The following is a 57,671-nucleotide window of genomic DNA, read 5'->3' as shown; positions in this document are numbered from 1 at the left end:
AGGCAGGTCAATCAGATAATGGCGATCTCCTTCTACAAGAGAGAAATTAACATCGACCAGCAATCTTCCATGTGCTTTAAGTAAAACCCCTTCGACTTTTAGGCCTTGGGCTAAAACCTCTTCAATAAAACCACAGTCCTCCAGAACGTCCAGGGTGCGGATATGAATCGCCAGCGCTTTGGATTTATCACTTAATCCCGCTTTTTTATCGATAATGCGGCAACGTATGCCATGCCGGGCTAATTCATTAGCACAAAACAAACCCACCGGTCCTGCACCAACCACCAATACATCCAGGATATCCTCAGCCATGATGATGCACTCCATTCATCTTAAGTTAACACGGGTGAAATCAGTAAGTTACATAATAGAGGGATTAGTACTCAAGTAAAACTTTTTTATTCATTTCTTTCCTTGGCGATAAAATGAAAAATAATACGTGGGTTAGTAAGATCGTAGGATACAGGTGTTACCGTTTCACTAAATTGGTTTTTACTAAATTCACCAATGGTATTGCGCCAGAAATTTAATCCCCGCTCATTTTGCGGAATGACAGCCACTTCCCAGTGTCCTGAAAATTGCTGCCATAGTCGTTTGGCGATCTGCTGGCCTACTCCCTGGCGTTGAAATTTCGCAATGACAAAAAACTCACCGACGTTCCAGTCAATAGTCGGCGTTGTGCCCACTTTATTAATCAATACAAAACCGGCGAGTTCTTTATCTACGCGGATGAGGAAGGGATAGCGTTCTTTTTCAGTAAAGTATTTTTTACAATCATAACATTCATAAAGGCCAGTTTCAGGGCAATCCCAGCCGGGCAAGAAGCCACAATATCGCGACATGTCGTAGACGTAAAATCGCGCCAGATTCTGCAATCTTGGGTAATCATTTAAATTGGCGGCAACAAGATGAATTTTTGCTTCAGGTGTTTTTAGCATAGCCACGCCCTTTTTATAACTATCTGCTTATATTGATACTATAAATTGACACAATTTGTTTCTTAGTGGCAACACCATTTCATTCCATGCATGATGGAATACACTTCATTATCACCAACAATTAAATGATCCACCAGGCGAGCATCGACTAATTCCAGGGCATGGCATAGACGGATAGTCACTTCTCTATCCTGCGGGCTGGCATCGGATATACCGGATGGGTGATTGTGGGCCAGGATTAACGCTGCAGCATTGAGTTTAAGTATGCGTTCAACAATAGGGCGGGGATGAATAGTCGCTGTGTTGATTGTGCCTGAAAATAATTCTTCATAAGCAAGGATTCGATGCTGATTATCTAAAAACAAGGCGACGAAGATTTCATTTTTTTTATCGCGCAATTGCCGTTTCAAATAAGTGTAGGTTTGATAAGAGTCAGTTAGCGAAATATTTTTTTGTAAGCTGATAAAATCACTGCGCCGACAGATCTCCTGAATTGCCTGCAATTGCAGATAACGTACCAGCCCCAGCCCTTGGATTTGTTTGAAGCTATGGTGATCGGCGTTGAGTATAGCGCGTAAATCGCCTAGATGGTGGATTAAGTCAAACGCGAGTTGTAAGCAGTTTTTTTTATTATTGCCCGAACTGATAAAAACAGCCAGTAATTCGGCATCGGAGAGGCTTTTAACCCCTTGAGTTAATAGTTTTTCACGCAAGCGCAATGGCTGTGCTGGTCGAGAGCCACTCATTATTGTTATTCCTTTATGGCGAGGTTTGTGGTTTGATCGCAGATATTCTGATCAAAAAATAAAAGCCATGCAAGATTTTGCCAATAAAAAAATTGTTCTTGGAATCTGCGGAGGGATTGCTGCTTATAAATCGGCCTATCTGGTGCGTGAATTGAGCCGTTTGGGAGCAGAGGTTCGTGTCATTATGACAGAATCTGCACAGCAATTTATAACACCGCTAACCTTACAAGCCTTGAGTGGTCATGATGTCCGTGTTGACTTGTTTGATCAGCAAGCGGAACGTGCCATGGGGCATATTGAGTTAGCGCGCTGGGCTGATTACCTGTTAATCGCTCCCGCTTCTGCCAATTGTCTGGCGAAGATGGCGAACGGACTTGCTGATGATCTATTAACGACGCTGTATTTGGTAGCAGAAACACCGGTTATTGTTTGTCCAGCCATGAATAAAAGTATGTGGTTACACCCTGCTACACAAGCTAATTGCGAACTATTGGCTCAACGCGGTGTTATTTTGGTAGGTCCTGAGGAAGGTTCACAGGCCTGTGGCGAACAAGGATTTGGACGTTTGAGTGAAATAGATAATATTATCAATGCATTACGCTTAGAGCAGGTGAGTCAACTATTACAAGGTAAAAACGTGTTGATTACAGCGGGCCCCACGCGTGAAGCTATTGATCCCGTGCGTTATGTCAGTAACCATAGTTCTGGGAAAATGGGTTATGCCCTTGCACAAGCCGCCTGTTTAGCGGGTGCTCAGGTTACTTTAATCTCTGGACCCACTTCTTTAGTGCCACCTCCTGGTGTGTTATGTGATTGCGTTGATTCCGCACAAGCGATGTATGAGTCCGTGATGCACCACTTGCAGACCGGCATGATTTTTATTGCTACGGCTGCTGTAGCAGATTATGGTCTGCAGGCACCGGCGCAAGAGAAAATTAAAAAGCAGGATAAACAAGAACTAACCCTTCATCTCAAGGCTAATCCGGATATTCTTGCGGCAGTTGCAGTAAGTGGTAAGGCATCCTATGTGGTAGGCTTTGCCGCTGAAACGACAGAGGTTATCAAGCACGCGAAAGACAAATTGCGTGCTAAAAAACTTGATATGATCATTGCGAATCAAGTCGGTGGCGGCTTAGGGTTTGATAGCGATTCCAATCAGGTCACTGTGTTGACTGCAAAAGGACAAACCGAATTGCCGTTGACCCATAAAACCAGACTTGCAGGGCAAATTATTGCAATTCTGGCAGCAAATCTTCAAAATGCTGGCATTAAAAATTAGGGGAATACCATGGAACAAGCCATTCAAGTAAAAATTCTCGATCCACGGGTAGGTAACAGCATCCCGCTGCCTAGCTATGCAACGTCGGGTTCGGCAGGGTTAGATTTGCGTGTTTGTATTGATGAGCCCTTGCAGATTGGGCCACAAGAAACGGTTTTGCTGCCCACAGGGCTTGCTATTTATATTGCTGATCCCAATTTAGCGGCTGTTATTTTACCGCGTTCAGGCCTGGGGCATAAACACGGTATTGTGTTGGGTAATTTGGTTGGTTTGATTGATTCTGATTATCAAGGGGAGCTAAAAATTTCCTGTTGGAATCGTAATCAGGAACATTTTACGGTGAATCCAGGAGAGCGTATTGCCCAGCTGGTTTTTTTACCCGTGGTACGAGCAGCTTTTACTGTGGTTGATTCGTTTACAGAAAGTAGTCGTGGCCAAGGCGGCTTTGGTAGTTCCGGGAGACATTAATGACTTATAGTCAAAGGCAGGTTGAACGTTCTGTTTTCAGAGCCTACGATATTCGTGGTGTTATTGGCAAGCAACTGGATGAGAATGCTTTTTACAGTATAGGACGTGCAATTAGCTGCCGTTTGCATGCTTTGCAGCGTAGTAAAATTTTTGTTGCCCGCGATGGTCGTTTAACGAGTGCCAATTTAGTAAATGCGTTAAAGGAAGGCCTTCTGGCGAGTGGTATTACGGTAGTCGATTTAGGTGCCGTAGCTACCCCGGTGATGTATTATGCAACCTGTACTCAGGAGGGTATAGATTGCGGCCTGATGGTAACAGGCAGCCATAATCCCTCAGATTACAATGGGATAAAAATGGTGTTGGCTGGTAAAACGCTCGTACAGTCTGATATTGATCAGCTTTATGAGTTGGTGACAGCAGGTACGCGTCAGGATGGTGTTGGTAAAGCCCAGTCCTTCGATATCATGAACGATTATACAAATCGTATTCTTAGCGATATTAAACTGCAACGCCGTTTAAAAGTAGTGGTCGATTGCGGGAATGGCATTGCCGGCCCCATTATTCCCCAGGTCATTACCGCACTAGGCTGTGAGGTCATTCCCTTGCATTGTGAAGTGGATGGACGTTTTCCTAATCATCATCCCGATCCAACGATAGAAGCAAATCTGGTTGATCTAAAAGCAATGGTAGCACAGCATCAGGCAGATATCGGTTTAGCTTTCGATGGTGATGCGGATCGTTTGGGAGTCATTAGCAATTTAGGTGAAGTCATTTGGCCAGACCGTTTGTTAATGCTCTATGCGCGTGATGTTTTAAGCCGCAATAAAGAGGCAACCATTGTTTATGATGTGAAATGTTCAAGTCATCTGGCTGAAGTTATTCGCGCAGCAGGTGGTATTGCCAGGATGTGCCCTACCGGACACTCCATCGTGAAGGCCGTGATGAAAGAAGAGCAAGCCGCTTTGGCTGGTGAAATGAGTGGACATATTTTCTTTAAAGATCGCTGGTATGGTTTTGATGATGCACTTTATAGCGCTTGCCGTTTATTAGAAATCATCAGTGCCAGTTCGCAAACAGTGAGCGAGCAGTTTGATGCTGTTCCTAATAGCGTTAACACCCCTGAAATCAAGATTCCCATCGCTGAAGAAGAGAAATTTACTTTCATGCAACGTTTCAGTGAACAGGCTAAATTTCCCGACGCGGAGATAATTACTATAGATGGTTTACGGGTTGAATTTGCTCATGGTTGGGGGTTATTACGGGCTTCCAATACAACCCCTTGCCTGGTAGCGCGTTTTGAAGCGAAAGATAAAGCCAGTCTTGAGCAAATTCAGAGTTTATTCAAGACTCAGTTGCAACTAGTGAATAAAAATCTGGTTGTATCATTCTAATTATCTTGTCTGGCACTGTAGAATATTTATCTACAGTGCTTTAAAGAATTCGCTGTCACTCCGATTTTCTTAAGGTTGCCTTAATTTTTCTCCGTTATTGTCATCAAAAATCAACAACAATAATAATGGAGTAAGGAATGCCTTTTAATATAGAGTTAGCCAAACCTTCGAGTGGCATATCAATTAAAATTCAGGCGGTGAAAAACACGATAAATGTATATTTCGCAGGTCCCCAAGTCATTGCTGACACAGTGAGAGATAATTGGATCCATTTACAAGCACATTTCATCACAACAATGCCTGGTTATATTGCTGAACCGGTAAGAGGTCCAGACGCTCCCCACATTAAGAAAGATCACACCCACGCAAAAGAGACAGAAGTTATGCATTCTCACAGCGAGTTTGCCTCTGAAATTACACCAGAGCGTTTTTCTGCATACATCAATAACATGTTTGCCCAGCAGCAAGCAGGGAGCCATGTGAGTGAAAAATATCAATTTTTTGTGGATAAAAAGGAAGTTGAGGAAATCGTCAAAAAATTTGCTATTTATTATAGTGGATATAAAAATAGCAGCACAGAAGAGCTCTATGAAGAGGCAACAACGCTAAGTCCAGAAGAACAATCCGCTTATAATAAGGCTGTAGAAGACGAAAGAGAAGCAAGGGAGCAAATGGAAGCAGCAGAAAGAATCTTTAGTCACTTACTTATCGCTACAGTGCTTGCTGATCGCCACCCCTTGTATAGAAGGCCTGAACCTCAAGAAGGTTTACCCACAGAGGAGTCAGAAGACAAGCTTGACTGTATTGTTATGTAGTTTTCCTACACGATAAACAGCATCAGAGGCAAAGTCTTTTGATGCTGTTGTCGGGCGAATTTAGTTGTCTCGTAAATGTTAATCTTACTAAACAGGGAGAAAGGAATACTGTTTAATAGGGAGAGCAATCCCCTCCATTAGAAGGGTATAGATTAATATTAACAGAGTTTAATCGACTTACGCACCGCAAAGAGCATCACAGCTAACGCTTCCTGATGCTGCCGTCGGGCGATGACTTTTTCCTGCTGAATGATCTGTAAGTCGAGCTGACTACATAATTGGCTAATATAATCAACATGGTGGCTGAAACGGGCACTTGTTTGTAACTGCCAGGGCTTCTCTTCGGAGATTTCGACGGTAAAGATAAAATGGCCTTCGGGCTTGAGTCGGTTGGCAATGACAGTAAACAATTCATCAAGCTTTCCAAAATAGGGCAGTACATCGGCTGCAACGGCTAAGTCATAGTGATGGTTATTCTTTTTCAAAAAAGTTTCTAATTCCGCTTCTATCAGCTTATCGTAAATTCCTTTTTCTCGTGCCTGGGCTAGCATTTTTGCCGCAATATCAACACCCGTTAAATGCTCGCTAATTTCGCGCAATACGATCCCTGTTAAACCAGTCCCACAGCCTAAATCAATCACCTCATTTAATTTATAAAGATTTAAATGATGGAGTAGTTGAGCGATTTGTTGGGGGAGCGAGTAGTTTAATTGGCCCTGTAAATGCTGATCATAATACAAGGCGTAATTATTAAATAAGTTAGAAGCATATTCTGGGCAGGTCGGAGGGTTTAATTCATCAGTAGCAAGAGCATGAAGCATGTGCTGGCTGGCTTTATCGTCTGGATTGGCAGCAACTGCTCTTTCCAGCAAAGTACGGGCATGGTCTTTATCCTCAAGTCGGATATAGATAGCGGCTAAATTATTAAGTGCGGCAAAATGGTCGGGCTTTAATTCTAAAATTTTTTCAAAGTGAGAGGTTGCTTCACTTAGATGTCCCAAAGCCATTTGTGCAACGCCGGAATTGTACAAGTACTCAATATTGTTAGAGTCTTCTTTAAGCAACACATCGTAATGCATGAGCGCATTTTCAAAACGATCATGGTGCATGAAAGTCGCTGCTAAATTATTGCGGGCATCCAGATGATTATTATCAATAGCCAATGCGTTGGTGAAATAACTGACTGCTAATTGACCCTGCTCACGTTTGAGTGCAATCACACCCAGGTTAGTTAATGCTTGGACATGGTGTTTGTCTTCTTCGAGCACGTTCTCAAAAGCCTGTTCTGCTTCTTCCAGTAAATTGGCTTCCAGATAGAGTACACCCAGATAAAATTGTGCTTCCAGATGGTCGGGTTGCAGTGCTAAAACATTCTTGAATTGCGTTTTTGCAGCCGCTAGTTCATTGTTTTGAAGTAATAGTAAGCCCAAATTAAAATGGGCGGCAGTAAAATCAGGCTCAGCATGAACTGCCAGACGATAATGATGAAGTGCTTTCGTGTAGTCATTTTTCAAGGCATAGACGGTAGCCAAATTATGTTGTGCTTGAGCGTAGTCAGGAGCCAGTTGGATTGCCTTCTGGTAATAAAGAATGGCATTATCCAGTTGATGCGAATTTTTATAAGCATTGGCCAGATTATTGTATAAACTGGCATCGTTAGGTTGCAGCCTCAATGCTTGTTGTAAAAAATCAATAGCGGTATCCATATCGCCCAGCTGTGCATAGGCAAGACCAAGAAAATGTAAGGCCTGTCCATGGTTAGGGGTGAGTTGCAGCAGTTTTTCATAAAGAGAAATAGCCTGCGGAAGTTTACCTTCTCGTTGTAATTGGTAAGCTTCCAGAAATAAGGTGTTGTTATTCTCGTCCATAGTCTTGTCACATCAAAGTTGAGAGTGGAGTTGTTTCAGCGCTTGAGCACGGTGGCTAATCGTATTTTTAATAGTAGCAGGCAATTGTGCTACTGTGCATTGATGGCTAGGTAGGTAAAAAACAGGATCATAGCCGAAGCCCTGTTCGCCCGCAGGTGCATTGGCAATCCTGCCAAGTAATTTTCCAGTGGCAATAATGGGAGTGGGGTCATTAGCGTGTTGCACCAAGGCAATCGCGCAATAAAAATAAGCATCTCGCTCTGTTGTTGCTCCAAGTTTGGTTAATAGTAAAGCAATATTGTCCGCATCACTTGCATGAATACCAGCATAACGTGCTGAATAAATTCCCGGCTCGCCGTTTAGGATGGGCACCACCAAACCGGAATCATCTGCCAGAGCGGGTTTATTGCTCAAACGACTGGCATGCCTGGCTTTTAAAATGGCATTTTCGACAAAGCTTAATCCTGTTTCTTCGGGGCTTTTTATTCCTAAAGTGGATTGAGAAATGCAATGCCAGGGAGCAAGAATAGCCTCTAATTCGGCAATTTTACCTTTATTGTCAGTGGCCAGAATAATTTCTTTCATGGTAACCAAGTGTATTCAAAACGGAGCATTAAATGCTACCGATAGAAAGGGGGTTATGCTAGAATTCTTTTCATTTATTTTTAGTTCCCTTATATTGAGGAGAAATCATATGGTAGGGACCCATACCCGTACTGCATTCCAATCCGAGCTTCAAGCACAAAAAAAAGCCGCGACTTGGCAGTCCCAGCAGCTTAGTATTGCAGAAAGACGCAAAAAAGCCCAAATTGCTGTTCATGGCCGAAATTTCATCCAGAGTGTTGAGGAATTAAAGGCTATTGTTAGCGAGAATTATGGTCAGTTGTTTGAACATGATTTCTGGGATGACCTGGTCGTGAAAGCGACAGCGGCTTTAAAAACGCCTAACGAGCAGACGCTGGGTCTGTTTGCTGCCAAAGTAACTTATTTAACAGAAACGCTTCAGCAATATCCAATATCAAATGCAATTAGAGGCGCTTTTAATACTATGGGCGGCGCTTTTATGACCCTATTTGGTGCTCTCATTGCAGTAACGGGGTTATGTATGGCGGCTGGGGCTGGATGCTTTGCTGGCCTTATTCTGGGTCTAGGTTTAATGGTTGTAGGTGGGATCACTACCGCAGTAGGAATGACCGAAATGAACCAAAATGCCAGGTTTTCCATTGGTAGTCAAATAAGGGAGATCAACACTTTTGCTGGAATTGTCGTTCCAGAACTCGCTCAGAAATCGAAATCCGCTCAGGAATCGACGCTTGCTGTCGTGTTTGCTCAACAGCCACTGTATATGCCACCTACCTATGGAGCATTTTATCAGCCACCTTTGTATCCTACACCGCTGTATCCTACAGCGCCTTACGAACCAAGTTCTCAGTTTTCTCCTTCCTACGTCCCTGACTCCTTGTAAGTTGGATTGTTGGTATTGAAACAAGAAAAAATGAGTTGATCGACTGGATTGCCTGAATGGCAATCCAGTTGGTAATTGCGATCTCTTGTTTTTGTGTCAACTACATTTCTTGGCCTCGACCCAAGCCGTTTGCTCTCTCATAGAAATTTGTTTAACTTTGTCCAATATCGCATTTATGGGTTTAGTAAACATCGAAGCTACTCGTTTGCTTTCAACGCCTTCAGCAATAATTTTCAGATCCGGTTCACGGCCAATCTGCTACTGGTAATTTTTAGCGGCTGTGGTATTGAGGATTGTCTGCAACAACCATAAAGCGGCTTTGACCTGGTGATCGTTGCTGTAATTTATTAAAAACAATGATAATTTATTGGAGAGATTGGTTTATTAAGGAGGAAATAATGTTGGGATTTTTTAAGGATTTAAAGTCATCTATCACGTTGAAGAACTTCTGTATTATTTATAATGGTCTTACAGGTTTAGCGGTTTTATATTCATTGTGGAATGACCCCGAAGCGGATCTTTCTGAATATGCTATAGATATTTCTATCCACGCACTGACTGCCGTAACGTTAATGTGTAAACAAGTTCCTGAGACTGTCAAAACCGTTGTTGTAGCATTAAATACCTATAGAGGATTCGATGCTTTATTTAAGACAATCACTGCGCTTCCCTCTACAATTCCTGGCGCTGCAAACGCTGCAGATGTTCTGAACCATTGGTTTAACCTAAAAGAACTTGGAGAGCCAGACCAAAACAGGCGAGAAACTCAACACAGTATGTAGTGCTAAGGAGTCAGGTCAGGCCCTCCATGCCAGCGAGCCTGACCTGTAGTCAGTTCAAAAAAATTAATGAAGACCAACTTGTCCTTTTAATGTTTTCTGAATTGCCGATAATCCAATTAAATAGAATGCCCTGCAATAATTCTTTGATGTCCATGATAGGGAGGCTTGATACTTCCCTTAGCTTAAAGCAATCGCTAATCTCTGGACCGCCTTCTCGCCAATATTCCCGAACGGGAATAAATTGATAGTTCTTGCGATTTAAAGAATAGTTATTTCCACGTGAGAATTGTTGTTGGTTTATGAGTGGAGGGCAACGTATTTTCTGCTGGCCAACCTATAATCATCGGAGCTATAGCTGTCATCCCTTCTGGAATTCCTAATTCGGCTTTCCATTCAGGCAAATTTAAGGCCGAAACGGCAAAGCCAATGACGCATGAAGCAAGGCCAAATGCGAGCGCTGAAAGCATTAAATTTTCGGCAGCTAACCAGCAGTCTGCTGCAATAAAAGGTCCTTCAAAAGTCCCGTATATAACGATTAAAGTACTTGCATTATAAAATAGGCTGAACTCTTTTTGTGTTGCCACGTCAAGAATATGTTTTGTTTGTTGTGACTTGCTATTCTTCGCTTCGGTAGCCAATAAAGCTTTTGCGCTCTCTGACAAACGATCCAATAGCTCCTTATTCTGAATCACTGCAAATGCTCTTGGTTCTTCATGAAGCGCGGTAGGGGCATGTACAGCCGCATCCAGCAATTTGTGAATAATGCTGGAGTCAACTTTTTTGGGGAGATAATTACGGACAGCGTGTCGTTTATAGATGGCATCCATTATATCGATTGAAATTTTATCGTGAATTGATTCTGAGCTTGCCATAATTACTCCTGGATAATTATTTTTTCCTGTTAAGGGCAGTTTTTTCCTAATAGCTAGAATGATATGTTTTTTTTACTTTTATATTTAATAAAAATAATACGGTTTGCCATCGGATTGTCAATCGTTCTTATTTTATTTTAACAATAGCGGGAATTGATTGAGCGTAAGAAAGTGAATAGTTCAAGGCTCCTCTTGATTCGGCATGGATCCGATACAATAGTTGACCTGGTTCTACACAGGTTCCTATTTTTGCAAAAAACTCAATTCCGGCCGCTGGATCAAAAGGCGCTCCGGCTAATTTTGCTACTTTGGCGAGGTTTCTATTATCAATTTCTGATACCACTCCGGCATGTACGGCAACAATATCCTGTGTGAGGGAGGCTGTTGGGGGTTCTTTAAATCCTCCCTGGGCGTTACAAATCGCTAAAAATTTTTTTAACGCAGATCCGTTTTCTAATAGCTGTTTTGCTAATTCTTCCCCTTGACTATAAGGTATTCCTTTTCCGAATGCCAAGATAGTTGCAGCCAGGGAAATTGCTTTGTTTTTCAAATCAGTTGGCGCTTCTGCTTTATTTTCTAAAATAGCCAGAATATCTTTGGCCTCCAGTGCAGGACCAATTCCTAGGCCCAGAGGCTGGTTTCCATCTGTCTTTACTGCAAAAATATGAAGCCCCATTGCTTTACCTACAATGGAAAAATAGTCTTTAAGTTGTAAAAATGAGGCTTCCGAACGGATTTTGGCTGTGGGGCCAACAGGTATATCAATAAGAACGTGTGTGGCTCCGATAGCTGCTTTTTTTGAAAGCACCGAGGCAATCATCTGTCCTTCTGGATCAAGATCTAGCATGCGTTCAACTTTGATAATAATATCGTCCGCAGGACTTAAACCCAGGGAACCGCCCCATACCATACACCCGCCTTCCAGAGCCACTACTTCTTTTATTTTCTTTGCTGTTAAATTCACAGAGGTCATGGTTTCAACCGTATCGGCGGTACCAGCCGGAGAAGTGATCGCACGTGAAGAGGACTTGGGTATGATAAGTCCTGCTGAGGCTACAATTGCCACCACGATAGGCGTTGTCCTGTTACCAGGAATTCCGCCAACACTATGTTTATCAACAATGATAGGAGAATCCCACTGCAATTGCTCCCCTGTCTTCACCATTGCCTGCGTTAAATCAATGATCTCTTTAATACTTAAATTATTGCGAGCGCAGGATGTGATGAAGCTGGCTAAATGAATATTCGAATATTTCCCGGAAACAACATCATTAACGATGGCCTCAAGTTCAAAGGCAGACAGTTCATTGCCATATATTTTAGAACGGACAAAACTTAATGAGGTAACAGGCGTGAGATGTGATAAGTCGATATCATCGCCTTCCTTGACGCCTAACCGTTGCCAGGCACTTTCTGACAAACTGGCCTCACAGCTTTTTAATATATCGGATTGGACAATATGCACCATTGCTACCAGGGAGGTATTGTTAAAGGAAACCACAACTTGAGTTAAGGCATCAAATCCTTCTGATTTACAAATAAAGCAATCCACATGCAGGAAAACAATAAATTCTTGCAGGGAGTCAATTCCTAACCTCACTAATTTGAGCCTGGTCGAGTGATTAGCCAACAATGGGTTTCCTTAGTTAGATTGATGGACGATTCTTTGAAGGGTTATAAATTACACAATCCCATTGCTTAAAAATAGCTGTTAATAGCTAAATATTAATGTTAAGGTCATCGCCACATCAATTTTCTTTGAGTCATTGCCACTAAATAGTGGTATTAACTATAAACCTATCTGAAAATTCAATAAAAACACTCTATGTATACACTATAATTTAATAATTCAAAAACAAAGGGTTGGCAAATGCAGCTTACTTTCCTAGGTGCCACAGGGACCGTGACTGGTTCAAAGTATTTACTTGAGGTAGAGAACAAAAAAATACTTGTTGATTGTGGTTTGTTTCAAGGATTAAAAGATCTTCGGTTAAGAAATTGGAACCCCTTACCTTTTCAACCTTCTTCTTTAGATGCTGTAGTGATTACGCATGCCCATATCGATCACAGTGGTTACTTACCCCTACTGGTAAAAAACGGATTCACAGGGCCTATCTATGCAACAAAAGCGACCAAGGAGTTATGCGCTATTTTGTTGCCTGATAGCGGGTATTTACAAGAAGAGGATGCCAAACGCGCGAATAAATATGGTTATAGTAAACACCATCCTGCATTACCCTTATACACACAAGAAGATGCACTCGAGTCGTTAAAACAATTTGAAGTAGTCGATTACAATAAATTGTATCCTTTGTTAAACGATTGTGGTTTTAGTTGGCATCGTGCTGGCCATATTCTTGGCTCTTCGTTCATTCAGGTGGAAAATCAAGGTATCAAGGTGTTATTCAGCGGTGATATGGGGCGTCTACATGACCCTATTATGAAACCTGCAGAAATAATCCGGGATGCTAATTATTTAATTCTTGAGTCGACTTATGGTGATCGTTTGCATGATAAAACTAATCCAGAAGATGACATCGCAGCTATTGTAAACAAAACCATAAAACGGGGAGGCTCAATTCTTATTCCCGCTTTTGCGGTAGGGCGTGCCCAAAATATATTGTATTATTTATACCAGCTTAAAAAGAAAAAACAGATTCCTGATTTGCCGATTTTTCTTGACAGTCCAATGGCAATTGATGCAACCGAGATCTTGCTTAATAATAGGGATGAGCATCAGTTCACACGCGAGGAATGTCTTAATGTTTGTCGTATTGCAACTTATGTGAGAACAGTAGACGAGTCGATCGCTTTGAACCATCACCCCATGCCTAAAATTATTATTTCAGCCAGTGGTATGATGACCGGCGGGCGTGTACTCCATCATTTAAAAGCCATTGCACCTGATCATCGAAATACAATCTTAATGACTGGTTTTCAAGCCGCAGGAACTCGGGGGGAGAAACTACTGCATCATGCACAAACAATCAAAGTCCATGGGCAGATGATCCCAATCAATGCACAAATAGCGGTCCTGAATAATGCGTCAGCCCATGCTGACTATAAGGAAATTTTAACGTGGTTAAGGCATTTTAAAAGCCCACCAAAGAAAGTATTTTTAACACATGGAGAACCACAGGCGTCTGTCGCGTTAAAACAGCATATTACAGACGAATTAGGCTGGCATTGTGATATCCCTAATTACCTGGACAAAGTGGTGTTTACTCAATAGGAATCGAGAGTTTTTGTGCTTAAAAATTGATTAAATTGGGGGGCTTCATTGAAGCCCTAACTAAATATTACTGCGCTAATTACTGAGGTTGTGAATTGCGCTATGATGTTTGCATAGGGCGTTGACTTCAGGTTTTGGGTATAAGGAATCTTATGGAAGAGCATTTTTTATATAGGATGTTTAACCCAGGCTCCATTGCAGTGATAGGAGCAAGTGATAAGCCATCATCAGTTGGCGCTAAAGTCTTTGATAATTTACAGGCTGATTTTTCAGGGCCAATTTTTCCCGTAAATCCCAAATATAAGACAGTTCGAGGTAATCCCTGTTTTCCTTCCATAAAAGAAATTAATCATCCGATTGATCTTGCGGTCATTGTAACCCCTGCTGCTGTAGTGCCTCAAATAATGATTGAGTGTGGCGAAAAAAATGTACGCCATGCGATTATTCTCTCGGCGGGGTTTGGTGAAGCAAATGGAGCGGGCAAAGACCTAGAACAAACTGTAATTGATTTAGCAAAACAATTTAAAATTCGTTTTGTTGGCCCTAACTGTTTGGGAGCCAGGCGCCCTTCAATTGGTTTAAATGCAACTTTTGAAAATAGTCCTGTTTTATCTGGAAACTTAGCGTTCATTTCTCAATCTGGGGCTCTGTGTGCAGCAATTTTAGACTGGGCTTTTGAAGAGCAGGTTGGATTTTCTACCGTTGTTTCACTGGGAAATTGTGCAGATATTGGTTTTGGTGAGTTATTAGATTATTTAGCCCTTGATCCGAAGACAGATTGTATTTTGCTCTATATTGAGGGAATTAAGAATGCTCGTAAATTTATGAGCGGACTTCGTGCCGCTTCGCGGCTAAAGCCAATCATTGCTATCAAAGCGGGTCGACACTCTCAGGGAGCACGTGCTGCAATTTCTCATACAGGCGCAATGATTGGTGCAGATGATGTCTTTGATGCCGCTTTACGCCGAGCAGGGGTCGTGCGAGTAAACAGCATAAAAGAACTATTTTCAGCAGCCGAGGTTTTTTCAAATTCTTGCCGTGCCAAGGGTAATCAATTAACCATTATTACTAACGGTGGCGGTGCTGGGGTAATGGCAGCTGATCGAGCCGCCGATCTTAATATTCCTTTATCCGAATTAACGGATGAGACGATTTCCTATCTTGATTCCATCCTTCCTAGCCATTGGTCTCACCGAAATCCGATTGATATTTTAGGGGATGCTACCCCGGAGCGCTATCAGCAGGTTATTAAGGCTTGTCTAAAAGATGAAAATTGTGATGGGTTATTAATAATTCTTATTCCCGTAGCTATGTCAGAGCCGCTTAGAGTAGCAGAACAAGTCAGTGACATCATTCGCCAAAGCGAGAAACCTATTTTAACCTGCTGGATGGGTAAGACCCAGGTTGAAGAAGCAAATAATCTTTTTGCAACCCATAAAATTCCTTCTTTCAATACCCCTGAAATGGCTGTAGATGCATTTTCCTACCTGGCGAATTATTATCATAACCAACAATTATTATTACAGGTGCCTGAGCCTCTTTCTTACCAGAGTCAACCTGATGTCAGTGGTGCCCAACTTATTATAGAAAGTGCGGTTGCCGAACATCGTAAAATACTCACTGCGACTGAATCCAAAGCAATCTTGCGCGCTTTTGGAATACCTATCACGCAAACAATACTTGCCCATACAGCCACCGAGGCCTTAGTGGCTGCAGAATCACTGGGATTTCCTGTTGTTATGAAAATTCATTCACCGGATATCACCCATAAGCAGGATGTGTCTGGGGTTCAACTTAATATCACCAATGCAGAAGCGGTAAGAACTTTTTTTTGTCAGTTAATTGAACGCGCTCAAAAAAAGATGCCTGCTGCCAGAATAATTGGGGTAACTGTAGAACCGATGTATAAAACCTCTAATGATCGTGAATTAATGGTCGGTATCATAAAAGATCCTGTATTTGGACCAACGATTAATTTTGGAGCCGGGGGTAGTTTAATCGAAATTATGCAAGACCGAGCGATTGCTTTGCCTCCATTAAATACCTATTTAATTAAAAATTTGATTGCTCGTACACGGATTGCAAAATTGCTGGGAGAATTTCGCAATAAACCTGCTGTGAATATTACTGCTATTGAAGAGTTGTTATTACGTGTTTCTGAAATGGTTTGTGAGTTACCGCAAATTGAAGAAATGGACATTAATCCGTTAATTGCTAATGATAAGGAAGTTGTCGCGGTAGATGCCCGTATTGTTATTAATTTTGAAACATCCTTCATCCCCTATAGCCATCTTGCTATTCATCCCTATCCGTCTCATTTAATTTCACATTGGCAATTAGCTGATGGGACATCGGTTTTAATTAGACCTATCAGGCCTGAGGATGCCAAATTAGAACAAAATTTTATTCGCCATCTTTCTTCAGAAGCGAAATATTTTCGTTTCATGGGGGCGTTGCGAGAGTTAACGCCTGAAATGCTTAAGAGAACAGCACAAATTGATTATGATCGGGAAATGGCCATGGTGGCGGTTATTCAAAATAAAGGGCGAGAGTCTATTATCGGAATTGCTTATTATTATGTCTATCCTGATCTTAACTCCTGTGAATTTGCTTTGGTGACAGCAGATAAATGGCAAAATAAAGGCATCGGAAGTCACTTGATGACAAGTTTAATGTCCGTTGCTAGAGCCAAAAATTTAAAGAACATGGAAGGTATCATTATGTCAGCCAATCAGCCTATGCTCGCTTTAGCAAACAGCTTAGGTTTTTCAATAAAACCTGCCAAGGAAGATCCTGCCCTTTTATTGGCTAGAAAAGTATTGTTTTGATTGATTAATACAGCATTAGGGCCTCTCTCAAGAGAGATTGAGGGCAGCATTTAGAAAGGTTAAATGTCAGGAACGACCGGTTTGCTGCCATCGCCCCATTAATTTATTCTTAATCACTTCGACCAAATACAGATAACCGATTGTGGCCAGTGTTAGAAAGAGAAAGAAAGAGATCGGAAGTGGAACAAATCCTAATGCAGATGCCAAAGGGCTAAATGGTAAGAGGATGCTAACGGTTACGACCATTAACACTGTAAGTGTTAAGGCAAGACTTGGTTTACTTTTAAACGGTGATTTAATCGTACGAATGACAAAAATTACGAGTGTTTGAGTCGCTAACGATTCTACAAACCAACCTGTCTGGAATAACGATTCTGAGGCATTAAAATAACTTAGCATTATCCAAAAAGTAATAAAATCAAAAAGAGAGCTAACAGGTCCAATATAAAGCATAAATCGGCGTATAATGTCGATATCCCAGTGTTTGGGTTTGTTGATAAAGCTAGGGTCAACGTTATCAGTAGGAATAGAGATTTGTGAAATATCATAAAGGAGGTTATTAAGCAGGATTTGCGTGGGTTTCATTGGTAAATAAGGCAGGAATGGGGAGGCGAATGCCATACTTAGCATGTTGCCAAAATTAGAACTTGTTCCCATCATCAAATATTTCATAATATTCCCAAAGGATTTTCTTCCCTCCATAATGCCCTTCAACAGCACTTTTAAATTATGTTCTAATAAGATGATATTGGCTGTTTCCCGAGCAACATCAACGGCGCCAGAAACAGAAATACCTACATCTGCACTATGAAGTGAGGGAGCATCGTTGATGCCATCTCCCAGGTATCCTACAACATGTCCTTTTGCACGAAGCACTTGAATAATGCGTTGTTTTTGATGGGGGGATACCCGTGCAAAAATTTCAATTTCTTCTGCGGTTTTTGCTAAGGCAAGATCAGACATTTCTTCTATTTGCTCGCCAGTGAGCATTTTTTTAGTTAAAAGGCCAACCTCATTGCAAATATGCTGGGTAACCAGCTCATTATCGCCTGTCAATATTTTTATCTTTACACCTGCTTGCCTGAGTTCGGCAATAGTCTCTCTGGCGTCTTCCAAAGGAGGATCAAGGAAAGCTAAAAAACCAGCTAAAATCAAGTCCTTTTCATCCCTTACCCCATAGCTTTCTCTCTTTGCAGGTCTATAGCCAATTGCTATAACCCGATATCCTTCCCGGCTTAAAGTTTGAAAAAAATACAAATACTGTTTTATTGTTTTCTCACTGAGTGATTTCTCTTCCCCATCGAGCCTGTATTTACTGCAAATTTTAAGGATGCTTTCAGGCGCGCCTTTCGTAATGACCAGGTGCATCCCCTTTTTATCAACGACAATACTTGAACGCCTTCTTTCAAAATCAAAGGGAATTTCATCAATTTTTTCATAACCTTTTTGAGCGGGATGTTCATGATGTAAAATAGCCGCATCTAAAGGGTTGATCCCTGATTTATTAAGTAGCGCATTGTCCAAAGGATTTTTTATTGTTGTACTAAACAAGCTGCTTAGGTAGGCTAGCAATAAGACGTATTCTGATTTGTTTCCAAAAATATCCACATATTTCTCTAGCGTCATTTCTCCCTGTGTTAATGTGCCTGTCTTATCAGAACATAGAATATCAATACTGCCAAAATTCTGGATGGCAGCCAGATTTTTAACAATCACTTGTTGCTTTGCCATATTCAAGGCGCCTGCTGTTAAAGTGACTGTTGTAATCATAGGTAAAAATTCAGGTGTCAGCCCAACCGCTAAAGCAATCGAAAATAACAGTGCTTCAAGTGCCGGGCGATGTAAGTAAATATTGATTAAGAAGACAAAAAGAATAAGGAAAATCACGGTTTTCATGATAAAAAAACCGAAGCGCAAAATGCCTTTTTCGAATTCGGTTTGAGGGGGTGTTGCAGATAATATTTGCGCAATTTGCCCGAACAGTGTTTGTTTTCCTGTCGTTAGTACCAATGCAATGGCATTGCCGCTGACTATAGAAGAACCTGCAAATATCCCATTGGTTGCTTCAACAGGATTTTGAGGCATAGTCGAAATCGCTGTTGACTCCTTTTCTACAGGTAATGATTCTCCCGTAAGAGCTGCTTGTTGTACGTGTAAATCTTTGGAGTCAAGTAATAAACAATCGGCGGGAACGATATCACCGGCGGCTAAACAGATAACGTCACCCGGAACTAATTCATCATAAGGTAAATGACATTCACTGCCATTTCGCAATACCGTAGTTTTTACTGCGACGTGCTGTTGTAATTTTTCTGCTGCTATCAGGGAACGATGAGTTTGAAAAAAGTCGAGGCCAATACTAATACTCACGACGATAAGAATGATAGCGGCGTTAATTGGACTACCCGTGAAAAATGAGATCAATGCAGCAATGATTAATATAATGACTAAGGGATTCGTTGAATGGGAAAGGGCTTCTAAAATATGCGAGCGATGTTGGGTAGCAATTTTATTTGCTCCATACTTTTTAAGACGTTTTTTAGCCTCAACGGACGTTAACCCTTGTAAAGAGCTTTGCAAGTCTTGTAACGCTTGAGAAGGTTGGAGTACTAATATTCTTTTTAAGTCCTTTTCCATGATTGGATCCTAAGGAATAGAGCTACTTGATGTTATCTATTCGACTTCTCCTCCGGAGCAAGTTTCCGAAGCGGTCTATTCTTCATCTGCAAATTTGGCTTTTATCGTAATGCTTGATTTAAGTGAATTGGCAATAAAGCAAAGACTGTGTGTTGTCTCAAAAAGTTTCTCCATTGCTTTTTTGTCCGGTGTCTTTTCTTTTTTGAAAGACACGATGGGAGAGAGAACAATATGGGAAACGGTATGATTAATTTCATCAATAGTGCAAGTAGCTCGATCAGAATAGCTATCGACAGTATAGCCTTCTTTGGCACAAAGAGATAAAAAAGTAAGGAGAAAACAACTTGACAGAGAAGCGGTCAGTAACTCTTCCGGGCAATGAAATTGGGGATTACGCATAAAATGGGGCGACGAATTGACTTCGAGTTTTGGTCCGCCATAAAAAAATACGGTATGTTTGCGACTATAGGTTTGATAGTTAAAATCTTCCGCTCCGCGTTCCCATAAAAGTCGAATATTATATTCAGGCATCATTAATTCCTTGCGTTAAAATCGGTTAAAAAATTAATCTCAATAGCTGCGTGCCGATAAAGTATATTAAACCTCTTTATTTATCGTATAGTTTGGCAGATCAATTGTAATTTGTTTGCCTGTCGCTAATCTTAACGCATTGAGGATGGCAATAATATCAATTAGTTCTTGTAGCACAGCCCCTACGACTGGAGTAATAAAACCTGCTGCTGCGAATACCATTCCTATAATGCTCAGCACCATGCCACCAATAGCGCTTTGTGCGGCAATCCGTCGCGTATTTAAACTTAAATGAATCAGCTCGTCGACTTTGCTTAATGTATTCTCCATGATAATAGCCCCCGCTGCTTCGGAAGTAATAGCACTATGTTGTCCAAAGGCCACGCCAACCGTGGCGGCGGTGAGAGCAGGAGCATCGTTAATGCCGTCCCCCATAAAAACCGTCGGTGCATTCTTTCTTTCTTGTCGCACAATAGCAAGTTTCTGCTCAGGGCTTTGGGATGCATAGATTTCAGTCAGATTCAGCCATTTAGCCAGGTAGTCTACTTCCGATTGGCGATCTCCGGAAACGAGCATTATTTTTTTAAATTGATGGGCTGGGCCTAAATGACTGATGAAGGGTTTGCTATCGAGACGGGGAGCGTCACGAAAATGAAGCGAAGCCGCATAACGATCATCAACCAGTATTATACATTCTAAGCCCGATAAAACGGGTGGAAGGTTATCACTGGAGGCACCAGACTCCAGAAGTTTTTTTCTACTCGTAATAGTGATGGTATGCCCATTAATCTTTCCCGTTAACCCTTGCCCTGGTTTCTCTGAGACATCGGTTGCGTTAAGAAGAATGATGGCTTGCTCATTGGCTGCATTGAGAATAGCGTTTGAGAGGGGGTGTTTGGAGTACTGTTCCAGGCTAGCGGCATATTGTAGTAGGTCCTCTTTTCTATAATTACCAGCAATAATAATGTCGGTTAGCGAGGGTTTGCCGTAGGTTAGGGTACCTGTTTTATCAAAAATAGCCGTTTTGCAGAGGGGTAATTGTTCTAAAATAACGGGATCTTTGATGATGATCGCTTGTTTAGCGGCTTTTGAAATAGCACTGACTAACACGATGGGGAGTGCGATTAATAAGGGACAGGGCGTCGCAATAACTAGCACAGAAAGAAACCGTAAAGCATCGCCACTTAGGTACCAGGCAATGAATGCAAATAACAGGGCGAAGGGAGCGAAAATAGCACCTATTTGATCGCCTAATCGTCTAATTGCAGGGCGTTTTTGTTCTGCCTCTTCCAATACTTTGACAATTGCCGCATAGCGTGAGTCAGATGGCAATTGGGTGGTTTGTACGGTGAGAGCGCAATCGCCATTAATGGCACCCGATAAAACATAAGTACCTGGTGTTTTGGATATTAAATAAGGTTCTCCAGTTAAATAGGATTCGTCCATAGTACCTTGTCCATTGGTGACTATGCCATCAACAGGGCAGGTTTCGTGAGGAAATATAACGATTTTATCGTCAATGTGGATGGAGGCCAGGGGGATGTCCTCAAGGTGACTATTGGTTTGTCGATGTGCAATGGAAGGCATGCGTTCAACTAATGCGAGTAGTGCCGATGCTGCTTTGCGTCTGGCATAGGTTTCTAACGTTTGGCCACTGGCAAGCATAAGAATGATAAACGTTGCAGCCAAATATTCATGTAAAATAACACTCGTTACCAAGGCAATTGCGGCGAGGGAATCAGCGCCTAAATTACCTTGGAATAATTTAAATAGAATCTGAATGAATACAGGGATACCACCAAGGAGAATAATGAATAACAAAGGTATTTCTGCCGACGAGAAGTCCAGGGCACGCATAAAAAAATACAGGCAGATTGCGAATAAGGAAAGAAAGGCAATGCAGGGTTGCCATTTAAAAATGGATTGAGTAGTAGAACGATGCGTTTTAATAATTCACTCCTATCCCAAATTTTTAAAATATAAGTAATTATAATTACAATTCCCGAGTCCGTTTATAAACTTCTGGAATAAGAAAGAGAGGGAGTGCGCAAAGAAAAATGACTCCCCAATTCAGTCGCGATAAGGGAACTGTATGAAAAACAGGTTGTAATACAGGCAAATAAACCACCGCAATCTGGAGTGCTATCATCGATATAATCGCTGTGAGTAACCATTTATTAGAAAACCAGCCAATTTCCGACATGGGTTTTTGAAAGCTGCGAAAATTTAAGGTAAGAATATTTGCCATGACAACAATGGCTGTAAAAGCCATCGTGTTAGCTGTTTCATAGGATTCATTCAAATAGAAATGATAGAGGAAAGAGGCTGTTAAACTGAGGTAAGAGCCAAAAAAACCTAATAAAAGCAGGGCTTTTTTATCAAAAATGGGTTGATTAATCTGGCGAGGCGGCTGTTTCATAATCGACGTTTCCGCCTGCTCCAAGCTAAGCGAGATTGCGGTAGCACTATCAGTCACAAGATTAATCCACAGAATCTGAATGGGCATAAGAATCAAGGGGCCGCCAATCACTATATTAATCAGGATAGCTAATAATTCACCTGTATTTGAGGCGGCTAAATAAAGAATAAACTTGCGGATATTCGCATACTGCCTTCTTCCCTCTTCGATGGCGGCGATAATTGAAGCAAAGTTATCATCTGACAAAACCATATCAGCGGCACTTCTGGCTACCTCTGTTCCTCTTATTCCCATGGCGATACCAATATCCGCTTGCTTGAGGGAAGGGGCATCATTGACGCCATCCCCTGTCATGGCGGTGAGATTGCCCAGGGATTGGAGCAATTTAACAATGCGAAATTTATCTTGTGGAACCGTTCGGGCGAATAAGATTTTTTGCTCTAATAATTGACATAAAGCGATATCAGTTAATTCGCTAATCTCCTCACTGGTTACAATTTTTTCAATATCCAAGCCGAGCTGGGTTGCTATGGCTTGGGCTGTAATAGGAGAGTCGCCTGTAATCATAATGACTCTAATCCCTGCTTGCTTTGCCTGGAGCAGGGCAAGGGGGACTTCTGAGCGAGGCGGATCAAACAAACCAATGACACCTAAAAATGTGAGATTGGTTTCCGCATCCTGTAGAGTAATTTGGGGTTCTTTGGGTATTATTTTTCTAGCGATAGCCAGTGTTCTTAAGCCTTGTTTCGCAAAAGCAATATAAGCATTTTCAAGGTGCTCTCGATAGTCTTTAGTGAGCTCTTTTTCTTCCTTGCCAATCAAAAAATGGGTAGAACGATCCAAGATAGCCTCTGGAGCGCCTTTCACATGAACGAGGTGATAGGCTTCCGTTTCTTCAACAGTAGACATGCGTTTTCGAGTTGAATCAAAAGCAAATTCTCTAATAACAGGATTATGAGAAATTTCTAATCCAGCCTTGATGGCGGCAACAATCAAGGCTGCTTCATCAGGAGAGCCGATAGCTTGCCATTGCTGGTCCATTTTTTTAATGGAAGCATGGTTGCATTTTTGGCCTGTTGTTAATAAGGCGATAAGTTCGGGATAGGATTTAGGCTCAATAACAACCCCTTCTTTCTGGAAATTGCCATGCGGTTCATAACCGGTTCCGGTCACTGAAAAGACGCCATCGGCTGTCCAAATTTTTTGAACCGTCATTTCATTGCGGGTCAGTGTTCCTGTTTTATCCGTGCAGATAACCGAGACGGCACCTAATGTTTCTGCGGCTTGAAGGCGGCGTAACAATACTCTTTTATGAGCCATTCTTTTTGCGCCTAATGCCAGGGCGATGGTGACAACAGCGGGAAGACCTTCGGGAATCGCTGAAACGGCTAATGATATGCCTGTCATCAGCATCGTTATAATATTTTTGCCACCAAGTACGCCGGCAATGATTACCAGAGAAGAAATAAGAAGTGCCAGAAGGCCAAATTGCTTTGCCAGTGTTTCCAGTTGACGTTGGAGTTTTGTTTTCGTTTCTTTAATTGTTCCGGTTAGTTGCGCAATACGCCCGAATTCGGTATTCATGCCAATCTCAACAACCAGACCCTCACCATGCCCACTGACAATATGGGTTCCCATAAAGGCTATATTGCGTCTATCAGTGAGTATGGTTTTTTCTGGCAAGGATTCTATTCCCTTGGCAACAGGTGCCGATTCGCCAGTTAGTCCAGCTTCATTGACTAATAAATCAACTGCATGAGTAACCCGAATGTCTGCGGGAACAATATTGCCTTCCTGTAAAAGGACACAATCGCCTGGAAGGAGTTTTTTGACATCAATGAGTTCTTTTTCGCCATTGCGGAGAATGTAACACGAAGGGGATAGTAACGATTTGAGTTTTTGTATCGTTGTTTCTGCTTGCCATTCCTGAAAAAAGCCTAGAAGCCCATTAAAAATAACAATAGCAAGAATAGCTAAGGCATCCCAAAGATCACCAAGAAAAAAAGAGAGAGCCATTGCGAAAAGCAAGACACCAATTAAGAGATTAGCGAATTGTCTTGCCAGCATAGAGTACCATGGTACCGTTTCGAAATCCTTCAGTTCGTTTGTGCCATAGTTCCTGGGTTGTTCAGCTAAAATTCTTTTTACTTCCGCTACGCTTAATGCGTGCCATGACTGCATGATGGGATCCTTCCTATTCAAACAACCCTAAGCCATTTTATGAAAATGGCAGCCTTTCTATTTTAGTTGAGCTTATTTAATTCCGTATAGAGACTTAACAAACCCAAGATGAGGCTGAAGCCGGCAATAAAAAAACCCAAAAGCCGTGAAATCAAAAACGAAAATTTATCGGCTCGTTGAATGAGTAGAGATACCATAAAGCCATTTAGCCCATCGGTTGCCATCATCCCCAACATAAAAAACAGGCCAAGGAGGGCTGCAAAATACCAATTACTGGAAGAAGACATGGAAATAGAAAATAAGGCGACTTGGCTAAAGGTATCAAAGGAAAAAGCAAAAAGAGCGCCAGTTAAGGTAATCCAGAACGCATTATATCGTTTCAGGGTGAGGGCGAAAAAACCGCCTATACTGATTGGCGGCTGTAATTTTGTGTTGTGGAGTAAACAATTATGAAGCGTTATTAATCCAAAGACTAATAAGAAAAAGATGGATATATAGCTTCCTAACGGCTCTAGCCATGTTGGGAATTGTGCTCGGATAATGCCGTTGCTGATAATCACACTGAGAATAATGACCACTAACCCGTGTCCCAACGAAAATAAAAAACCCACACGCTTTGACAGTTGATTATTTGCTCTAAGCGTTCTGGTAATGGAGTCGATGGTTGCTATATGGTCCAAATCCAGGCCATGGCGCAAGCCTAACCCAAATACAAAGACGATGATTAGCAGCGTGGAATTGGTTATTGTATCAATGGTTTTGATCCTTTTTAGAGACAAGTTATTTTTTAAGATCTAAGCTGTTATGTCTATACCTAATGATTAATTTTAATATGCATGAACTAACACTCTCTCGCTCTATTCTTGAAATCGTTAAGGAGCGTGCATCCCAAATCGCTTGCCAATCAGTAAAGAAAATTTATCTGGAGGTTGGAGAATTAAGCGGCGTTGATCATGAGTCTTTACGGTTTAGTTTTAGTGTGGTGGCAAGAGGGGGCATCGCAGAAAATGCGAGTCTGGAGATAATTGAGATCAAGGGACAAGCAATCTGTGACTTTTGTCAGGAAACTGTTATGCTTAAAAATTATTATGATGGCTGTAATATTTGTGGGCAATATTCGTTAAGAATAATTCAGGGTGAGGAGCTGCGTGTTAAATCGATGGAGGTCGAATAATGTGTGGACTTTGCGGTTGTTCAGGTTCAGAAAGAGACCATCATGAGCATCATGACGATGCCAATTTCTTACATACCCACCACCATGATGCAGGCGAGCTTGTTTCAATTGAGCAAGAAATACTGGCAAAAAACCAGGAATTCGTCGAAATCAATCGTCGTACTTTTTTAAACAATAAAATTACTGCTATCAATTTGATGTCAAGTCCCGGCTCAGGGAAAACAACCTTACTTGCCAAAGCGATTGCTGACTTAAAGCATCGCCTGGATATTGCGGTGATCGTCGGTGATCAACAAACAAATTATGATGCTGAAAAAATTCAGGCAAGCGGCGGAGAAGCGATTCAAATTAATACAGGCAAAGTCTGTCATTTAGATGCTCATATGGTTGGTCATGCGGTTGAAAACCTCTCGTTAAAAAAACACTCCCTTCTTTTTATTGAAAATGTAGGCAATCTAGTTTGTCCTGCATTATTTGATTTGGGTGAGGCCTATAAAGTAGTCATTCTTTCTGTAACAGAAGGAGATAATAAGCCTTTAAAATACCCGGAAATGTTCCGTAAAGCAGACTTATTGTTACTAACGAAAACGGATTTATTGCCTTATGTTGATTTTGATATCAATCGGTGTATTGCAGATGTAAAAAAAATTAATCCAACGGTTAATGTGTTGCCTGTTTCTGCAACAACGGGAGAGGGTTTAGGTCAATGGTATGAGTGGCTAGAAGCGATCCAAGGGAATGGCTGAGATAGAAAGATTACGGATTTTAATTAAAGGCCAGGTTCAGGGGGTCGGTTTTCGTCCTCATGTATACCGGGTTGCTCAGCACTTAAATCTAACAGGATGGGTGCAAAATAATACAATAGGGGTCCTGATTGAAGTGCAGGGATGGTTTGTTTCTTCTTTTCTTTCCCACCTTTTAACGTCGTTACCACCGTTAGCCAGGATTCACGATATTGAAACAAGCAATCTTGCTTTAATCGCTAATGAAAACGATTTTCTTATCATTGAAAGTCAAAAAAGCGGGGCTTCACACGGCATTATATCGCCTGATATGAGTCCTTGTCCTGATTGTCTGGGAGAGCTTTTTAATCCGGATAGCCGCTATTATTACTATCCCTTTCTGAATTGCACCCAATGTGGTCCACGTTTTTCGATTACTAAAGAATTACCTTATGATCGGTGCCAGACATCCATGGGCGAATTTACTTTATGCCCGTCTTGCAAGGGTGATTATAGTTCGCCTGAGAATCGCCGCTATCATGCTCAACCTACGGCTTGTAAAGACTGTGGTCCAGAGCTTTCGGTTTCCATTCAAGTCATTGCCCAAGCGCTATTGGAAGGAAAAATTATTGCTCTCAAGGGAGTGGGGGGCTATCAATTAGTTTGTGATGCAAGAAATAATGAGACGGTTCAACGATTACGCCAAAAAAAATACCGTGAAGCAAAACCACTGGCGTTAATGGTGCTAAATTGCATGAGTGCTGAGACATTTGTAACGGTCAGCGATAAAGAGAAAGAGATTCTCAGCAGCCAGGCGCGTCCTATCGTATTATTAAAAAAGAAGCAGGAAATTCTTCCGGAAATTATTGCCCCAGGTTTATCTGGTCTGGGTGTAATGTTGCCTTCTTCCCCCTTGCATTATTTGTTATTCCACGCTCTGGCAGGTTATCCGGAGGGCTTGAAATGGCTGGATGAGCTTCATTCCTCGGTATTGATTGCAACAAGTGCCAATAGGGCCGGAAATCCTTTAATGATCGAGGATGATAAGGCGCATAATGAGTTAATAGCGATTGCTGATTTAGTGATCGCTTATAACCGTCAGGTGATTACTCGTGTTGATGATTCAGTCATACGTTTTATCAATAACCAGCCTCGTTTTATACGGCGTGCTCGAGGATTTTCTCCTGTCAGTGTTCAATTGCCTTTTTCCATACCTTCAACCCTGGCTTTAGGGGGGCATCTTAAGAATACGTTTTGTATAACGCGGGGGAATGAAGCGTTTATTTCTCAACATATAGGAAGTTTAACGAATAAAGAAACGATTGATTTTTTTCATGAGTCACTCTCTCATTGGATGCGATTTCTTGATGTTAAAGTGGAACGTATTGCCTGTGATTTGCATCCTGATTTTTATACAACCAGCCTTGCCAGGCACTATAATTTGCCAGTGATTTCTGTACAGCATCATCAGGCTCATTTGGCAGCAGTTGCCGCGGAGTATCATATTTTGGAGCCTGCGTTGGGCATCGTGTTAGACGGGTACGGCTATGGATGGGATGGTAAGGCTTGGGGCGGGGAGTTATTTCTTCTGGAAAATACGCAAATTCAAAGATTAGGGCATTTTTATCCCCTACCGCAACCCAGTGGAGAGCGAGCGATTCACCAGCCTTGGCGGATGGCTGCTGCCATTTTACATTGTTTGCAAAAAGAGGATGAGATACTGCGCCGATTTTTCGACAAGCCTCATGTTTCCGAGTTGGTTCATTTGCTAAAAAACAGCCATTCTTTGCCGACTACCAGTAGTTGTGGTCGTCTTTTTGATGCCGCCAGTGCTTTGTTAGGCATCAACACGATTTCCCAATATGAAGGGCAAGCCCCTATGCAGCTTGAAAGCTTAGTCACTAATCCTGAAGTTTTTGAGGGGGGGTGGACTCTCGCCAACAATCAATTCAATTTTTTACCAACATTCAGGCACTTACTTGATAAGGATCCCAGGCGTGGTGCCAATGTTTTTCATGGGACTTTAATTGCGGGCTTGGTGGATTGGATTATGATTCAGGTAAAAAAGACAGCGATCAGGCAGGTCTTATTAAGCGGTGGCTGTTTTTTAAACCAGGTGCTTGCAGACGGGTTGATAAAACAATTAGAACGTAGTGGACTGAAAGTCTATTTACCACAACAAGTGCCTGTCAATGATGGTGGCATTTCATTGGGGCAGGCATGGCTGGCTGGAAATTACAAGGAGGCGGAATTAATATGTGTTTAGCTCTTCCTGCTCAGGTCGTTCGATTGCTGGACTCTCAGAGAGCACTAGTGAATATAGGCGGCATTGAAAAAGAAATTTCGCTCGCCCTGGTAGAACAAGTGAGTGAGGGGGATTACGTTATTCTTCATGTGGGATATGCCCTGACAAGGCTGGATGAAGAAGAAGCCAAAAAAACACTGATGTTATTTGCTGAAATGCAGGAAGCCCAATGAAATACATTAATGATTTTCGTAATGCCAGGCTTGCGAAAATAATAGCCAAAGAAATTGGTAATAAAGCATTGCCTGAGCGACAGTATCGCTTGATGGAGTTTTGTGGTGGGCATACTCATACCATACACCGTTATGGTCTCCCAAGTCTTTTACCCCATAATGTAGAAATGATTCACGGCCCTGGATGCCCCGTGTGCGTTTTACCTATAAACCGCATTGATAAGGCCATTGCCCTGGCTACTTCATCTAACGTTATTTTTTGTAGTTATGGGGATATGTTGCGTGTGCCAGGTTCTAATCAGCAAAGCCTATTGCAGGTAAAAGCAAAGGGAGCTGATGTCAGGATGGTTTATTCAGTGGATGATGCATTGCGCTTGGCGACACTTAATCCAGAACGAGACGTTGTTTTTTTTGCTATTGGTTTTGAAACAACAACGCCGCCCACGGCGCATGCGATTAAAGAGGCTGCAAGATTAAATTTGTCTAATTTTTCAGTCTTTTGTAATCATGTATTAACGCCTGCCGCTATGAATTGCCTTTTACAATCGTCGGGCGATGAAGAGGGTATTCATAATCTGGATGGATTTATAGGACCCGCTCATGTAAGCATTGTGACAGGGAGCCAGGCCTATGAGCCAATAAGCAAAACCTATAAAAAGCCTATTGTTATTTCAGGATTTGAACCACTTGATGTGTTGCATTCTATTTTAATGGTGATTGAGCAAGTTAACAAAGGGCAAAGTGATGTTGAAATTCAATACACCCGTGCAGTGACGCGAGAAGGAAATTTAAAGTCACAAGCTATCACAAGAGACGTGTTTGAATTGCGTTCCAATTTTGAGTGGCGCGGGCTGGGTAATATCCCGGAAAGTGCCTTGCAAATTAAAACCACTTGCGAGCGGTTTGATGCTGAAAAGCGGTTTGTGTTGCCCGATCTTCCTGGTGTTGAACATAAACAATGTGATTGCGGGGCTATTTTACGCGGTATAAAAAAACCGAGTGATTGCAAATTATTTGCCAAGGTGTGTACACCGCAAAATCCTTTGGGTTCTTGTATGGTTTCCTCTGAAGGAGCCTGCGCTGCGGTTTATGCCTACGGAAGGGGGCGTTAAAGATGGAAACTATCAGCCAAAGAAAAGTGGCAGGACCCAAATTAAATATTAAAAACGGTATTATTGATTTGAGCCATGGCAGTGGTGGACGAGCAATGGTGCAATTAATTAACGAGATTTTTTTGCCTGCCTTTGATAATCCCTGGCTCGCACAAAAAAATGATCAAGCCTGTTTTGCTGTGGAATCTGGGCGGATGGTAATGAGCACCGACGCACATGTTATTTCCCCTTTATTTTTCCCAGGGGGAAATATTGGTTCCTTATCGGTCCATGGAACGATAAACGATATTGCCATGGCTGGGGCGAAACCACTGTATTTGTCAGCCAGTTTTATTTTAGAAGAAGGCTTTGCCCTTGCAGACTTAAAAAAAATTGTGACCTCAATGGCAGAGGCTGCCCTTGCTGCTAATGTAGCGATTATTGCCGGGGATACCAAAGTTGTGGAACGTGGTAAAGGTGACGGGGTATTTATTAGTACCACGGGATTAGGCATAGTGCCCCAGGGCGTTTGTATTTCCGGCGATCAGGCCAGGCCTGGTGACAAGGTTGTTCTCAGCGGTTATGTAGGTGATCATGGCATTGCTGTTCTATCCCAGCGCAATAATTTGGAGTTTTTAACAACAATCAAATCGGATACAGCCGCTTTGAATGGGTTGGTTAGCCACATGCTTGATGCGGTACCTTCACTTCATTGTCTTCGCGATCCTACGCGAGGCGGCGTGGCATCGACCTTAAATGAATGGGCAGAACAATCTGGAGTTGGCTTTGTTATCGATGAGGACCAAATTCCTATCCGTACGGAAGTGGCAAGTGCTTGCGAACTGCTCGGTTTAGATGCGTTATATGTGGCTAATGAAGGCAAACTCTTAGCTATCTGTGCTGCAGAAGAGGCTGATAAGTTAATCGCAACCATGCGAAGCCACCCCTTAGGTAAAGAAGCAGCAATCATTGGAGAAGTCGTAGAAGATCCCAGGCATTTTGTACAATTGCGTACAAGATTAGGAGGGCTGCGAATGATGGATTGGTTAAGCGGAGAACAGTTACCGCGAATTTGCTAACTGCTAAGGATGAAGCTGTTATGGAGAATGATCGGAGCTATTTTTTGCCCCAGGACAAGTTGCAAGCATTAATTGATGCACTGCAGCGATTAGGTTTCTCTTGTGTGGGGCCTCAAGTCCGTGACGGAGCAATTGTCTATGATAAGCTGACAGACGCAAACCAGTTACCTTGGGGTATTCGTGCTCATCAGGCTCCAGGCGAGTATCGTCTTGAACAACTGCCTGTACAACGTGCCTTTTCATGGGCTAATGGCCCGCAAGCGATCAAGCCGTTACTATTTAAACCCAGTGAAACTGTTTGGCGTGTTGAGCGTAGCAGTACAGGAAAACTGGAATTTAAACCCTGTATCGCTAATGAATTGCCCATCGCCATTATTGGGGCTCGTTCTTGTGATTTAGCCGCAATGGCAATTCAGGATAAGGTTTTTTTAGCACAGCCCCATCAAGATGAGCGCTATCGAAGACGCCGTGAATCGTTATTTGTTATTGCTGTTAATTGTGGTTATTCGTCTGATAATTGCTTTTGTGTTTCGGCTGGGACGGGACCCAATGTCAGGAGTCCTTTCGATCTCTTAATGACCGAATTAGATTCGGGTTTTGTCATTCAAGGGGGCAGCGAGCGTGGTCATCATTTAATTTCCGGTCTGAATTTAGTATTGGCAACAACACAGCAAGCTAACGATGCCGGACAGGAAATTGCTAATGCGGATGCCATGCAAACGAAGCGTATCCCTTTGGATAACCAGCGAGGGTTGCGAGATTTATTGTTCTCCAATTTAGGTCATTCACGGTGGGAGGAGGTTGCTGAACGTTGTTTATCTTGTGGCAATTGTACGTCTGTATGTCCCACCTGTTTTTGCCATAGTGAAATAACAAATCCCAGCCTTGATGGAGAAAGTAGCACCTTGGAGCGCGAATGGGATTCGTGTTTTACTGAAGGCCACAGTTACCTGGCTGGCCACCCAATTCGTGATGATACAAAAAAGCGTTATCGTCAATGGTTGACGCATAAAGTGGGTAGTTGGTTTGATCAGTTTGATACGAGTGGTTGCGTAGGTTGTGGCCGTTGCATAACCTGGTGTCCGGTAGGCATTGATATGACCGAAGAATTAGCTGCTATTTCAGGTGAATCCAATGTAAGGGAAACGAAATAATGATCAGGGATTCCTATCTGCCTCGTACTGCAAGAATTAATGCACGGCATCAAGAGTCAGCGACGATTTTCACCCTCGATCTTCAATTTGTTGAAAAGCCACACCAGCAGGATTTTTCTTTCTATCCTGGACAATTTAACATGCTTTACCTGTATGGTGTAGGTGAGGTCGCAATTTCAATTAGTTCCGATCCGGCAGAGCACAGTTATCTAGGGCATACAATTCGTGCGGTTGGACGAGTAACAAAAGCAATGCAGCAATTAAAAAAGGGTGATTATGTTGGTGTTCGTGGTCCATTTGGCAATGGTTGGCCTGTAAAAGGGGCTTTAGGCAAAGATATTGTGATTGTGACCGGCGGCTTGGGATGCGCACCAACCGTATCCGTTATTAACTACATTTTGGCAAGACGGGAACAGTACGGGGCCCTAAAGATTTTTCAGGGTGTAAAACATAGTGAGGATTTTATTTTTCGCAAGCAATATAAGGAATGGCAAGCCATGCCGCAAACCGAAATTTATATTGCTGCCGATAAGGCGGGTCCAACATGGCCGTGGAGTGTTGGTTATGTAACAGATAGGATTACTTCACTTCAGTTAGATGCCAACAATACAATAGCAATGATGTGTGGTCCTGAAGGAATGATGCAGGCTGCTAGCCTGGCATTGATTAATCAAGGTATTTCTGAAAAAGCGATTTATCTTAGCATGGAACGCAACATGGAATGTGGCATAGGTCACTGTGGACATTGTCAATATGGTGGTTTATTTGTTTGTAAGGACGGTCCTGTTTTTGCCTATGATTGTATAAAAGCCTTGTTTACCGAACCAGGATTTTGAAATGAGGAAACCGCGCTTGGCAGTCTATAAATTCACTTCTTGTGATGGTTGTCAGTTGGCGTTTTTAAATGCTGGGGAAGCCTTGCTCATATTATCCGAATTGGTTGAGCTGACACATTTTGCTGAAGCCGGCCTTCTTGATTTTAAGGAAAAAATTGATATTGCGTTTGTCGAAGGAAGTATTTCAACGCCTGAAGAAGTAGAGCGGATAAAAAAGATTCGTGGCAATTCAACGTTTCTTATTACGATTGGAGCCTGTGCAACGGCAGGTGGTATTCAGGCTTTACGCAATGCAGCGAATTATCAAGAATGGATGGCGAGTATTTATGCGTCACCAAAAACCATTGAAGCCCTAAGTACCTCTACAGCAATTTCAAGCCATGTGCGAGTGGATTTGGAGTTATGGGGCTGTCCTGTTAATACCCATCAGGTAATGAATGCGGTGCGTTCGCTATTGTTTGGTGTGGTTCCACGTATTAAGAGGGATGCGGTCTGTCTGGAATGCAAACGCAAAGGGCAGGTCTGTGTATTGGTTACTAAAAAAGAACCCTGTATGGGCCCCGTTACTCAAACAGGTTGCGGCGCTCTTTGTCCTGGGTATGGACGCGCCTGTTATGCGTGTTATGGCCCTTCGGAAAATCCCAATACGCATTCATTAGGCCTTCGGTTTGCCCAAAATGGCAGTAGCGTCGATAACATTGCCAGGCAATTTTTGCATATCAATAATCAAGCAGCCGCATTTAACCAGGCAGGTAATTATTTTAAAGGGATTAAGATTGTCAAAGAATAAAGAAAAATTAATTGAAGTTCCTATTCTTGCTCGTGTGGAAGGAGAGGGTGCGCTTAAAATAAAAATTAAGAATAATAAAATTCAATCTTTGCAGCTCAAAATTTATGAGCCGCCTCGGTTATTTGAGAAATTTTTAGAGCAACGGGATTATAGCGAGGTTTTAGACATGGTTGCTCGTATCTGCGGTATTTGCCCGGTTGCTTACCAAATGAGTGCGACGCAGGCCATTGAAAATTGCTTTAACATGCGGCCTAGCCCTTGGGTGCGCGAGATGCGGCGTTTGTTTTATTGTGGGGAGTGGATAGAAAGTCATAGCTTACATATCCACCTTTTGGCTTTGCCAGATAGTTTGGGTTTTAAAGCAGTGACCGAGATGGCAAAAATTTACCCTCATGAAGTACGTCGCGGTTTGCGTTTACAAGCACTGGGCAATGAATTAATGCGATTATTAGGGGGGCGATCTGTCCATCCGGTTGGTGCAAGGATTGGCGGTTTTTACAAGGCTCCTGATCCGCTGCTTGTGCAAACCCTATTACAAAAAATAAAGGCATCACTTGTCGATTGTGAAGAACTTATTCAATGGATAAACACATTGCCTTTTGGAAAAACCTTCCATGATTTCACCTGTGTTTCTTTATTTCATGAGCAGGAATATCCAATGAATGAGGGACGCATTGTTTCAGATAGAGGGCTGAATATTGCTATTGATGAGTTTGATGATTACTTTAAAGAACATCAAGTCCCTTATTCCAACGCGCTTCACTGTTTATTAGACGGTAAACCCTATTTGGTCGGCCCTTTAGCACGGCTAAATATCAATCATGAGCGGCTACCTGAACAAATAAACGTTTTTTTAAAGCAATTAGACATTCATTTTCCAAGTAAAAATATTCATCACAGCATTTTAGCGCGCGCAATTGAAATTTATTTTTGTCTATTGGAGGCTTCTCGTATTTTAAAAAATTATAGCTATCCTGATTCGTCTCATACGGAAGTGAATATCGCTTCAGGTCGCGGCTATGGATGTACAGAGGCACCGCGCGGTTTATTGTGGCATTGTTTTGAAATGGATGAGCAAGGGTTGGTTAAATCTGCCCGGATTGTTCCACCAACCAGCCAAAACCAGGCCTGTATTGAAGACGATTTATACCATTCCCTGCAGCAGTTTGGACTTGAAAAACCAAGTGATGAGCTTAGGGGTTACAGTGAAAAGCTCATTAGAAATTATGATCCCTGTATTTCCTGTTCGACTCATTTCTTAACTTTAGATGTGAATCGAGATGATTGAATTGCTGATTTTAGGTATTGGTTCACCTTTTGGGGATGACCGTTTAGGGTGGGAGGTTGTTCAGGGATTACAACCGAAGAAAGCGCTTCAAGACTATTCTACAGAGCAATTACAATTTATGGCTTGTGATAGGCCAGGTCTTAATTTGCTCGATTGGATGCAACAGGCAAAAACGGTTTTTTTAATTGATGCCGTTAGAACAGGGGCAAAGGTAGGTAGCCTCCTTTATCTTGAAAATGAAGAAATTAAAACGATTAATCCAATACAATCCACGCATGAATTTGGACTGGCAAATACAATAGAAATGGGAAAAATCCTTAATTTATTACCAAAGAAGTTAGTTTTGTATGGTATAGAAGTTAACGAACTCAAATTTCAATTTGAGATTACAGAGCCAATCAGGGCGGCTATTGACGCATTGATAACACGCATCGAGAAGGACATTGCTATTTATTTAAGACCTTAGTGACAGTAAAAGGGTTCAGAGCCCACCCAGGTTAATAGTGATAAAAAGGCCTTAATAATTCATTAAGCTGCAAATGATAACATATTGCGCTAGTTGATTGTTTTGTTGTCTGTATCATGCGGGAAAAAAGAAGTCATTTCAAGAGCAAACTACCTCATCGCTCAACTTATCAAACACAGCATAAATTTAATCAAAAACAACGATTGCCTGTAGATAAAAAAAGAAATAAGCAGTCGGAGCCCTTTGTGTTTTCCGCGTGTGGAAGGGATTTTAATCAATTATCACTCGCACAACAGTTAGTATTTATTTTGGCGTTGTCAGCATTAGTCTCTTCTGTAGAGGCAACACCAAAAAAACAGTCTGGTACCAACACGGAAACCCAAAAAGCCTTAGTCTCGCAGACGCAAACCTTTTTTTCTCAACCCTCTAACGCCAGCACCACTGGAGCCTTAAGCCTCTACATGCCTGTTACCCAACCAGTTCCCGGTTTGCTATTAAAGCCAATCGATATGAGTCATACACTGACCATTCAGCCTGTGACGGGGACGATTAGAGATTGCAAACAAAAAACAAATGGAGTAAGCGCAGGTAAAATCTGTGTTATTAAAGATAAAAAATATCTCCTTAAAGTCTGTGAAGAAGGGGACGGAGATAGGTATTCTAATATTCTTTTAGGGATGCATAACCTCTATTTTGTTCGAGAAAATATTGGCATAGATACTCCAAGGATTAAACTGGTTCATGAAAAAAATGGCCGATATATCTCATCATCAGGTGACGTAATGAAGGCTGAAAAATACCTTGCCTCTGAGTTTATCGAGAATTTTACTGGTTTCAAAAGCATTATTACCCAGTGTACCCGGTCAGTCATCAAGTTAAATCACCGAAAAGGAAGCACTCCTGATCAGTGGCAAATCAAGAGGGCCATACGAGAAAAAGTTGTCGAGCAAATAGGCGAGGCAGGTATCGCAAAGCTGGCTGTTGCTGGAACATTTGTCCAAGATCTTGTAATGAATGAGGGTAATTGGGGCGTTGCAAACGGTAAATTAGTTGTCATAGATGCCGATCATTCACCTCAGTCTGTAGAGGAGTACCTCACTGAAGCGATGAAAATGCCGGGAAATATTAATTTCGATTTTTCTATTCAAACCCTGGAACACATGGCGTCTACCTACAGTCAAATGTTGCATAAAAGACCAATACACTTTCATCCGAAGGTTGATTTTACTGTGGAAAATTATGAATTTTTAGTAAGCCGATTTTTAACGGCCTGTACTCAGGCGATAGATAAAATAAAAGCAATCCATCCGCATTTGCCCTCTGATAAGCCATCAAAATTGGTCAATGGGGTTTTGTCTAATACCTTGAGAGCCCAATTTTTAGACTATACCCACGCAGAGTCCATTGCTCCCCCATCTCCTCTTCTGGGGCCCTAGGTGCGATCTTCAAATGTTACCTATTGTGTTACCTATTGTGTTACCTATTGCGTTACCTATTGTTATCTATTCTTGGTCTGCAAATTGTTGTGATTTCATCGTTTATCCTACCTGGCAAAAAAAGTACTCAAATTGTTAAAAGTGAATCTATAGTCTATAAACTAAGGGAAATTTGAGAAAAGGACTTTCCTTAACCGGTTAACCTTTATTTTGCTCTTCGGTTATTGCGAAGGGCTTTGTTTCTGATGGACAGCTCAGCGGACTGGTTGTTATTACATGGAGGTATTATGAAATCACAGCATCTAACCTGGCTTGTAGTTTTCGACTCAACAATATGCAGAATATATGACTATTCAAAAAATAGTTTAGCGTTGGTTAAACAAATAGAACACACTGAAAATAAATTAAAAGATATCGAGCTTACCTCTGATAAGCCAGGTCGATACCAATCCTCCGGCGCGCATGGGGCATATAGCCAGGAATCCGATCCCAAAGCAATCCGAATTGAGAGATTTTCAAAAGAAATTGCCAGGATTCTTGAACATGGCCACGCTGTAAATGACTATGAGAAATTGATCCTGGTCTGCTCCCCTGCTATGCATGGCCTCTTATTAAAAGATATCAATAAACAAGTTGAAAACGTAATCATTCGTGTAATAACAAAAGATTTAGTTCATGTTCCTGAGGCTGATCTTTTAAATGATGTTAATAATGAATTAAAGCGAGATTAGTTGAGGCAGGAAAATAACAGGAGGGATAATGGCCAATCTGGTAATTGATGAGAAATTAACTGATCTTTTGACCAAGGCAATTAATCCAATTGAAATCACCAAGACCTCTGGTTTCGATAAAATTATTGACAGCATTGGTGAGGCACGAATTGTTTTAATGGGTGAGGCCACTCATGGAACGGAGGAATTCTATCAAACTCGTATTGCTTTAAGTCAATTATTAATCGAACAAAAAGGGTTCAAGGCTATTGCCATAGAAGGTGATTGGCCAAGTGTTTACTCCATGCACCGTTATATTCTGGGCAGTAATGAATTCCGCAATGAACGAACCGCTTTGGACGGCTTTACCCGTTTTCCAACCTGGATGTGGGCCAATACATCCATGCCTCCATTTTTACATTGGTTGAGACAATACAATGACAATCTTGATGTCAAAGCCAAGGTTGGAATTTATGGATTGGATTTATATAGTTTACATGATTCAATGCAGGCTATTATAGCGTTTTTAGCATCACACCAGCCTGACTTGGCCGAGCAAGCTAAAAATCGTTACGCTTGTTTTGATCATACAGCCATGGATCCACAAATGTATGGTTATTTTGTCAATCAACATTTGAAACATTCCTGTATCAAGGAAGTTAAAGATCAGTTATTGGAAATGCAACATCGAACCTTTTCAACATTAAATGCGGATAAATTATTACTGAGTGAAGCAGAGTTTTATGCCAATCAAAATGCACGCCTGGTAAAAAATGCTGAAGAATATTATCGGGCTATGTTTGAGCCCAGAGCAATATCATGGAATTTACGCGATAGCCATATGGCCCAAACCTTAAGCAATGTCATTGCTCACATTGAATCAAAAAGCAATTTGCCAGCCAAAGTTATTGTTTGGGCGCATAATTCGCATGTTGGCGATGCCCGAGCCACCGAGATGAATGATAGAGGGGAAGTGAATTTAGGCCAACTTGTTCGAGAGCACTATGATACCAGTTCTTATCTTTTAGGATTTTCTACTTATACAGGGACTGTAATGGCCTCCTCTGATTGGGATTATCCTGCTGAAATTAAAACAGTATTGCCAGCGCTTGAAGCAAGCTACGAAGCATTATTCCATAAGCTATCAACCAGTACCTTCTTTTTAAACTTACGTAACAAAAGCCACCTGATAGAACTCCTGAAACACGCCCGATTACAAAGGGCCATTGGAGTTATCTATTTGCCGGAATCAGAGCGGCTGAGCCATTATTATTTTTCCCGGTTACCTTATCAATTTGATAGTATTATTCACATTGATAAGACCAGTGCCTTAACTGCTTTATCAAAGGAAAATCAACTACGCCCTGATGATTTACCCGAAACTTATCCCACTGGTGAGTAGCTAAGGTTGTGGCATGCAGGCGAAAGGGTTTTTCCCTTGTTGAGAAAAAAATATCACACCGAGGTCAACTATATTTCCTGGCATGTAGTCATTTAATGATGCGACAATCAATGTTGCGGGCTATCAAGCAATAACAGGATCAGGATGAAAATTGATGGATAACACCTCTTTAAACCAGACACTTTCAACTATTCATACCTTTGAAGACTATGAAATACACAAGCCGCGTATTGCAGAAGACCTGGCTGCCGCAGTTATTGATAGACACCAATTACCAGAGGCCTCACTAAGGCTATTTTCTGAAGGGACAAATATTGTCTTTTCCTATGGGGATAGTAAGGTGATTAAAATTTTTCCGCCGTTTCATCAAAGCCAATTTGAAAGTGAGCGATTGGTTTTAAAGCAGGTAGAGGGAAGACTGTCTATTAAAACTCCCTCGCTTGAGTATGCAGGAGAAATCCTTGGATGGCCTTATCTTATTCTCAGCAAACTTGAAGGAACACTTCTCGAAAGCCTTTGGGAAACCATGGCCCATAACAATAAAGTAGTCATTCTTCGTGAGTTAGGAGAGCTCATTCGGGAAGTTCATGCCTTACCCACGGATGGACTTGAAGCGATTGATTGTCATTGGCCGCAATTTCTTGAAAAACAAAGGGCGCAGTGCGAAGAACATCATCGGGCTAAAGGGCTTTCAACAGCTTTATTACAAGAGCTGCCTGCTTACCTTGATTCAATCAAAGAGATATTACCAGCGCTCAAAAAGCCAGTTATTTTAACTGGGGAATATACCCCAATGAATGTTTTAGTGAAGCAAGTAGAGGGTATTTGGCATATCAGTGGATTGATTGATTTTGGCGATGCGATGCTGGGGTTGCCTGAATATGATTTGCTTGGTCCGGGCGCTTTCCTTATACAAGGTGACAAGCAATTGCTGCATACGTTTTTAACGGCTTATGGTTATTTACCCCATGAGTTGACGAAGACGTTGAGCCATCAATTGACTGCATTAATGTTGCTGCATCAATACAGTAATTTAAACATCCAGGTAAGAATCCCAAATTGGAAGGCTAAAGCAAGGAGCTTGCAGGAGTTAGAAAATTTAGTGTGGGGTTTTTAAGTAATCACTGTTTTCAGCAACTTTGAGAGGATGCTGCCAGTAAAAAATAGATGCTAATTCAGCAATAATGGTCAAACAACCCATTTAGGGGCGGAGTAATCTTAGTCCTGTAAATGAAGTGATCATTTGAATTGAGAACAGTATGAATTATGAACGTCAATTAAAAAAGGTAATCGAGTTTATCGGGAAGCATCTTGACGAAAAACTCACTTTAAACCAGTTGAGCGATATTGCCTGCTTTTCAAAATATCATTTTCATCGCTTATTTACTGCTTATACGGGTTTATCGTTACAACAATATGTTCGTTGGCTGCGTTTGAAAAGGGCCGCCCACCAGTTAATTGTTAACAAAGATAAATCAATAATTGAAATTGCAATCAATGCGGGGTTCGAATCCCATGAGTCATTTACACGCGCATTTAAACAAGCTTGCCATCTTAATCCAAGTGAGTTTAGAGCTCAGTCAAGCTGGCAAGTGTGGGAACAACAGCCGTATTGTTTGCCTAAACAAGGTGAAATGACAATGAATGTAACTATCAAAAACATAGCGGCAAGACGTTTGGCGGTGTTAGAACATCGTGGCGATCCGCAAAAAGTAGGGGATAGCGTTAACCGATTAATCAACTGGGCTAAAGCGCAAACGATTAACCTGAAACCGAAAGCGGGGGAAGCGTTTGGGTTTGCCTATGATGATCCGCAAACAACACCTGCCGCAGAGTTTCGTTTTGATCTTGGTATTACCGTGCCTGAGCAATTGAAACTTGAAGGCGAGATTATAGAAAAACGATTGCCAGCTGGCCGTTATGCAGTAGCTACACACAAGGGCTCGCGCAATACTATTGGTGACACGGTGTATGGATTATATCGTGATTGGTTACCGGAGTCCGGTGAAGAACTGGGAAATTTGCCTTGTATTTTTTGTTATTATAATTTTGATCACGAGGTTGCTGAAACAGAATTAATAACGGAGTGTTGGTTGTTGTTGAAGTAATCGATAGCTTGGGTGCGGCGTGGCGGAATCAAGGTTTTCTTTCAATTAAACGGTGTCATTGTTTAGGCAGCCACCAGCCCAATTAGAACCTGGTTTCTGCAAAGAAATATGGTACTATGCGAAAATTTTTAACATTACACAAAAGCGAGAGAGAATGTATGTTTGATTTTTTCAGTTTTAAAAACAACAATAGCAGAGCGATAAAATCAGCAGCTCAAGGTGCTGTTATTGGCTTAATAGCCGCTACAACCCAAGCGTTGGATTTAAAGGTTTGTTCCAAGGAGTTTGGCGGTTTATTAGTCGGTGTGATTGCCCTTGGTTTATTAATTGAGTACGCATTACCTTCTAATCCCCAGGTATATAAAGCACACAACCCAGGTATTGACGGAGAAAATAATGGGTTTTATTTGGTTGAAGACGGCTCAACTAGTTTGACAAGGTAGAAGTGTGCAGCCTTGATTCCGTATTGGACATCAAGGCTTCTCTTTAAAAGTGGCACGTCCTGTAGAGCATCCTGCCATTAATGCTACGGACTGAAATTAAACTTCAAACACAAAGCTATTTTGACCATTGACCTGGTTATGAAGCGCATTAACCAATTCACTGACAGTAGAAATTTTCTTACCACATAAGGCATTTGCTGCCCCGCTTTTTACAAAGCGTCTTAGTGTACTTCCAAGTTCCCCCTGACGTAGAGTGGCCAAATGAGGCAGCAGATCGGTTTCTTCATTGTTCAGGGCCTTCTGTACAGCAGCAATTGCCGTTTCTTCTTGAGCGGGAGATACGGCCCTACGGAAAAACGCAGACCAGTAGGACTGCTGACTATTGTTTTGTTTCGTATCACAATAGCTTGCTAATAACTGTTTTAAACGATGGTTACCTATCAGTGAAGCAAACGATTCCTGGTAAAACGAAGCAGGAAGCTCGCAGGCATTTTGCTTGTCTCTATTTAAAACAGCGAATAGCCGACATTTGTATTTCTCATTCGCTTTTTCAACAGCGTTGATATTGTCATTGGCGTCATCGACAAAAATGATACGGTTCACCCATTCTGGCTTATGTTTTATAAATAAGTCATACATGTGGCCCTTTTCAGTCAGGTATTCAGCGCTAGCCTTCTTGACTAGTCCCAGAACACCATTCGCTGCCTGGCTATGTGCTGTGATGCCTGCCATGCTGTCAGGATTGTTCAAGGCTAGTGCAAAAGCAACCCCGGGTTGAGACTCTATCGCAAAATTAATGGCACTATATTGATCTTGCTCTAACAGGGTTTTTGTTAAACTGTTATCAGGCCGTTTAAAATGGCTCAGGAAACGCTCCATTAACTCCTGATCCAAAGGCCAAAAGATATCGCTGGGAGTAATAACTCCATGCACTTTAAATCCTTTGCTTTCCATATAGTTTGCAAGTGTTTGCCGTTCCATAACACTCTCTGAATTTATGGTCATGGAGGTGAACAAATAAATATCACGAACGCCTGCCTCAAGGAGGGCATCGAGTAAATTATCATTATAAGTCGTGTTTGGAGCCGCACCGAAAAGGACGGTGTTATCCACATCCAATAATGCAATATCGCGCTTATTAGTAGAACCAGGCATTGATTACTCCCCAAAATAGCAGTGTCCTACATCGTGATGGACATCTTTTGTGGGCAATTGTAAGGCAGTCAGTATAAAGTGTGGATGGGTAAAATTACCCATAGGGTTGATTTCCGCTAACCGAATCCTGTAAAAGGAGAGGTCCCCCTTTTGTGGTCTTTGAGTGTCTGGATTGCTCGATGAGCGGGCCTGCAGCAACTCTTCCATTTGTGAGGGAGTTGATTGAATGACGGAGTCTACTTAAGAACAGGCGAGGTTAATACGGGCTTTATTCATGCTGTTAAAGCGGATTAACTACAGGGAATATAAAAATGGAGATATATTCAGAATAAAGCTCGCGATGGTTATAACTATCTAAAAAAATAAAGCTTACTTAAATAATTAAAACCTTGGTTCCAGGATTCGTTTTTACCCAGTTCGCCACATATTCAATATAGTTATTTTTACCCACCGCAATGCATCCACGCGTTGCGCCCGGTAAGTGGCTTAACCAACCAAACAAACTGGCTGACTGGGTTGGTCCATGGATACCGACATCCCTGCCTGTATAGCCTGCAGCCCTTTGCTTGGCAGTCGGATAGAGAATTGGAATAAAGACTTTAAATTGATTGGATTTTCTTGGATAAGCTAACCCATATAAACCAATAGGGGTTTTATTATCACCCGCTCGTTTTTTACCCACACCTTTGTATCCGAGAGCGACATCAAAGCTCTTAACGACAGAGCCGTGTTTACAGATCGTTAAAAGTCGCTTTGCAGTGTGGACATTGATCCCGTTTGATAAAGGGCAAGTTGCAGTACCTGCGAATAAAGCAGCAGGAAAAAAAATAGCGAGTATTAAAGGAATTGCTTTTACTTTCATATTAATAGACAAATATTATTGCAATTGGACAATATTATTCCACAATATTGCCATTATGCATAGGGGTTGACAGGCGAAATTGATTTGGCTATCCGGTAATCGGCTGTGCTAATCAGCGTTGCATCTGTTTAAATCGAACAAAAATCCAATTTTGGGGGCGCTCAGTCGAGGCCTGGACGGCCGGTTGATCCCAACTACAAATAAGTGGTGGTGATGGGCTAAAAGATTGATAGTTTATTCTTTGCCAGCCTTCGTTGGATTGCTTTCTGATAGCGCCGCGATTATTTCAACTGCCCTGGTTGCCGCATCATAAAAGGGCTGTAAAACGACATCAACTCCCCGTGCTTTTAATGATTTTATTTCCGAAGTATGGTGTGTCGTTACTGCGATATAACTGGGGATTTTGGCTTGTCTTATGGTTTCAGTCAAAATGATTCTTGGATCCTGGTAGGTTACCCCAAGCAAGTGTTGTGGAATCGTGCAAATAATCCATTTTGCTTGATTTAAAGGCAAGGAAGCAAGAAATTCAATATCACAGGCATCCCCATAGAGGGCGTCATAGCCTTGAAACTCCCACTCCCTGACTTCATCGGGATTAAAATCAACAGCCAGGACATCAAATTGTTTCGCAATTAATAATTTTGCTATTGCTTTACCAAACCGTCCTAAGCCAAAAATGACAATGTCATAGTTATTTTTATGGATTGAAGGAAGAATTTCTCTATTTTCCCGGTAGGGATTGCTGCGTTCAAAAAAGGACAGGCCTGGTTCCAACCAACGATAAAGAGGTTGCGAATAAGTAATCATATAAACCGAAAGGGCAATGGTAATCAATCCTACCAGGGTGACTAACCCTAAGGAGCTCGTTGAAATATGACCTAACGATACTCCCATTGCCATAAATACCAACGAAAACTCACTGATTTGCGCGACAGTCAATCCGGCTAAGAAGGCGGTGCGTTTGCGATACCCCATCGCACCCATAATTGCTAACATGATCAGTGGATTTCCAATCAAGACAAATAAAGAGAATAGGATTGCCGGCACGGCCTGCTGGCCAAGCTGGTTTAAACTCAGTTGTGAGCCCAATGCGATAAAGAAAAAAAGTAACAGGAAGTCACGCAAGGGCGATAGTCTTGCGGCAATCGTGTCCCTGATCGGCGTCGAGGCCAATGAGATGCCTGCAATCAGTCCTCCCAGTTCTTTGCTAAAGCCAAAGTAACTGCCTAAAGCGGCCATCAGTGCTGCCCAGGCTATGGCAAAAATAATTAATAATTCGGGGGAATGGGCCATGCGGTTGACCAAAGGATTCGCCAGATAACGGATGAATAGACCAACAAAGATTAAAAGTGCTATACCGTATAAAAAGACTTTGACGAAATGGGTTGTCAAGCCAACCCCGCTGTCCCCACTGCCAATAGCAAAGGCGGATAAGGTCATCATGGCTAAAACAACCACCAGATCCTGCACAATAAGACATCCAGTGGCGATACGGCCATGAAGGGAGTCGGCTTCATGTTTATCTGAAAGCAGTTTGACAATGATGATGGTACTTGAAAAGGTCAGCGCAACAGACACATAGAGCGCTGTTACTGAATCCATGCCGAGGCCTTTAGCGATAAAAAAACCAATCAAGGAAGTAAACACAACTTGTCCAAGCCCTGTCGCCAGGGAAACCAGGCCTAAGGTTTTGATCAGGTTGAGGTCCAGTTTCAGGCCGACAAGAAAAAGTAATACGGCAATGCCTAATTCAGCCAATAATTCGATAGGGTCATGGGACTGTATAATCCCAAGAAAGGCTGGACCCACCAGTATCCCTACGATGATGAACCCAACAATCGTTGGCTGTCGAAGCAGCAGACAGAAAAAACCGATGGTGGTTGCCAATATCAGGAGTGAAGTTAGCTCATAGAACGGGGAGAGGTGTATTAATGACGAATCGATCATAGGACTCTACCACCATAACGGACTTGAACTGGGGGGTACAAAACCATTTTATACCAATTAAAGAGTGAAACGTGTTCACTTAAAATAGCGCAATAACAACAGCAGCTGCAATACATCAAACCGGGCATTAGTCTTTCTAATTCCAAATTGGAATCTTGCCTGGAAAACAATTCGCTTTAAATTAAGCGGTCATTTTGCTCAAATATTAACCATTTTAACCTATATTAAATGAGGTGCGAGATGGCGTTTTCTCCAAAAGAGCGTGCTGTGTTACTGCGTTTTATTCACTTAAATAATCTGCAAGTTAAATCATCCACTGGATGGACAAATTATTCAAAATTTAGAAGAAATAAAAATGCTTTGGTGTTAGATGTTACTGATACGGCATCATTAAGCGCGGTTCTGAAGTTCATTACTGCTTTAAATAAAAAGAAAGATCCTGCACAACGGATCCTGGTAAGGCCTGCGGCTGGAGGGCGAGGAAAAAAATACAGTGAATCCTATTCAGTACACGGTGTAGAGGATGCCGACATTGTTATTCGTTTGGTAGGAAAAGAATTTACGGAAATTAAAGCCGTTGACAGGGAGCATCAAGTCGTCACGATTGGCGCCAGTATGCAAGTGGGTGAAATCAATGAACAGCTCTATGAGCGATATAACCTGACTTTACCTACCTCTTCGTTAAATCCCTATATTTCGTTTATTGGTTTGGCAGCTAACAGCGGCATTGGCACCGGAAAAGACCAACCCGGTGTATCAGGCCTTATCAAATCCATGACCGTTTGTCTGCCCAATGGGGAAATTGTGACGATTGATGCCAGTCATCCTGATTTTGAGACAATTTGCTCAGGCCACCAGGGATTGTTTGGTTTTGTTTTAAGTGCCGAAATTCAATGTACTGAAGCTAAAAAATTAGAATGCAGCAGAGAAGTGATGAGCGTCGCTCAATTAATCGAAGAGATTAGGGACGGGTTACTGGAACGTGATCCTTATACCAGTGTTTATCTGATGCCTACCTACCAACCGGATGAGTTAACTAATCGAAATTTAAAAAATGTCTGTGTCTACCGTTGGCGTCCCGTAGAGAAGACCGATTCGGATCGAAATGCCCGTACTCCCTTAACCCATGTGAAGCAAGAAATAGAAACCAGGATTTTCGACTCTCTGCATGTGAGCGAATTTCTGTGCCGATATCCTTCCTGGATCCCATTTTTTGCCCAATATATTGTGCTTCCCCTGGTGATTGGAACCACCGGTGAAACCTCTGTTTCACGTTGGTATGACTCAGTTCATCATCAGACGGGTTATCCGCGTAATGTTGAGGATACGGGTTTGTTATTCGAAGTAAGCGCTGACCATCATGAGATAGTCGTTGCCCTGGAAAAGGTATTTACGACTTTACATGAATACAACAAGAAAGGGTATTACCCCATTGTATCAGGGATGTATTTACGTTACCTGCAAGGTACGAACGGGGGCATATCGATTACTCAGCATCAGGCAGGGAAGCATGTTTGTTCGTTGGATATGGTATCTGACATTAATATACCTGGGCATGAGGCGTTTCAGAAAGAAATCACCGAATTTTTCATGGAGGTACTTAAAGCGCGAGCTCATTTAGGAAAATTTTTGCCCAGTGGTTATCAATTAAATTGTACTGATTATACTGATGCGTTGATAAGATGGTTCAAGAAAAATAATTTAAATCTTGAAGAGAGCATGTTGCTCACCGGACATTACTGCAAGCTTTTACAACTCACCGAAATGATGCCTGTCCAGCCTGAATTTTCAATGACCCAGGCTACTTTTTTCCAGCCAGCAAGAAATTTTGTTGAGCTAAAAGGCAGATTTGACGACGGGGCTCGATATACCGCTGCCATGTAATTTAGCAAACAAGCCAATCTATGGGGGGGCGATTGCAGGGCTTCCCTAATATCGTTCTTCAAGAGCTCAACGCTGGCTCTCTGAATGGAAGCATAATAATCAATTTGATGTTAATCTAACCTTAATAATCATGATATATACTGCACATTTTTTTATATGTAGTGATTATTATGCATTCAAACGCGACTATTTATGAGCTAATAAAGCAAGACAAGAAATCTTATTCCGGGATTACTTTGTCTTATCAAGGTGCCCAGTATGGAGAGGGTAACTTTGATGAAAAAGGATACATTGATTTTAATTCATATTTAAGCCCACTCGAGGCGTTTACTGAGCGCTTCAAGAATATTGGCGCGTTAGTCATTCGATTTCATTTAGGACAGGGGCAACGTGCTGGATTATTACAACAAGTTGCAAAATTTGATTACTCGAGCAACCCTGTAGAACGACCTGCACATGGCAATGATGAGGTTGATATGTTCTTCGATGGTTCTGACGCCATGAGCCCAAAAGCGGTTGGCCAATCCCTGGAGTTTACAAGTCATTTATCATTAGGGCGTTCAAAATTATTAAACGAAAGGGCACAGCCTCTGGTGCATGTGAATAGACAAACGACCTATGGCGAGCAAGGGCTATGGGATATTATTCACGCTCCTGTATGGAATGTTGGCCGAAATATGCGCTATGAACTGACCAAACAAGGGTTCACTTATCTCGCTTGCCCTTCTTCTGTTAGTCCCAGTGAGCGAGAAGCGATCGACAAAGCGTTACGGGAATCAGGCAAACCCGTTGCAGAAGTATTTTCCGAGTTTAGTTTGACGCCTGAAGTTGCGCAGATAAGCAAGCTCGGCTTTTATATGGATGACAGGCAGGAATATACCAAGGAATCTAACGGACTGGCCATTTCTACCCCTGAACATGAAAACTTTGCACCTTTAGGTTGGATTATCCATACCGAAACAGGCGAAGTATTGCCACAAGAAATAACAGAAGACATCATTCGCGTGACAGCCATTTCAGAAGGGGGGTTTTATGAAAAACGCCCGGCACAGCAAAAAATTTTACAAGCAGGTAACCTTGTTAATAGCAGTGGTTTAGGTTTGTTTATTCAAAACCAGGCTTTTAATGCGATGTATGTCATTTTTGATTACTTACAAAAATACAATTTTGATCCGCGACCATTGCTCAGTACTTCCTTGGCTGTCGCGTACAATCGTATGCAAAAAGCCATACAAGACGATCCCTCCTGTGTGGATGATTTTCTGGTAGGTGCTTTGCAGGATGAAATGGTGCAACCGTTACGTGTGAGTCAGCCGCGAAGCACGCGAACAGTCTTACCTATCAGGTTTACGAATAATTTTGCGGTGATTTATAACAATTTAAAGGCAATTGCCTATGCCTTTGATATGAAAGACAGTACAGACCAGCCTATCTTTCGAGCCTTTGATGATAGTGTGATCATCCAGAGCCATCGTGATTTTATTGATGCCAAAGTCAATGGTTATTTAGTTAGCCCTTCTTTTAATACTGGCAGCCATGTCGCAACCGTGTTGTCTACTGCCATGTTAGTTGCAGAAGAAATGATTGTAGAACAATTATTGCCTGAAGCCTTTTCTCAAAAAGGGAAGAGTGATTTATATGATCTTTTATCCAGCGTTTTGGATCAGGATTCTGCGCAAAGAATAATCGAGGAATTAGCTGTTGTCACAGAAAACTTCCCTAAAGACCGTGATGAGCGAGTTATTACTGGCACTCAGTTTGATTATTGTGGACCTGTGTTACAGATTTTACGCAAGGAACTGTGGTTGGATAAACTACCGGCGTTAATTTGTCATCTTGCAAAACCTGGAGTCAGCACCGAAGAGGCCATGTCTTCTTTAACGGCCCCGGAAGCGGAGCAATTAATGCATGGGTTAAAAATGTTGTTCGGAATAGGGTTAAAACTACAAGAATACCCCTTAACCACCGCTCAATCAGAAGGGTCAAAGGGAATCAATGCAGGGCTTCAACCTTTAATTGCCCACCTGGATCCGCAATTGGCAAAATCCTTGCGAATTCCTATGGACACGATTGTGAGGGCTGAAGTAAAGCCTGTTGATAAAGAAAAAGTAAGAACCAGAATATCAACTCAAGCTATTAGCAAATGTCCTTTCTTTGCCCGCAAGCCGTCCCGTTCTGAAGAAGAGATAAGAGCTCAAACCACCACCACTGAAACACCGGTTCAGCAAGAGGAAATCAGGAGAGAGCCAACCTATCAACCTTCATTCTTTACTCAGTTATGGAATCATAAGAAAGAAATTGGAATTGTTGTGGCTGGGGCAGTTGGCCTTGCTGCTGGTCTTATCATTAAATCGCAATATTAATCACTAAAAACAAGATAATAAGGTTCTCTATGACCTTATTATCTTGCTTCTCTTATGGATAAGCTCTTAGAAACTATTCTTACAGTCTATTCAGTGGAAACGATTTTTGCAGAAAAATTGTAAACCGTCATTTCTCGTGGTGCGGCCATAGTCGTATGAAAGATATCATGCTCTACTATTACTCTGCCGAGAGATGATGGGCTGCTTGATAAAGCTAGCTTAAAAGATAATAGTAACCAGGCATTGCAAAACAGGGAACCGTATTTTCTATTCCAGTTCGATTTCAATCTGATGGGGTAGGGCGGATATAGCTTCTTTTGGTGGGTCATATACACGCTTTAGGGGCTTCTCGAACCCAATTCCCTGGTTTGCCAGAAAAGATAGATACAGTTATTAATGAATTAAATAAGTGGTCATTGACCATTTACGCTCATTGCCACAATGATTTAAAAACCACCTTGTAGACTATTATGATTAAATTATTCATGCTTTAGTATAATACCATGATTTGATTATTACTTTTCTATTTAATAGTTTTCAACAAAGGATTTCCATAGTGATGAGTAAAAAGCCCCATCCCAAGCCGCGGCGTACTCAAGTTTTGGCTGCGCGTGCTTTTGCGTCAATTGAACATTTTCTTCATATTGAAGCTGTAAGCGGTGTCCTCCTGCTTATTTCAGCCGCAATAGCGCTAATTTGGGCTAATTCCCAGTGGGCTGATAGCTATGCAAACATATGGCATACATCATTTGCTATTAGTTTAGGAGGCTTTGAATTTTCTAAGTCACTTCATTTTTGGATCAACGATATTCTTATGACCTTTTTTTTTCTTGTTGTGGGTATGGAAATTCGTAGTGAGCTGCATGAGGGGGCCTTAAGCAAAATCAAGCAAGCAATCCTACCTGTTATTGCGGCCTTGGGTGGGGTTATCATTCCAGCAACAATTTTTCTTGCTTTTAATTTTGCACCAATACAACAAAATGGTTGGGCTGTTCCCACCGCAACTGATATTGCATTTGCAGTGGGAATACTAGCATTATTAGGCCGCTCTATTCCCGGCGAGATTAGAGTATTCTTGCTCTCTTTAGCTATTATTGACGATATTATTGCTGTTCTCATTATTGCTTTATTCTATTCCGAAGGTCTCAATTATTTGGGATTCCTAACAGCAGGAATAGGTATCTTATTGGTATTGGGTTTTCAACGCATTGGTATTGGTTCAGCATGGAGCTATCTTATTCCAGGAAGCTTGGTTTGGTTTGGAATCCTTATGAGTGGGGCTCATCCTACCTTAGCAGGAGTAATTCTTGGTCTAATGACTCCTGTGAGATCTAAGCCTATGTCTGAGCATCCTTTAGATTTATTATTACGTATTACTGGCGAGCTTACAGGACGAGATATAAAGTCAGAAAAAGGGCATCGTCAAAGGCGACTACTTCAGAAACTTCAAGTGGCTAAAAGAGAGTTATTACCTCCAGTAGTTCGAGTTGAGCAAGCACTACATCCATGGATTGCTTATATCGTCATGCCTCTATTTGCATTAGCAAATGCGGGTATCAATCTCAGTAGTAGTACTTATTCTGCCTCCGAGTTACTTATTATAACGGGCATTGTTGTCGCACTGGTTTGTGGAAAACCTATAGGGATTGTTGGAATAAGCTGGGTTTGTATAAAGTTAAAATGGTGTCACTTACCGGATGGCATCACATGGAAAGGTCTTTGGTTGATAGGACTCCTTGCCGGAATTGGATTTACTATGTCAATATTTATTGCCATGTTAGCGTTTAAGGATATGAGGTTTTTAAATGCTGCAAAATTGGGAGTACTCCTGGGATCCGTTACTGCAGCTATATTAGGGGTTATATGGGGTATAATTTATCTGAAACAAATGACTAGGATTAATACGAAAGTTCACTAGTCTGTATTATTAAAATGATGTTCATAGAGACTTAAAAGTTTTTTACGGTCTTCTGAAAGTGGAAGACCTTCATTGGCCGCTTCCTTCAGTGATAATGCATGAGCGCTTATAATAGATCTCTGTCGCGGATTTATGAGTGCTTGATGTATAGAAATAATCATTTCCATCATATGAAAAGTTGCATTCCTATCTTTACATACATAAGGTTGCACTCTAACAAATATTAGATCACAAAATTCCTGAAAGGTAATCGGGTTCGTTATTAACCGTAATTTATTCTCACTATCGGCGCGGTAAGCTGACGGCTCATTGTCTTTCGATAATTTTTGTACGCTTGATTGAAGCCAATCCAGGCAGGTTATGGCTGTAAACGGATCATTAATACCAGGTGATAAAGCGCGGGCAATAATTTCAACCAGTTCATCTACCAGGAAAAGAATATCCTGCTCTTGATTGCGTTTATGGCCTAATGCGAATGCTTCAGCACATTGTTTTTGAATTTCTTCATCCACCTTTTTAGCGGAGTAAATAAGGAGTAGGGTCGCGTCTTCAGTAATATAAGTACCAGGACGTACTTCTAATTGAATAATCAAATCATTTTTTGTGGCAATATCAATGAGTGAGTTTCCTTCCAGGATACGAATGTACCCCTGAGTAGTGGACGATACAACCGTCTTCTTTAGTGAAGACAAATCTAGGGATTTTTGAGTGTATTCTTTGCCTATATTGATAGGAAATTGAGAGCTGATTTGACGATTTAATTCCTCTCCAACCTGGGCAATCACATTCGACATATTAATACTTTCCGGGATGTGATGAATAAAGCTAATCAAAACCACCAGGCTGCTTATAGTAAGTACGATAGCAATGAGCAAAGATATTTGAGGAATAAAAACTTGCCCATTAATCTGGGAAATCCCCTCTTTATTAGAGTTAAAAAGAGCTAACAGAATAAATAAACAAAATAAAAAAGTAGCAATAAAAGTGCCCAATGTGATTTGATTTGCTCTATCTCTCATAAAATTTGAAGTGAGTCTTGGACCAACCTGACTGCCAGCAAAAGCGACGGCTACAATGGTCATCGAGAAGGTAACACCGGCGACGGTAATCATGGATGTGGCGATTGTGGATAAAATACTGCGAGCTCCTTCGGGGTTGCTGGCATGAAACCATCCCCATTTTTCTAACCATTGCCAAACAAATAAATGATCTAAACGTAAAGTTAAAACAGAAAGTAGAAGTGCAATGACACACATCATCAAAGGGATATACCAATAACTCGCTCGTAACTTAGAAAAGAAGTCCAGTATTTTTGATTTCATTCCTATTCCTTGAAGCCTGCCATTGCCCTATGATTTATAAGTATATATTAAATCTGAAGAATTAAAGGTTCTGCAGGGCGTTTGGAATTTGATTATGTCGATTAGAACTCTTCAGCGCACCTCCTTTGCCAGAGCCATTCATATACCTGCTAAAGGATGAATATAGGTATGAGGAACGCAGCGCTGGCAAGAAGGCCATAATTCAGAAACATCGTTGAAAACTCTCCCACATTCTGAAGTTTTAATAGTGCAAGCACTGTCTATAAGTGGTTTCTTAGAGTTATGTCCTTTCCCAAAATAACGACGTAAATCATCGAGCTTTAGGGGGCAGGGCGTGAAGTTTGAATTAGTATAAATTAGAAAATCAAAATTCAAGCCTTTACCTCATAGATGGAATTGATGATGCAACATTTCATCCAGGACAAATGAAGCTACGCGGCCAAGCTATCTTTATATAGATCGCATATCTCCTGCTCTTTAAAGTCAGGATTTACCAATTTAGCTGGTTCGGTTTCGCTTCATTGGATTTGAAAGGAGAGGCGCCTTTATCCGGGACGTGGTTTTCTGGGCCTGCCATCAATCCAGCCCGGGATTGGTCCTCCCAAACGGCCTCCGCTTACCTTTTCCAGGTCTTTAGGATTAACCTTTTCCTCTTTATGGAGTGTTTTAGATTGCTTTCCTTTCTTTTCGTGCTTAGTCATCGTTCCTACCTCCTGACGCTAACAACAATCGCGGTTCCAATAGTTGACAGATCCGTGCTCCTATTTTTCAGTTCCTGAACAGTGTTGCCTTATCCCTCGACAGGATCTGTAACTTTTCTTTAGTATAGTTATAAAACTATAACTGAACAAATATTGAACATAATTATAAATTATACGAAGCAATAGCTTATCGAATGGCTAGTCCTAAAAACATGAAAAGAAACAGCCTTAATGCTATTCACTGATGGGAGTGCTTTTCTCATGAGTTATTATCCGTTGCCTGAGGAAAAGGCGTTTCAAATTTCATTTGGATATTTAAAACATCGAGTACTTTGAGCAAGGTATTTAACCGTACCGATTCTTTCCCTTTTTCAATATCATAGATAACTGTTTTCCCGACACCCGCTAACCGGGCTAATTCCTGTTGCGATAAGCCCCTTTGTTTACGGTAGTAATGGATTAAATGGGCAATCTCGTGTGTAGGCATGCAAATACCATGAATTAACTATATTTTACTGTTATAGCAGTAAAATTAAGCAAATATAAAAATGACAAACCTCAGTGACACAAGCTACTGACCATAAAGACGTCTCTAAACCCATTACCAGAGCTGCCCTCCACCTAAAATGCGTATTTTACGTATATGGAATAATTTGCTCATAATGAGTTTTTTTTATACTGAATAAGTGGATGTTTTGAGGGTTTTTAAAATGTCATACTATTTAAGTTATATAGAAATTGAAGGGCATGCTGCATTGATGCTATCCGAACAAGCCAAGCCTTCTGAGCCTGCAAGAATTGTATGTAATGTAGGATTTGGCCCCGCTCGAATTACTGAGGGTGGCAATGTTGCCGAAGAACTAAATGCAGATGTGGCAATCTTCAGTCCAAAATACAAGGTAGTACATAGAACTTATGAAATTTCTCAAGCAGAAATGGAAAAATTTTTCTCTATTATAAACAGAGAAAAACGTGTAAATGCATCTACCGTACAACAAGGAGCCCAAGTAAAGCATATTGGCGGCCCTGACTATGATTACGTTCGCTTCAACTGCAAAACGTTCGCCATGGGTGTACTCAAAGAAATGGGCATCACCGATGCAGAAAATTTAAGTAATTTTTTAGTACAACGCCCAGGAACCACTGATAATTTATTAAAACCTATGACAAGAAGAGAGCTCTCCTGTCCTCTTAAAGAAGAAATCTTGCCTGTAATAGAGCGTTTGGATAAAGAAATTGCTTCTTTCGCAAAAAGCCTGGCGAATAGAAAAGTCGAGCCTAAAATTAAAGCACAACTCCTTAAAAATCTTCAAGAAATATCAAGGTGTTCTAAAGGGCTCATGCAGAATGGAAGCAATAGAGAATATAAAAAAGTTTTAAATGAGCGATTTGAAAGCCTTCGCCCCTTTCTTGATTTGAAGATTTTTGCCCTGCATCATTCAGAACTTACAAAAGATCTTGAATTCCTCCATGAAAGATTAAATCAGGTTGATAAATTGTTGTATGAACGTCAACTTGATTTTTATTGGAAAGGGACTCCTCCTGTAGCAGAAAGGCTCAATTTAAAAAATTTCACCGATCAAGAAAAAGCTATTTATTTAACAAAAATTAAAACCAATGAAACCGTTGATGGGTTAAGCCAAATAGTAAGGGAGTTGGATAATAAAAGAAGGGATGCTATAACTTCTGATCCCAATTTATATTCAGATTTAACTGATTTAGAAAAAATAATATTGAAGGCCAAAAAGAGTGTTACCGCAATCCAAAAAGAGCTCAATAATACTGATCAAAAAAAACCTGAAGAGATTTTCCGTGAATGTGTTAAATACCAAAAAGCCCTGGATGTCATCATAAATAACCTGGAAGACAATCTTTCCAAGTTCACTCCCAAAACTCAGGAAACATCTGCTTTTATGCGATTCATTAATCGCATTGTGGCCTTTTTTAAAGATCAACCCATCATAGAAGATGAGTGCTCCGCTGTTAAAGATAAAGTTTCAATTATTAAACAATCAGTTGCAAAAAGAAGCCCAGCGTTTTTTGCAACTGTTCAAGAGAAACAAGAGGGCAGTAAATTAAGCGATGCCAGAGCAATAAGAGAAAAGTATACCAAAGCCATGGCTACCGAAAGAGGAAAAGCACTGGAACCTTTAACCCAGGGTGGTATGAGTCTTAGCTAATTCACTCTGGGAGGAGAGCCTAAGGGGGCGTTACTTATTCTAAGCTCACAGAGGGCAGGGAATTTGTAGAAAGGTTAAGCGGTCGTTATATTTGGTGGAGACCGACAACTACCGCAATGCCTTATTGTGGCATGATTATTTTTTATTACTCCCTCTTCACCGGTATGCGAAAAATGGAAGCAGCCTCGTTGTATTGATCTGTTTTTTAAATGAAGTGATGTGAGAGGGAGAGTGGATTTTTAGTCACCAATATCAATTATAGTATTGATTTTATTGTAAATATTAAAAATTCGCACTTCACAAATTGACCTAAATGACAGTGGCATAATTGCTAATTTTGTTTCGGAAAAAATGGGAGGCTTACTTTTTTTGTTAAGGGGGGGCTAATCGATTCAATAGATTATTAACAGAGTTGCAATTAATGGATAGGATTTTTTCCTGGAGTGCCCTCCTATAAGGGAATTCTGAATTATACTTAAAGAAATAAGAAAGGATTTAGCATGGACGAAAAAGATATTTTGGATGTTTTTCAAAAAATGATGACGCAAAATGCAGGCATTGATGTCACTTTAACAATCGATGAAATTTTTGAAGCGCTTGGTAAAAAAGATAAAACCATTGAAGAGGTTAAAGAACTGGTGCAATTTTGTGTCACACAAGGCTATCTAAAGGAAACAGCCACGAAGCCAACCCCTGGTTATCAATTGGCAATGGAAGGTATCCTGATGGTAAGGCACGGAAAAGTAACCAGGTAGAGTTTGTTCTTAGGTCTCCCGATCTTGTTAAACGGTATAATCACCCCGGGTTTTGATTATTAGAAATGGGCAGTTTAGGCTAATTTCCAACATATAAGGGATGTTTCTGTGCATTCGCTTTTACGATATTTAAGAAGGTATGACGGCCTTCCTTATCAGAATAGGAGTTTATTCCAATGAACTTATTGGAGCACGATTTGCATAGTCGATAGCAGAGAAAATCTCCATTTGTCACTTTGTATTGCCCTGTTATTGAAAAGTCATCTTTCTCTTCCAGACAATAATGGCATGTGTTGTGTTTCATAACCCCCCCTAAATCGTAGAAATAAAATGGCGAGACAAATTGAAGAAATAACCTTGTTAAGAGGGTATTTCACTAGATAGGCAATAAGAAGAAAATAGATGGCTACTTAATCTTAAGACAGATTCAATCCATTTAAACTATAGCATACAATCGTATAATAATCCTGCTAATACAGGTCTTTTTGCGTTAGATTGGATAGTATCTATTGGGGGATGCGTAGCCTTCTGTGTTAGATCTGATACTTTTAATGTATGACGATTATTCAATGCGCCCATACGCTTAATCCAAAAATAGAAATCGCTCTCCGCATTCATGGGGTAGTTAATTGTCTGTAGCGTAAACAAAAATTAGAGAGGATGAGGCTCTCCTTGCGATGGGCATTTGGATAGATTCTGTGGTGTCTGCCTAACTCAAAAATTCATTTGCAAGACACCACAGAATAAAATAGTATAAAAGCGCGTTTGAAGTGTTAAATGCAACAGGCGCTGACAGAGAGGAATTAGGCCTCCTCCCCATCAGCTAACCACAATTATCACCGAAGGATAAATTATGGCTAAACGAATCTTAGTCTATTTTATGGCAATCGCACTCAATCTAATCTGAATTTTTCATCATTTCACTAGCCTTAAACTGTTCATCTGCGAGTAAAAC

The 57,671-nt window shown here is 41.4% G+C and carries 48 protein-coding genes and 1 pseudogene (1 of these 49 running past the window's edge); 30 read left to right on the top strand and 19 right to left on the bottom strand.

The window, feature by feature from the left end:
- From ACN4Z1_RS12640 to radC, 3 genes are all read right to left on the bottom strand, one after another.
- Positions 1–312: the 5' portion of an FAD-dependent oxidoreductase gene (locus tag ACN4Z1_RS12640; RefSeq protein WP_228364055.1), read on the bottom strand. Its footprint begins 1,296 nt before the window's first position; 312 of the gene's 1,608 nt are visible here — the first part of the coding sequence; it begins with the start codon at positions 310–312; its stop codon lies off the left edge, out of view.
- Between the two features lie 86 nt (positions 313–398).
- Positions 399–938, bottom strand: a complete 540-nt coding sequence (locus ACN4Z1_RS12635; protein ID WP_228364054.1) for a GNAT family N-acetyltransferase — start codon at positions 936–938, stop codon at positions 399–401.
- 62 nt (positions 939–1,000) lie between these two features.
- Positions 1,001–1,684: a RadC family protein gene (gene radC, locus ACN4Z1_RS12630; protein ID WP_115222102.1), complete on the bottom strand. Its 684-nt coding sequence runs from the start codon at positions 1,682–1,684 to the stop codon at positions 1,001–1,003.
- A gap of 67 nt (positions 1,685–1,751) precedes the next feature.
- Here radC and coaBC point away from each other — a divergent pair, with 67 nt between their 5' ends.
- The 4 genes from coaBC to ACN4Z1_RS12610 all read left to right on the top strand — a co-directional run bounded on the left by coaBC (position 1,752) and on the right by ACN4Z1_RS12610 (position 5,637).
- Positions 1,752–2,963: a bifunctional phosphopantothenoylcysteine decarboxylase/phosphopantothenate--cysteine ligase CoaBC gene (gene coaBC, locus ACN4Z1_RS12625; protein ID WP_228364098.1), complete on the top strand. Its 1,212-nt coding sequence runs from the start codon at positions 1,752–1,754 to the stop codon at positions 2,961–2,963.
- Between the two features lie 9 nt (positions 2,964–2,972).
- Positions 2,973–3,431 carry a dUTP diphosphatase gene (dut, locus tag ACN4Z1_RS12620; protein ID WP_228364053.1) on the top strand — a complete coding sequence of 153 codons (459 nt, stop codon included), beginning with the start codon at positions 2,973–2,975 and terminating at the stop codon, positions 3,429–3,431.
- Positions 3,431–4,822 carry a phosphomannomutase/phosphoglucomutase gene (locus ACN4Z1_RS12615; RefSeq protein WP_228364052.1) on the top strand — a complete coding sequence of 464 codons (1,392 nt, stop codon included), beginning with the start codon at positions 3,431–3,433 and terminating at the stop codon, positions 4,820–4,822. Before dut ends, ACN4Z1_RS12615 begins: the two co-directional genes overlap by 1 nt.
- A gap of 137 nt (positions 4,823–4,959) precedes the next feature.
- On the top strand, positions 4,960–5,637 hold the full coding sequence (locus ACN4Z1_RS12610; protein ID WP_228364051.1) for a hypothetical protein: 678 nt from the start codon (positions 4,960–4,962) through the stop codon (positions 5,635–5,637).
- A gap of 158 nt (positions 5,638–5,795) precedes the next feature.
- On the opposite strand, the gene ACN4Z1_RS12605 is transcribed toward ACN4Z1_RS12610, so the two are convergent.
- Positions 5,796–7,505: a tetratricopeptide repeat protein gene (locus ACN4Z1_RS12605; RefSeq protein ID WP_228364050.1), complete on the bottom strand. Its 1,710-nt coding sequence runs from the start codon at positions 7,503–7,505 to the stop codon at positions 5,796–5,798.
- Positions 7,506–7,517: 12 nt separating this feature from the next.
- Positions 7,518–8,090: an RdgB/HAM1 family non-canonical purine NTP pyrophosphatase gene (rdgB, locus tag ACN4Z1_RS12600; protein WP_228364049.1), complete on the bottom strand. Its 573-nt coding sequence runs from the start codon at positions 8,088–8,090 to the stop codon at positions 7,518–7,520.
- Positions 8,091–8,199: 109 nt separating this feature from the next.
- Between rdgB and ACN4Z1_RS12595 the strand changes: the two genes are divergently transcribed.
- Together ACN4Z1_RS12595 and ACN4Z1_RS12590 are read left to right on the top strand one after the other, a co-directional pair.
- On the top strand, positions 8,200–8,970 hold the full coding sequence (locus ACN4Z1_RS12595; RefSeq protein WP_228364048.1) for a hypothetical protein: 771 nt from the start codon (positions 8,200–8,202) through the stop codon (positions 8,968–8,970).
- 398 nt (positions 8,971–9,368) lie between these two features.
- Positions 9,369–9,752, top strand: a complete 384-nt coding sequence (locus ACN4Z1_RS12590) for a hypothetical protein (RefSeq protein ID WP_228364047.1) — start codon at positions 9,369–9,371, stop codon at positions 9,750–9,752.
- A gap of 269 nt (positions 9,753–10,021) precedes the next feature.
- On the opposite strand, the gene ACN4Z1_RS12585 is transcribed toward ACN4Z1_RS12590, so the two are convergent.
- Positions 10,022–10,624, bottom strand: coding sequence for a nitroreductase family protein (locus ACN4Z1_RS12585; protein WP_228364046.1), 603 nt, complete (start codon positions 10,622–10,624; stop codon positions 10,022–10,024).
- A 127-nt stretch (positions 10,625–10,751) separates the two neighbouring features.
- Entirely contained in the window at positions 10,752–12,254 is a 1,503-nt protein-coding gene (locus ACN4Z1_RS12580; protein WP_228364045.1) for a thymidine phosphorylase family protein, read from the bottom strand.
- A gap of 240 nt (positions 12,255–12,494) precedes the next feature.
- Here ACN4Z1_RS12580 and ACN4Z1_RS12575 point away from each other — a divergent pair, with 240 nt between their 5' ends.
- Together ACN4Z1_RS12575 and ACN4Z1_RS12570 are read left to right on the top strand one after the other, a co-directional pair.
- Entirely contained in the window at positions 12,495–13,856 is a 1,362-nt protein-coding gene (locus ACN4Z1_RS12575; RefSeq protein ID WP_228364044.1) for an MBL fold metallo-hydrolase RNA specificity domain-containing protein, read from the top strand.
- 152 nt (positions 13,857–14,008) lie between these two features.
- Positions 14,009–16,684 (top strand): bifunctional acetate--CoA ligase family protein/GNAT family N-acetyltransferase, encoded by a 2,676-nt coding sequence (locus ACN4Z1_RS12570; RefSeq protein ID WP_228364043.1) that lies wholly within the window; start codon positions 14,009–14,011, stop codon positions 16,682–16,684.
- Positions 16,685–16,750: 66 nt separating this feature from the next.
- On the opposite strand, the gene mgtA is transcribed toward ACN4Z1_RS12570, so the two are convergent.
- From mgtA to ACN4Z1_RS12545, 5 genes are all read right to left on the bottom strand, one after another.
- Complete coding sequence (mgtA, locus tag ACN4Z1_RS12565; protein WP_228364042.1) at positions 16,751–19,321, bottom strand: magnesium-translocating P-type ATPase; 2,571 nt, start codon at positions 19,319–19,321, stop codon at positions 16,751–16,753.
- Positions 19,322–19,396: 75 nt separating this feature from the next.
- Positions 19,397–19,852, bottom strand: a complete 456-nt coding sequence (locus ACN4Z1_RS12560; protein ID WP_181879399.1) for an OsmC family protein — start codon at positions 19,850–19,852, stop codon at positions 19,397–19,399.
- A gap of 66 nt (positions 19,853–19,918) precedes the next feature.
- A complete protein-coding gene (locus ACN4Z1_RS12555) occupies positions 19,919–21,709 on the bottom strand; it encodes a heavy metal translocating P-type ATPase (protein WP_228364041.1) in 1,791 nt (596 codons plus the stop codon).
- Positions 21,710–21,845: 136 nt separating this feature from the next.
- The gene (locus tag ACN4Z1_RS12550) at positions 21,846–24,452 is read right to left on the bottom strand and encodes a cation-translocating P-type ATPase (RefSeq protein ID WP_228364040.1); all 2,607 of its coding nucleotides are present in this window, start codon (positions 24,450–24,452) and stop codon (positions 21,846–21,848) included.
- A gap of 62 nt (positions 24,453–24,514) precedes the next feature.
- Complete coding sequence (locus ACN4Z1_RS12545) at positions 24,515–25,231, bottom strand: DNA repair protein (protein WP_228364039.1); 717 nt, start codon at positions 25,229–25,231, stop codon at positions 24,515–24,517.
- 53 nt (positions 25,232–25,284) lie between these two features.
- Between ACN4Z1_RS12545 and hypA the strand changes: the two genes are divergently transcribed.
- The 17 genes from hypA (at position 25,285) to ACN4Z1_RS12460 (ending at position 41,629) form a co-directional block, all read left to right on the top strand.
- The gene (hypA, locus tag ACN4Z1_RS12540; RefSeq protein WP_115222087.1) at positions 25,285–25,626 is read left to right on the top strand and encodes a hydrogenase maturation nickel metallochaperone HypA; all 342 of its coding nucleotides are present in this window, start codon (positions 25,285–25,287) and stop codon (positions 25,624–25,626) included.
- On the top strand, positions 25,626–26,372 hold the full coding sequence (gene hypB / locus ACN4Z1_RS12535) for a hydrogenase nickel incorporation protein HypB (RefSeq protein ID WP_228364037.1): 747 nt from the start codon (positions 25,626–25,628) through the stop codon (positions 26,370–26,372). Before hypA ends, hypB begins: the two co-directional genes overlap by 1 nt.
- Positions 26,365–28,614: a carbamoyltransferase HypF gene (gene hypF, locus ACN4Z1_RS12530; protein WP_228364036.1), complete on the top strand. Its 2,250-nt coding sequence runs from the start codon at positions 26,365–26,367 to the stop codon at positions 28,612–28,614. The genes hypB and hypF overlap by 8 nt, the downstream gene beginning before the upstream one ends.
- Entirely contained in the window at positions 28,569–28,826 is a 258-nt protein-coding gene (locus ACN4Z1_RS12525; protein WP_228364035.1) for a HypC/HybG/HupF family hydrogenase formation chaperone, read from the top strand. Before hypF ends, ACN4Z1_RS12525 begins: the two co-directional genes overlap by 46 nt.
- Complete coding sequence (gene hypD, locus ACN4Z1_RS12520; RefSeq protein WP_228364034.1) at positions 28,823–29,938, top strand: hydrogenase formation protein HypD; 1,116 nt, start codon at positions 28,823–28,825, stop codon at positions 29,936–29,938. The genes ACN4Z1_RS12525 and hypD overlap by 4 nt, the downstream gene beginning before the upstream one ends.
- Positions 29,939–29,940: 2 nt before the next feature.
- Positions 29,941–30,996, top strand: a complete 1,056-nt coding sequence (hypE, locus tag ACN4Z1_RS12515; protein ID WP_228364033.1) for a hydrogenase expression/formation protein HypE — start codon at positions 29,941–29,943, stop codon at positions 30,994–30,996.
- Between the two features lie 20 nt (positions 30,997–31,016).
- On the top strand, positions 31,017–32,150 hold the full coding sequence (locus ACN4Z1_RS12510; protein ID WP_228364032.1) for a 4Fe-4S dicluster domain-containing protein: 1,134 nt from the start codon (positions 31,017–31,019) through the stop codon (positions 32,148–32,150).
- Positions 32,150–32,986, top strand: coding sequence for an FAD/NAD(P)-binding protein (locus tag ACN4Z1_RS12505; RefSeq protein ID WP_228364031.1), 837 nt, complete (start codon positions 32,150–32,152; stop codon positions 32,984–32,986). Before ACN4Z1_RS12510 ends, ACN4Z1_RS12505 begins: the two co-directional genes overlap by 1 nt.
- A gap of 1 nt (position 32,987) precedes the next feature.
- On the top strand, positions 32,988–33,776 hold the full coding sequence (locus ACN4Z1_RS12500; protein ID WP_228364030.1) for a sulfhydrogenase subunit delta: 789 nt from the start codon (positions 32,988–32,990) through the stop codon (positions 33,774–33,776).
- Positions 33,763–35,064: a Ni/Fe hydrogenase subunit alpha gene (locus tag ACN4Z1_RS12495; RefSeq protein ID WP_228364029.1), complete on the top strand. Its 1,302-nt coding sequence runs from the start codon at positions 33,763–33,765 to the stop codon at positions 35,062–35,064. Before ACN4Z1_RS12500 ends, ACN4Z1_RS12495 begins: the two co-directional genes overlap by 14 nt.
- Entirely contained in the window at positions 35,057–35,530 is a 474-nt protein-coding gene (locus ACN4Z1_RS12490) for a hydrogenase maturation protease (RefSeq protein WP_228364028.1), read from the top strand. Before ACN4Z1_RS12495 ends, ACN4Z1_RS12490 begins: the two co-directional genes overlap by 8 nt.
- Before the next feature lie 116 nt (positions 35,531–35,646).
- Positions 35,647–36,966: a hypothetical protein gene (locus tag ACN4Z1_RS12485; RefSeq protein WP_228364027.1), complete on the top strand. Its 1,320-nt coding sequence runs from the start codon at positions 35,647–35,649 to the stop codon at positions 36,964–36,966.
- 287 nt (positions 36,967–37,253) lie between these two features.
- Entirely contained in the window at positions 37,254–37,697 is a 444-nt protein-coding gene (locus ACN4Z1_RS12480; protein ID WP_228364026.1) for a host attachment protein, read from the top strand.
- A gap of 28 nt (positions 37,698–37,725) precedes the next feature.
- Positions 37,726–39,078, top strand: coding sequence for an erythromycin esterase family protein (locus ACN4Z1_RS12475; protein ID WP_228364025.1), 1,353 nt, complete (start codon positions 37,726–37,728; stop codon positions 39,076–39,078).
- A gap of 154 nt (positions 39,079–39,232) precedes the next feature.
- Positions 39,233–40,195, top strand: coding sequence for a phosphotransferase family protein (locus ACN4Z1_RS12470; protein ID WP_228364024.1), 963 nt, complete (start codon positions 39,233–39,235; stop codon positions 40,193–40,195).
- A 142-nt stretch (positions 40,196–40,337) separates the two neighbouring features.
- Positions 40,338–41,186, top strand: a complete 849-nt coding sequence (locus ACN4Z1_RS12465; RefSeq protein ID WP_228364023.1) for an AraC family transcriptional regulator — start codon at positions 40,338–40,340, stop codon at positions 41,184–41,186.
- Between the two features lie 158 nt (positions 41,187–41,344).
- Positions 41,345–41,629 carry a hypothetical protein gene (locus tag ACN4Z1_RS12460; RefSeq protein WP_228364022.1) on the top strand — a complete coding sequence of 95 codons (285 nt, stop codon included), beginning with the start codon at positions 41,345–41,347 and terminating at the stop codon, positions 41,627–41,629.
- 96 nt (positions 41,630–41,725) lie between these two features.
- On the opposite strand, the gene ACN4Z1_RS12455 is transcribed toward ACN4Z1_RS12460, so the two are convergent.
- The 3 genes from ACN4Z1_RS12455 to ACN4Z1_RS12445 form a co-directional block, all read right to left on the bottom strand.
- Entirely contained in the window at positions 41,726–42,784 is a 1,059-nt protein-coding gene (locus tag ACN4Z1_RS12455; RefSeq protein WP_228364021.1) for a hypothetical protein, read from the bottom strand.
- 373 nt (positions 42,785–43,157) lie between these two features.
- Positions 43,158–43,646: a L,D-transpeptidase family protein gene (locus ACN4Z1_RS12450; protein WP_115174550.1), complete on the bottom strand. Its 489-nt coding sequence runs from the start codon at positions 43,644–43,646 to the stop codon at positions 43,158–43,160.
- 234 nt (positions 43,647–43,880) lie between these two features.
- Positions 43,881–45,593: a cation:proton antiporter gene (locus ACN4Z1_RS12445; protein ID WP_228364020.1), complete on the bottom strand. Its 1,713-nt coding sequence runs from the start codon at positions 45,591–45,593 to the stop codon at positions 43,881–43,883.
- A gap of 240 nt (positions 45,594–45,833) precedes the next feature.
- Between ACN4Z1_RS12445 and ACN4Z1_RS12440 the strand changes: the two genes are divergently transcribed.
- The 3 genes from ACN4Z1_RS12440 (at position 45,834) to nhaA (ending at position 51,758) form a co-directional block, all read left to right on the top strand.
- Positions 45,834–47,477 (top strand): FAD-binding protein, encoded by a 1,644-nt coding sequence (locus ACN4Z1_RS12440; protein WP_228364019.1) that lies wholly within the window; start codon positions 45,834–45,836, stop codon positions 47,475–47,477.
- 170 nt (positions 47,478–47,647) lie between these two features.
- On the top strand, positions 47,648–49,840 hold the full coding sequence (gene ceg17, locus ACN4Z1_RS12435; RefSeq protein WP_228364018.1) for a Dot/Icm T4SS effector Ceg17: 2,193 nt from the start codon (positions 47,648–47,650) through the stop codon (positions 49,838–49,840).
- Positions 49,841–50,399: 559 nt separating this feature from the next.
- Positions 50,400–51,758 carry a Na+/H+ antiporter NhaA gene (nhaA, locus tag ACN4Z1_RS12430; protein ID WP_228364017.1) on the top strand — a complete coding sequence of 453 codons (1,359 nt, stop codon included), beginning with the start codon at positions 50,400–50,402 and terminating at the stop codon, positions 51,756–51,758.
- On the opposite strand, the gene ACN4Z1_RS12425 is transcribed toward nhaA, so the two are convergent.
- The 4 genes and pseudogenes from ACN4Z1_RS12425 to ACN4Z1_RS12410 form a co-directional block, all read right to left on the bottom strand.
- Complete coding sequence (locus ACN4Z1_RS12425) at positions 51,755–53,080, bottom strand: DUF2254 domain-containing protein (RefSeq protein WP_228364016.1); 1,326 nt, start codon at positions 53,078–53,080, stop codon at positions 51,755–51,757. The two genes, nhaA and ACN4Z1_RS12425, sit on opposite strands and share 4 nt — an antisense overlap.
- A gap of 147 nt (positions 53,081–53,227) precedes the next feature.
- Positions 53,228–53,337 (bottom strand): annotated as a pseudogene (locus tag ACN4Z1_RS12420) (glutaredoxin); the annotation flags it as partial.
- 288 nt (positions 53,338–53,625) lie between these two features.
- On the bottom strand, positions 53,626–53,781 hold the full coding sequence (locus ACN4Z1_RS12415; protein WP_181879395.1) for a hypothetical protein: 156 nt from the start codon (positions 53,779–53,781) through the stop codon (positions 53,626–53,628).
- A 259-nt stretch (positions 53,782–54,040) separates the two neighbouring features.
- Positions 54,041–54,268 carry a helix-turn-helix transcriptional regulator gene (locus tag ACN4Z1_RS12410; RefSeq protein ID WP_228364015.1) on the bottom strand — a complete coding sequence of 76 codons (228 nt, stop codon included), beginning with the start codon at positions 54,266–54,268 and terminating at the stop codon, positions 54,041–54,043.
- Between the two features lie 223 nt (positions 54,269–54,491).
- On the opposite strand from ACN4Z1_RS12410, the gene ACN4Z1_RS12405 reads away from it, so the two are divergent.
- Positions 54,492–55,961 carry a hypothetical protein gene (locus ACN4Z1_RS12405; protein ID WP_228364014.1) on the top strand — a complete coding sequence of 490 codons (1,470 nt, stop codon included), beginning with the start codon at positions 54,492–54,494 and terminating at the stop codon, positions 55,959–55,961.
- A 500-nt stretch (positions 55,962–56,461) separates the two neighbouring features.
- Positions 56,462–56,716: a hypothetical protein gene (locus ACN4Z1_RS12400; protein WP_228364013.1), complete on the top strand. Its 255-nt coding sequence runs from the start codon at positions 56,462–56,464 to the stop codon at positions 56,714–56,716.
- Positions 56,717–57,671 lie beyond the last annotated feature (955 nt).

It is taken from the genome of Legionella sp. ST3F1 (genome assembly GCF_048553315.1).
Lineage (GTDB): Bacteria > Pseudomonadota > Gammaproteobacteria > Legionellales > Legionellaceae > Tatlockia > Tatlockia donaldsonii.
The sequence above is the reverse complement of the archived record's forward strand: the minus strand, read 5'-3'. Positions and strand labels throughout refer to the sequence as shown.

What these genes read in the sequence shown, in the direction of transcription:
- ACN4Z1_RS12635 (WP_228364054.1), bottom strand. Translation starts at nt 938, where the DNA reads ATGCTAAAAACACCTGAAGCAAAAATTCATCTTGTTGCCGCCAATTTA.
- radC (WP_115222102.1), bottom strand. Translation starts at nt 1,684, where the DNA reads ATGAGTGGCTCTCGACCAGCACAGCCATTGCGCTTGCGTGAAAAACTA.
- coaBC (WP_228364098.1), top strand. Translation starts at nt 1,752, where the DNA reads ATGCAAGATTTTGCCAATAAAAAAATTGTTCTTGGAATCTGCGGAGGG.
- dut (WP_228364053.1), top strand. Translation starts at nt 2,973, where the DNA reads ATGGAACAAGCCATTCAAGTAAAAATTCTCGATCCACGGGTAGGTAAC.
- ACN4Z1_RS12615 (WP_228364052.1), top strand. Translation starts at nt 3,431, where the DNA reads ATGACTTATAGTCAAAGGCAGGTTGAACGTTCTGTTTTCAGAGCCTAC.
- ACN4Z1_RS12610 (WP_228364051.1), top strand. Translation starts at nt 4,960, where the DNA reads ATGCCTTTTAATATAGAGTTAGCCAAACCTTCGAGTGGCATATCAATT.
- ACN4Z1_RS12605 (WP_228364050.1), bottom strand. Translation starts at nt 7,505, where the DNA reads ATGGACGAGAATAACAACACCTTATTTCTGGAAGCTTACCAATTACAA.
- rdgB (WP_228364049.1), bottom strand. Translation starts at nt 8,090, where the DNA reads ATGAAAGAAATTATTCTGGCCACTGACAATAAAGGTAAAATTGCCGAA.
- ACN4Z1_RS12595 (WP_228364048.1), top strand. Translation starts at nt 8,200, where the DNA reads ATGGTAGGGACCCATACCCGTACTGCATTCCAATCCGAGCTTCAAGCA.
- ACN4Z1_RS12590 (WP_228364047.1), top strand. Translation starts at nt 9,369, where the DNA reads ATGTTGGGATTTTTTAAGGATTTAAAGTCATCTATCACGTTGAAGAAC.
- ACN4Z1_RS12585 (WP_228364046.1), bottom strand. Translation starts at nt 10,624, where the DNA reads ATGGCAAGCTCAGAATCAATTCACGATAAAATTTCAATCGATATAATG.
- ACN4Z1_RS12575 (WP_228364044.1), top strand. Translation starts at nt 12,495, where the DNA reads ATGCAGCTTACTTTCCTAGGTGCCACAGGGACCGTGACTGGTTCAAAG.
- ACN4Z1_RS12570 (WP_228364043.1), top strand. Translation starts at nt 14,009, where the DNA reads ATGGAAGAGCATTTTTTATATAGGATGTTTAACCCAGGCTCCATTGCA.
- mgtA (WP_228364042.1), bottom strand. Translation starts at nt 19,321, where the DNA reads ATGGAAAAGGACTTAAAAAGAATATTAGTACTCCAACCTTCTCAAGCG.
- ACN4Z1_RS12560 (WP_181879399.1), bottom strand. Translation starts at nt 19,852, where the DNA reads ATGCCTGAATATAATATTCGACTTTTATGGGAACGCGGAGCGGAAGAT.
- ACN4Z1_RS12555 (WP_228364041.1), bottom strand. Translation starts at nt 21,709, where the DNA reads ATGCGTGCCCTGGACTTCTCGTCGGCAGAAATACCTTTGTTATTCATT.
- ACN4Z1_RS12550 (WP_228364040.1), bottom strand. Translation starts at nt 24,452, where the DNA reads ATGCAGTCATGGCACGCATTAAGCGTAGCGGAAGTAAAAAGAATTTTA.
- hypA (WP_115222087.1), top strand. Translation starts at nt 25,285, where the DNA reads ATGCATGAACTAACACTCTCTCGCTCTATTCTTGAAATCGTTAAGGAG.
- hypB (WP_228364037.1), top strand. Translation starts at nt 25,626, where the DNA reads ATGTGTGGACTTTGCGGTTGTTCAGGTTCAGAAAGAGACCATCATGAG.
- hypF (WP_228364036.1), top strand. Translation starts at nt 26,365, where the DNA reads ATGGCTGAGATAGAAAGATTACGGATTTTAATTAAAGGCCAGGTTCAG.
- ACN4Z1_RS12525 (WP_228364035.1), top strand. Translation starts at nt 28,569, where the DNA reads ATGGCTGGCTGGAAATTACAAGGAGGCGGAATTAATATGTGTTTAGCT.
- hypD (WP_228364034.1), top strand. Translation starts at nt 28,823, where the DNA reads ATGAAATACATTAATGATTTTCGTAATGCCAGGCTTGCGAAAATAATA.
- hypE (WP_228364033.1), top strand. Translation starts at nt 29,941, where the DNA reads ATGGAAACTATCAGCCAAAGAAAAGTGGCAGGACCCAAATTAAATATT.
- ACN4Z1_RS12510 (WP_228364032.1), top strand. Translation starts at nt 31,017, where the DNA reads ATGGAGAATGATCGGAGCTATTTTTTGCCCCAGGACAAGTTGCAAGCA.
- ACN4Z1_RS12505 (WP_228364031.1), top strand. Translation starts at nt 32,150, where the DNA reads ATGATCAGGGATTCCTATCTGCCTCGTACTGCAAGAATTAATGCACGG.
- ACN4Z1_RS12500 (WP_228364030.1), top strand. Translation starts at nt 32,988, where the DNA reads ATGAGGAAACCGCGCTTGGCAGTCTATAAATTCACTTCTTGTGATGGT.
- ACN4Z1_RS12490 (WP_228364028.1), top strand. Translation starts at nt 35,057, where the DNA reads ATGATTGAATTGCTGATTTTAGGTATTGGTTCACCTTTTGGGGATGAC.
- ACN4Z1_RS12485 (WP_228364027.1), top strand. Translation starts at nt 35,647, where the DNA reads ATGCGGGAAAAAAGAAGTCATTTCAAGAGCAAACTACCTCATCGCTCA.
- ACN4Z1_RS12480 (WP_228364026.1), top strand. Translation starts at nt 37,254, where the DNA reads ATGAAATCACAGCATCTAACCTGGCTTGTAGTTTTCGACTCAACAATA.
- ACN4Z1_RS12475 (WP_228364025.1), top strand. Translation starts at nt 37,726, where the DNA reads ATGGCCAATCTGGTAATTGATGAGAAATTAACTGATCTTTTGACCAAG.
- ACN4Z1_RS12470 (WP_228364024.1), top strand. Translation starts at nt 39,233, where the DNA reads ATGGATAACACCTCTTTAAACCAGACACTTTCAACTATTCATACCTTT.
- ACN4Z1_RS12465 (WP_228364023.1), top strand. Translation starts at nt 40,338, where the DNA reads ATGAATTATGAACGTCAATTAAAAAAGGTAATCGAGTTTATCGGGAAG.
- ACN4Z1_RS12460 (WP_228364022.1), top strand. Translation starts at nt 41,345, where the DNA reads ATGTTTGATTTTTTCAGTTTTAAAAACAACAATAGCAGAGCGATAAAA.
- ACN4Z1_RS12455 (WP_228364021.1), bottom strand. Translation starts at nt 42,784, where the DNA reads ATGCCTGGTTCTACTAATAAGCGCGATATTGCATTATTGGATGTGGAT.
- ACN4Z1_RS12450 (WP_115174550.1), bottom strand. Translation starts at nt 43,646, where the DNA reads ATGAAAGTAAAAGCAATTCCTTTAATACTCGCTATTTTTTTTCCTGCT.
- ACN4Z1_RS12445 (WP_228364020.1), bottom strand. Translation starts at nt 45,593, where the DNA reads ATGATCGATTCGTCATTAATACACCTCTCCCCGTTCTATGAGCTAACT.
- ACN4Z1_RS12440 (WP_228364019.1), top strand. Translation starts at nt 45,834, where the DNA reads ATGGCGTTTTCTCCAAAAGAGCGTGCTGTGTTACTGCGTTTTATTCAC.
- ceg17 (WP_228364018.1), top strand. Translation starts at nt 47,648, where the DNA reads ATGCATTCAAACGCGACTATTTATGAGCTAATAAAGCAAGACAAGAAA.
- nhaA (WP_228364017.1), top strand. Translation starts at nt 50,400, where the DNA reads ATGAGTAAAAAGCCCCATCCCAAGCCGCGGCGTACTCAAGTTTTGGCT.
- ACN4Z1_RS12425 (WP_228364016.1), bottom strand. Translation starts at nt 53,080, where the DNA reads ATGAAATCAAAAATACTGGACTTCTTTTCTAAGTTACGAGCGAGTTAT.
- ACN4Z1_RS12415 (WP_181879395.1), bottom strand. Translation starts at nt 53,781, where the DNA reads ATGACTAAGCACGAAAAGAAAGGAAAGCAATCTAAAACACTCCATAAA.
- ACN4Z1_RS12410 (WP_228364015.1), bottom strand. Translation starts at nt 54,268, where the DNA reads ATGCCTACACACGAGATTGCCCATTTAATCCATTACTACCGTAAACAA.
- ACN4Z1_RS12405 (WP_228364014.1), top strand. Translation starts at nt 54,492, where the DNA reads ATGTCATACTATTTAAGTTATATAGAAATTGAAGGGCATGCTGCATTG.
- ACN4Z1_RS12400 (WP_228364013.1), top strand. Translation starts at nt 56,462, where the DNA reads ATGGACGAAAAAGATATTTTGGATGTTTTTCAAAAAATGATGACGCAA.